This window comes from Pseudomonas sp. FG36, from assembly GCF_057809275.1.
Genome location: NZ_JBMDJQ010000002.1, coordinates 279,560 through 337,230, shown reverse-complemented (window position 1 = coordinate 337,230; position 57,671 = coordinate 279,560). Strand labels below are relative to the sequence as shown.

At 63.7% G+C, this 57,671-nt stretch carries 48 protein-coding genes (2 of these 48 running past the window's edge); 34 read left to right on the top strand and 14 right to left on the bottom strand.

All coding sequences use genetic code 11. The features are described from left to right. The 6 genes from ACODS9_RS03690 to ACODS9_RS03665 form a co-directional block, all read left to right on the top strand. Positions 1–701: the 3' portion of a peptide ABC transporter ATP-binding protein gene (locus ACODS9_RS03690; RefSeq protein ID WP_046854274.1), read on the top strand. It extends 268 nt beyond the left edge of the window; the window shows 701 of its 969 coding nt (coding positions 269–969); its start codon lies beyond the left edge, outside the window; the stop codon is at positions 699–701. 149 nt (positions 702–850) lie between these two features. Beyond that, on the top strand, positions 851–2,461 hold the full coding sequence (locus ACODS9_RS03685; RefSeq protein ID WP_489093246.1) for a hypothetical protein: 1,611 nt from the start codon (positions 851–853) through the stop codon (positions 2,459–2,461). A gap of 328 nt (positions 2,462–2,789) precedes the next feature. After that, positions 2,790–3,599 carry a helix-turn-helix domain-containing protein gene (locus ACODS9_RS03680; protein ID WP_489093255.1) on the top strand — a complete coding sequence of 270 codons (810 nt, stop codon included), beginning with the start codon at positions 2,790–2,792 and terminating at the stop codon, positions 3,597–3,599. Between the two features lie 65 nt (positions 3,600–3,664). Further along, positions 3,665–5,071, top strand: coding sequence for an NAD(P)/FAD-dependent oxidoreductase (locus ACODS9_RS03675; RefSeq protein ID WP_489093245.1), 1,407 nt, complete (start codon positions 3,665–3,667; stop codon positions 5,069–5,071). Between the two features lie 33 nt (positions 5,072–5,104). Next, on the top strand, positions 5,105–5,446 hold the full coding sequence (locus ACODS9_RS03670; RefSeq protein WP_489093244.1) for a cupin domain-containing protein: 342 nt from the start codon (positions 5,105–5,107) through the stop codon (positions 5,444–5,446). Positions 5,447–5,498: 52 nt separating this feature from the next. Continuing rightward, the gene (locus ACODS9_RS03665) at positions 5,499–6,578 is read left to right on the top strand and encodes a polyamine ABC transporter substrate-binding protein (RefSeq protein WP_489093243.1); all 1,080 of its coding nucleotides are present in this window, start codon (positions 5,499–5,501) and stop codon (positions 6,576–6,578) included. A 103-nt stretch (positions 6,579–6,681) separates the two neighbouring features. Here the strand turns inward: ACODS9_RS03665 and ACODS9_RS03660 are convergent, their stop codons facing one another. From ACODS9_RS03660 to ACODS9_RS03650, 3 genes are all read right to left on the bottom strand, one after another. After that, positions 6,682–8,265, bottom strand: a complete 1,584-nt coding sequence (locus tag ACODS9_RS03660; RefSeq protein WP_023629783.1) for a peptide chain release factor 3 — start codon at positions 8,263–8,265, stop codon at positions 6,682–6,684. 148 nt (positions 8,266–8,413) lie between these two features. After that, on the bottom strand, positions 8,414–8,743 hold the full coding sequence (locus ACODS9_RS03655; protein WP_401106770.1) for an XRE family transcriptional regulator: 330 nt from the start codon (positions 8,741–8,743) through the stop codon (positions 8,414–8,416). Further along, a complete protein-coding gene (locus ACODS9_RS03650) occupies positions 8,736–9,095 on the bottom strand; it encodes a type II toxin-antitoxin system RelE/ParE family toxin (RefSeq protein WP_401106768.1) in 360 nt (119 codons plus the stop codon). The genes ACODS9_RS03655 and ACODS9_RS03650 overlap by 8 nt, the downstream gene beginning before the upstream one ends. Before the next feature lie 391 nt (positions 9,096–9,486). On the opposite strand from ACODS9_RS03650, the gene ACODS9_RS03645 reads away from it, so the two are divergent. The 4 genes from ACODS9_RS03645 to ACODS9_RS03630 are packed head-to-tail and all read left to right on the top strand — an operon-like array spanning position 9,487 to position 12,929. Further along, positions 9,487–10,200 carry an ABC transporter permease gene (locus ACODS9_RS03645; protein ID WP_110699920.1) on the top strand — a complete coding sequence of 238 codons (714 nt, stop codon included), beginning with the start codon at positions 9,487–9,489 and terminating at the stop codon, positions 10,198–10,200. A 13-nt stretch (positions 10,201–10,213) separates the two neighbouring features. After that, the gene (locus ACODS9_RS03640) at positions 10,214–11,125 is read left to right on the top strand and encodes a glycine betaine ABC transporter substrate-binding protein (RefSeq protein ID WP_401106766.1); all 912 of its coding nucleotides are present in this window, start codon (positions 10,214–10,216) and stop codon (positions 11,123–11,125) included. Continuing rightward, positions 11,122–11,775, top strand: coding sequence for an ABC transporter permease (locus ACODS9_RS03635; RefSeq protein ID WP_263160170.1), 654 nt, complete (start codon positions 11,122–11,124; stop codon positions 11,773–11,775). The genes ACODS9_RS03640 and ACODS9_RS03635 overlap by 4 nt, the downstream gene beginning before the upstream one ends. After that, positions 11,772–12,929, top strand: a complete 1,158-nt coding sequence (locus ACODS9_RS03630) for an osmoprotectant ABC transporter ATP-binding protein OsmV (RefSeq protein WP_046854267.1) — start codon at positions 11,772–11,774, stop codon at positions 12,927–12,929. The genes ACODS9_RS03635 and ACODS9_RS03630 overlap by 4 nt, the downstream gene beginning before the upstream one ends. Positions 12,930–13,001: 72 nt before the next feature. Here the strand turns inward: ACODS9_RS03630 and ACODS9_RS03625 are convergent, their stop codons facing one another. The 3 genes from ACODS9_RS03625 to ACODS9_RS03615 form a co-directional block, all read right to left on the bottom strand. Beyond that, positions 13,002–15,419 (bottom strand): TonB-dependent siderophore receptor, encoded by a 2,418-nt coding sequence (locus ACODS9_RS03625; protein WP_489093242.1) that lies wholly within the window; start codon positions 15,417–15,419, stop codon positions 13,002–13,004. Between the two features lie 108 nt (positions 15,420–15,527). Then, complete coding sequence (locus ACODS9_RS03620; RefSeq protein ID WP_489093241.1) at positions 15,528–16,490, bottom strand: FecR family protein; 963 nt, start codon at positions 16,488–16,490, stop codon at positions 15,528–15,530. Positions 16,491–16,507: 17 nt separating this feature from the next. Further along, the gene (locus tag ACODS9_RS03615) at positions 16,508–16,996 is read right to left on the bottom strand and encodes a sigma-70 family RNA polymerase sigma factor (RefSeq protein WP_046854264.1); all 489 of its coding nucleotides are present in this window, start codon (positions 16,994–16,996) and stop codon (positions 16,508–16,510) included. 654 nt (positions 16,997–17,650) lie between these two features. Here ACODS9_RS03615 and ACODS9_RS03610 point away from each other — a divergent pair. Beyond that, on the top strand, positions 17,651–18,814 hold the full coding sequence (locus ACODS9_RS03610) for a type III PLP-dependent enzyme (protein ID WP_025337787.1): 1,164 nt from the start codon (positions 17,651–17,653) through the stop codon (positions 18,812–18,814). A gap of 112 nt (positions 18,815–18,926) precedes the next feature. Here ACODS9_RS03610 and ACODS9_RS03605 read toward each other — a convergent pair whose 3' ends face one another. Together ACODS9_RS03605 and ACODS9_RS03600 are read right to left on the bottom strand one after the other, a co-directional pair. Then, positions 18,927–19,676 (bottom strand): tetratricopeptide repeat protein, encoded by a 750-nt coding sequence (locus tag ACODS9_RS03605; protein ID WP_489093240.1) that lies wholly within the window; start codon positions 19,674–19,676, stop codon positions 18,927–18,929. A gap of 3 nt (positions 19,677–19,679) precedes the next feature. Next, the gene (locus ACODS9_RS03600; protein WP_046854262.1) at positions 19,680–20,360 is read right to left on the bottom strand and encodes a Fe2+-dependent dioxygenase; all 681 of its coding nucleotides are present in this window, start codon (positions 20,358–20,360) and stop codon (positions 19,680–19,682) included. Positions 20,361–20,591: 231 nt separating this feature from the next. On the opposite strand from ACODS9_RS03600, the gene ACODS9_RS03595 reads away from it, so the two are divergent. The 3 genes from ACODS9_RS03595 to ACODS9_RS03585 all read left to right on the top strand — a co-directional run bounded on the left by ACODS9_RS03595 (position 20,592) and on the right by ACODS9_RS03585 (position 26,700). After that, entirely contained in the window at positions 20,592–22,871 is a 2,280-nt protein-coding gene (locus ACODS9_RS03595) for a TonB-dependent receptor (RefSeq protein WP_489093239.1), read from the top strand. 102 nt (positions 22,872–22,973) lie between these two features. Beyond that, positions 22,974–25,529, top strand: a complete 2,556-nt coding sequence (locus ACODS9_RS03590; RefSeq protein WP_489093238.1) for a PepSY domain-containing protein — start codon at positions 22,974–22,976, stop codon at positions 25,527–25,529. A 280-nt stretch (positions 25,530–25,809) separates the two neighbouring features. Beyond that, positions 25,810–26,700, top strand: coding sequence for a bestrophin family protein (locus tag ACODS9_RS03585; protein WP_489093237.1), 891 nt, complete (start codon positions 25,810–25,812; stop codon positions 26,698–26,700). A gap of 15 nt (positions 26,701–26,715) precedes the next feature. Here the strand turns inward: ACODS9_RS03585 and ACODS9_RS03580 are convergent, their stop codons facing one another. Beyond that, positions 26,716–27,834, bottom strand: coding sequence for a polysaccharide deacetylase family protein (locus tag ACODS9_RS03580; protein ID WP_401106745.1), 1,119 nt, complete (start codon positions 27,832–27,834; stop codon positions 26,716–26,718). A 149-nt stretch (positions 27,835–27,983) separates the two neighbouring features. Between ACODS9_RS03580 and yaaA the strand changes: the two genes are divergently transcribed. The 16 genes from yaaA to ACODS9_RS03500 all read left to right on the top strand — a co-directional run bounded on the left by yaaA (position 27,984) and on the right by ACODS9_RS03500 (position 48,161). After that, positions 27,984–28,763: a peroxide stress protein YaaA gene (yaaA, locus tag ACODS9_RS03575; protein WP_401106743.1), complete on the top strand. Its 780-nt coding sequence runs from the start codon at positions 27,984–27,986 to the stop codon at positions 28,761–28,763. A 790-nt stretch (positions 28,764–29,553) separates the two neighbouring features. Next, positions 29,554–30,870: a nucleotide sugar dehydrogenase gene (locus ACODS9_RS03570; RefSeq protein ID WP_401106740.1), complete on the top strand. Its 1,317-nt coding sequence runs from the start codon at positions 29,554–29,556 to the stop codon at positions 30,868–30,870. A 71-nt stretch (positions 30,871–30,941) separates the two neighbouring features. Next, complete coding sequence (locus ACODS9_RS03565; RefSeq protein ID WP_401106737.1) at positions 30,942–32,423, top strand: glycosyltransferase family 2 protein; 1,482 nt, start codon at positions 30,942–30,944, stop codon at positions 32,421–32,423. A 34-nt stretch (positions 32,424–32,457) separates the two neighbouring features. After that, a complete protein-coding gene (locus ACODS9_RS03560) occupies positions 32,458–33,624 on the top strand; it encodes an alginate biosynthesis protein Alg44 (protein WP_046854236.1) in 1,167 nt (388 codons plus the stop codon). A gap of 13 nt (positions 33,625–33,637) precedes the next feature. Further along, positions 33,638–35,080, top strand: coding sequence for an alginate biosynthesis TPR repeat lipoprotein AlgK (gene algK, locus ACODS9_RS03555; protein WP_489093236.1), 1,443 nt, complete (start codon positions 33,638–33,640; stop codon positions 35,078–35,080). Beyond that, the gene (locus tag ACODS9_RS03550) at positions 35,077–36,555 is read left to right on the top strand and encodes an alginate export family protein (RefSeq protein WP_198743594.1); all 1,479 of its coding nucleotides are present in this window, start codon (positions 35,077–35,079) and stop codon (positions 36,553–36,555) included. The genes algK and ACODS9_RS03550 overlap by 4 nt, the downstream gene beginning before the upstream one ends. A gap of 18 nt (positions 36,556–36,573) precedes the next feature. Next, the gene (gene algG, locus ACODS9_RS03545; protein ID WP_401106728.1) at positions 36,574–38,130 is read left to right on the top strand and encodes a mannuronan 5-epimerase AlgG; all 1,557 of its coding nucleotides are present in this window, start codon (positions 36,574–36,576) and stop codon (positions 38,128–38,130) included. A 13-nt stretch (positions 38,131–38,143) separates the two neighbouring features. Beyond that, positions 38,144–39,586 carry an alginate O-acetyltransferase gene (locus ACODS9_RS03540; protein WP_217868418.1) on the top strand — a complete coding sequence of 481 codons (1,443 nt, stop codon included), beginning with the start codon at positions 38,144–38,146 and terminating at the stop codon, positions 39,584–39,586. Between the two features lie 7 nt (positions 39,587–39,593). After that, on the top strand, positions 39,594–40,697 hold the full coding sequence (locus tag ACODS9_RS03535; RefSeq protein ID WP_046854232.1) for a mannuronate-specific alginate lyase: 1,104 nt from the start codon (positions 39,594–39,596) through the stop codon (positions 40,695–40,697). Between the two features lie 179 nt (positions 40,698–40,876). After that, on the top strand, positions 40,877–42,334 hold the full coding sequence (locus ACODS9_RS03530) for an MBOAT family O-acyltransferase (RefSeq protein ID WP_102682099.1): 1,458 nt from the start codon (positions 40,877–40,879) through the stop codon (positions 42,332–42,334). A 10-nt stretch (positions 42,335–42,344) separates the two neighbouring features. Continuing rightward, positions 42,345–43,505 carry an alginate O-acetyltransferase gene (locus ACODS9_RS03525; RefSeq protein ID WP_046854230.1) on the top strand — a complete coding sequence of 387 codons (1,161 nt, stop codon included), beginning with the start codon at positions 42,345–42,347 and terminating at the stop codon, positions 43,503–43,505. A 20-nt stretch (positions 43,506–43,525) separates the two neighbouring features. Beyond that, the gene (locus tag ACODS9_RS03520) at positions 43,526–44,173 is read left to right on the top strand and encodes an alginate O-acetyltransferase AlgF (protein WP_217868414.1); all 648 of its coding nucleotides are present in this window, start codon (positions 43,526–43,528) and stop codon (positions 44,171–44,173) included. 35 nt (positions 44,174–44,208) lie between these two features. After that, complete coding sequence (locus tag ACODS9_RS03515) at positions 44,209–45,663, top strand: mannose-1-phosphate guanylyltransferase/mannose-6-phosphate isomerase (protein ID WP_489093254.1); 1,455 nt, start codon at positions 44,209–44,211, stop codon at positions 45,661–45,663. 163 nt (positions 45,664–45,826) lie between these two features. Continuing rightward, a complete protein-coding gene (locus tag ACODS9_RS03510) occupies positions 45,827–46,291 on the top strand; it encodes a multidrug transporter (protein WP_489093235.1) in 465 nt (154 codons plus the stop codon). Positions 46,292–46,380: 89 nt separating this feature from the next. Beyond that, entirely contained in the window at positions 46,381–47,193 is an 813-nt protein-coding gene (locus tag ACODS9_RS03505; RefSeq protein WP_401106716.1) for an SDR family oxidoreductase, read from the top strand. A 296-nt stretch (positions 47,194–47,489) separates the two neighbouring features. Next, positions 47,490–48,161 (top strand): TetR/AcrR family transcriptional regulator, encoded by a 672-nt coding sequence (locus ACODS9_RS03500; protein WP_401106713.1) that lies wholly within the window; start codon positions 47,490–47,492, stop codon positions 48,159–48,161. On the opposite strand, the gene ACODS9_RS03495 is transcribed toward ACODS9_RS03500, so the two are convergent. Beyond that, complete coding sequence (locus ACODS9_RS03495) at positions 48,141–49,055, bottom strand: HpcH/HpaI aldolase/citrate lyase family protein (protein ID WP_401106710.1); 915 nt, start codon at positions 49,053–49,055, stop codon at positions 48,141–48,143. The genes ACODS9_RS03500 and ACODS9_RS03495 overlap by 21 nt on opposite strands. A gap of 45 nt (positions 49,056–49,100) precedes the next feature. Beyond that, positions 49,101–49,841 (bottom strand): SDR family NAD(P)-dependent oxidoreductase, encoded by a 741-nt coding sequence (locus ACODS9_RS03490; protein ID WP_489093234.1) that lies wholly within the window; start codon positions 49,839–49,841, stop codon positions 49,101–49,103. A 504-nt stretch (positions 49,842–50,345) separates the two neighbouring features. Between ACODS9_RS03490 and ACODS9_RS03485 the strand changes: the two genes are divergently transcribed. The 4 genes from ACODS9_RS03485 to ACODS9_RS03470 all read left to right on the top strand — a co-directional run bounded on the left by ACODS9_RS03485 (position 50,346) and on the right by ACODS9_RS03470 (position 55,199). Beyond that, positions 50,346–50,759, top strand: coding sequence for an acyl-CoA thioesterase (locus ACODS9_RS03485; protein WP_186660224.1), 414 nt, complete (start codon positions 50,346–50,348; stop codon positions 50,757–50,759). A 72-nt stretch (positions 50,760–50,831) separates the two neighbouring features. Beyond that, positions 50,832–51,974 (top strand): acyl-CoA dehydrogenase family protein, encoded by a 1,143-nt coding sequence (locus tag ACODS9_RS03480; RefSeq protein ID WP_186660222.1) that lies wholly within the window; start codon positions 50,832–50,834, stop codon positions 51,972–51,974. A 156-nt stretch (positions 51,975–52,130) separates the two neighbouring features. Further along, positions 52,131–53,462, top strand: a complete 1,332-nt coding sequence (gene paaK, locus ACODS9_RS03475) for a phenylacetate--CoA ligase PaaK (RefSeq protein ID WP_401106997.1) — start codon at positions 52,131–52,133, stop codon at positions 53,460–53,462. A 45-nt stretch (positions 53,463–53,507) separates the two neighbouring features. Next, positions 53,508–55,199, top strand: coding sequence for an alpha-keto acid decarboxylase family protein (locus tag ACODS9_RS03470; RefSeq protein WP_401106704.1), 1,692 nt, complete (start codon positions 53,508–53,510; stop codon positions 55,197–55,199). Positions 55,200–55,272: 73 nt separating this feature from the next. On the opposite strand, the gene ACODS9_RS03465 is transcribed toward ACODS9_RS03470, so the two are convergent. The 3 genes from ACODS9_RS03465 to ACODS9_RS03455 form a co-directional block, all read right to left on the bottom strand. Further along, complete coding sequence (locus tag ACODS9_RS03465; RefSeq protein ID WP_401106701.1) at positions 55,273–56,067, bottom strand: SDR family NAD(P)-dependent oxidoreductase; 795 nt, start codon at positions 56,065–56,067, stop codon at positions 55,273–55,275. A gap of 103 nt (positions 56,068–56,170) precedes the next feature. Next, positions 56,171–57,637 (bottom strand): efflux transporter outer membrane subunit, encoded by a 1,467-nt coding sequence (locus tag ACODS9_RS03460; RefSeq protein ID WP_489093233.1) that lies wholly within the window; start codon positions 57,635–57,637, stop codon positions 56,171–56,173. Further along, positions 57,634–57,671, bottom strand: the final stretch of a protein-coding gene (locus ACODS9_RS03455; protein WP_489093232.1) for an HlyD family secretion protein. 1,051 nt of this gene lie beyond the right edge of the window; the window shows 38 of its 1,089 coding nt (coding positions 1,052–1,089); the start codon falls outside the window, past its right edge; the stop codon is at positions 57,634–57,636. Before ACODS9_RS03455 ends, ACODS9_RS03460 begins: the two co-directional genes overlap by 4 nt.

The window sequence follows — 57,671 nt, the reverse complement described above, 5'->3', positions numbered from 1 at the left end:
GCCGTGACGTGCAGATGGTGTTCCAGAGCCCCTACGCCTCGCTTAACCCACGGCAGAAGATCGGCGACCAGCTCGCCGAGCCGCTGCTGATCAACACCTCGCTGAGCAAGGCCGAACGCCGCGAGAAAGTGCAGAAGATGATGGAGCAGGTGGGCCTGCGCCCCGAGCACTACCAGCGTTATCCGCACATGTTCTCCGGTGGTCAGCGCCAGCGCATCGCCCTGGCCCGGGCGATGATGCTGCAACCCAAGGTGCTGGTGGCCGACGAACCCACCTCGGCGCTGGACGTGTCGATCCAGGCCCAGGTGCTGAACCTGTTCATGGACCTGCAGAAGGAGTTCAACACCGCCTACGTGTTCATCTCCCACAACCTCGCAGTAGTTCGCCATGTGGCGGACCAGGTGTTGGTGATGTACCTCGGCCGGCCGGCGGAGATGGGGCCCAAGCAGGACATCTACGACAAGCCGCTGCACCCGTATACCCAGGCGCTGCTGTCGGCTACCCCGGCGATCCACCCGGACCCGCTGAAGCCGAAAATCCGCATTGCCGGCGAATTGCCCAACCCGCTGAATCCGCCGGATGGTTGTGCCTTCCACAAGCGCTGCCCATATGCCACCGAGCGCTGCGCCAAGGAGGTGCCGGCACTGAGGCAAGTTAGCACACGGCAGGTAGCCTGCCACTACGCTGAACAGTTCCTATAGGAGCAAGCCGAATAAAAACCCGCCTAGGCGGGTTTTTTTATCACAGACAGCCCTACAGCAAAACTGTCATTTCTATCAGTAGTCAATTGTCCCTTTCCCTGCAAATCTTTGGCAAAGCTGCAATCCAATGAGCCAAACAGGGATATAAAATGAACAGTATCAACACCACCGGCGGTCTGTCAGCTTTCATTATTTCCTCTGACCCACAGTTCCCGAGGCGCTGGGTAAATAACAGGGAAGAGTACAAAACAGACGCCGAAAGCAAAATCGAAGCCCTTAAGGCCTTAAAAGCAAACTACCACAGCATGCGAGAGTATCGCGACGCTAACAGCAGCAAACTCATCCCCGTGCTAGTCAACGGCGACATCACGGAATATGGCGATAAAAAAGAGGGTCCAGGCCCTAGCTTTCTCACCGTAATGAAAGATGACGTATTCCCCATTCTAGGCCACAAAAACAATGTCCTGATTGGCCTGGGCAACCACGGTTACGACAACAATATCAACGACACTGCAGACAATGGCGCAGCTGGTGGTATTTTGGAATGGTTCTCGAAGGCGAAACCGGAAACCTGGCTACCTGAAGATCAGAAACCAGGCGATAAAAAGTCGGATGACAACGACAACAATTTTGATTGGCGTCACAATTTTTACAATGGCTGGACCGGCGACATCTGGTATCCATTCAGTTCTTATTCTTATGCTGTAGAGAAAAAGGACAACAACGTACCCGGCGCGACCTATCGTTTCATTCAGCTTAACAACTATCCAGAGTATGCAAGACACTTTGAAACCGGATTTTTTTTAGGCGATGAGCACATCTACAACGTTAAGCCTTCCACCGAATGGCTTGCTAAACAGTTGAAGCGCGCAGGTGAAAAAAAGCAGATTGTGATTGTGTCCATGCACCAGAATCTCATGAGCGACTCCATCAGAGCGCTGCTGGAATCAGCCAATGTCACGCTGGTGTGTGTCGGTCATACCCACGGCCTTTCGGGCCGAATAGGAGGAACTCCGGAACTACCGATTGTGAATAGTGGCGCAAGTTTTAAAGGTCAATATCTTATTGCCGAAGCCGAGGGGCAATCCCTGAAAATCTTCGGAGTGCTTAACAATGATTATAGCAAAAAGAAACTTATTGGATCGGTGCCACTTAAAATCGCCAGCAGCAGTGTCCCCCAAGATGATGTAGGACGCTACGTGATTTTCGAAAAAGATCACGAAAAATATACCGAAGGAGTCGCAGCCTACGTAACACTTGCCAAATCCGACGTTTACTACCTGAACAAAGATGGCTACTTCAACGACCTTGTTGAAAGTTGCACCATCAACAGAGCCGATGAAGGTACGGAGATCACGGTATACGATCACCCTGGAGACAAGGATAAGGAAGGTGGAGACTTTGATCCTCACAACGATGACTACGCCGTCATCACGATCAAGAAAACACTTATAAAACCAGTCAAAATCTCCACATTCGAAGATGACTATGAAGACGAATTTATCTCAATCGACGCACACTACAAGAACGGGCTGGATCATAAAATCTCGCGCGTTAGTGTAAAGCTAAAAAATACGGAAGTGGATACTTTGCCTCTCAGAGAGGCAAAACAATCACGTGCTGAATTGAAGCGTCAGCTCGTACAGAACGTTCTGCAAGGTGACTTGCAACTTATCGATGCTGCTCAGAGACTGGATATCGGCCTGATCACAATGCGTCGCATGGTCGATAAAGCCCGCAGGGAGCGCAAAACCGGCTGAATCCATACCTTTAACAAGCCGGCTCCTGCAAGGGATGAGACAATCTGCAGGAGCCGGCCATTTCACGAATGGCTCTCTCTCAGTGCATGAAGAACCAGATCAGGATGATCACCGGAATCGGCACGCCAATCATCCACAGTAGTATCGAGCGCATGACCTTTCTCCTTTTTCGGGGGCAACAGGATCCTTGCAGCGCACATGCCAGCTGTATCAAAAAATTACACCCATGTGAATCAACAGTTTGGCGCTCAGGCGCCCTGATCAAACCATGCAAAATGCAGGATCCACGCCCTTGCGCCTGGGTTTTCTGCAATGCACTATCAAGTCCATGACCGCCACTCCCCTTGCCGACGGCCCCGGACAAACCCCGCTCACCGCCGCCACCGTCATGCGCTACCACCTGTGCTGGAAGCATCGCGACCTGGACGGGGTGATGGCCCTGTATCACCCGGATATCCAGTACCACGACTTCTTCCAGAACCGCGTGCTCGGTTACGGCCAGCTGCGCGACTACGTGCGCGCCAGCCTGCCCCATGAGGCCGGCGAAGACATTGTCCACAGCGACCGTATCCGCGTTGACGGCTGTACCGCGTTCATCCAATACCAGGTCACCGTACAAGGCGGCGACGGCCTGGTGGCGTTCCAGTCCAGCGAGGCGATCACGGTCAGGGACGGGCTGATCTGGCGGATCAACGAATACGCCACGCTGGTGCGCGGTGATGCCAAGGGCAGCCCCGCCGGTGGTCCGCGCCCGGCCACCAGCCGGCTTGGCCTGTCGCCACGCCAGCTGTCGACCATGGCCCAGGACCTGGAGCATTACTTCCAGGCCCAACGCCCCTACCTTGACCCTGAACTGGACCTGCAGCAGGTCGCCGACGAAAGCGGCTACAGCCGCAACCAGATTTCCTATCTGCTCAACCAGGTGCTTGGCCAGAGCTTCTACCGCTACGTCAACCAGGCTCGCCTGCAGCACCTGCTGAGCCGGTTGGACAATAGCTGCGCTACGGCGCCCGTCGATGAACTGGCGTTCAACGCCGGTTTCAATTCGCTGTCGGCGTTCTACAAGTGCTTCCGTGAGCACACCGGCCTGTCGCCCAAGGCCTACCTCAAGCAAATTTTCCTGCGTGCACGCACGTAAGACAGCCCTCCCCGCGCTTCACTAGGATCGTCCACATACCTTGAACGGATGTGGAGCCCGACGCGATGCAACCCCTGCGCACGATCAGCCTGTGGATGGACCAGCTCGACGAGCCATTGTGCGCACGCCCGGCCCTGCGCCAGGACCTGGACCTCGACGTGTGCATTATCGGCGCGGGCTACACCGGCCTGTGGACCGCCTACTACCTCAAGCGCCAGGCGCCGCAGCTGGACATCGCGGTGATCGAGGCCAACATCGCCGGCTTCGGCGCCTCCGGACGCAATGGCGGCTGGCTGATGGCCAACCTGCTTGGCGAGGACCGCCTGCTGGCCACGCTCTCGCCGCAGCAACGGCGTGAAAGCATCGACCTGCTGCACGGCATCCCCGACGAAGTCCACGACGTGCTCCTGCGCGAAGGCATCGCCTGCGACTACCGCAAAGGCGGCGTGCTGTACTGCGCCGCCCGCTACCCGGAACAGGAGCGCAGCCTGCGCGCCTGGCTCGACGAGCTCTACCGTCAGGGCATGAATGAAGACGACTACCGCTGGCTGCGCCCGGAACAGCTGGATGCCCAGCTGAAGGTAAGCAACCCCTACGGCGCCCTCTACAGCCCGCACGTCGCCACCATTCAACCGGCCAGACTGGTGCGTGGCCTGGCACGGACGGTCGAGGCCATGGGCGTGCCGATCTACGAGAACACCCCAGCCATAGACTGGCAGACCGGCGAAGTGCGCACCCCGTTGGCACGCATCCGCAGCCACTGGGTGGTGCCGGCCGTGGAAGGCTACGCCGCCAGCCTGCCACCGCTCGGGCGGCACCAGCTGCCGGTACAGAGCCTGCTGGTGGCCACCGAGCCGCTGCCGGAGTCGACCTGGGAGCAGATCGGCCTGAGCCAGGGCCAGGCCTTCAGCGAAAACAGCCGCCAGGTCACCTATGGCCAGCGCAGCGCCGACAACCGCCTGGTGTTCGGTGCCCGCGGCGGCTATCGCTTCGGAGGGCGTCTGCGCGAGGATTTCACCCTGACCACCGACGAGGTGGAGCTGCGCCGCTACCTGTTCGGCGAACTGTTCCCACAGCTCAAGCACGTACGCATCACCCACTCCTGGGGCGGCAACCTCGGCATGGCCCGGCGTTTCCGCCCACATATGCTCTGCGACCGCCAGCGCGGCATCGCCCTGGCCGGTGGTTATGGCGGCGAGGGTGTCGGCGCCACCAACCTCGGTGGACGCACCCTGGCCGCGCTGATCCTCGGCCAACACAACGAACTGACCGCGCAGCCCTGGGTGCACGACAACCGCCCGCTGTCGAGCCTGGCCAGCTGGCCACCCGAGCCGTGCCGCTGGCTGGGCTACAACGCGATCATCCAGAGTTTCGTCCACGAGGACCGGACCCTCGCCAACCCCGCCAGCGCGCCCTGGCGGCGACGCCTGGCCAGTGGGCTGGCCGACTTCATGGAAGGCTTCATGCACTGACTTCTCCTCACCACCACACAGGATCCACCGGTCATGAGCATCACCCAGTTCAAGCACACCGACAGCGCCATTCTGGACAGCAGCACCCCGGTCGCCGTGCCCCTAGGCGATCCGGTCGCGGTCACCTCGGTCACCTGCGTCGAGCGTAGCGACGGCGTCGAGACTGGTATCTGGGAATGCACCCCGGGGCGCTGGCGGCGGCAGATCGTACAGCAGGAGTTCTGCCATTTCATCAAGGGCCGCTGCACCTTCACTCCCGACGGTGGCGAGCCCCTGGTCATGGAAGCCGGAGACGCACTGATGCTACCGGCCAACAGCCTCGGCACCTGGGATATCCAGGAGACCGTGCGCAAGACCTACGTCCTCATTTTCTGATCCGCTGATCGCCTGCCTTCGATAACAACAGACAAAGCAAGGTAACCCCGACATGCGCACCCTCCTTCTCGCTCCCCTGATGCTGACCGCCAGCGTGGCCAGTGCCGCCGACTCGGTGAAGATCTATAACTGGTCGAGCTACATCGCCCCAGACACCCTGAAGCACTTCCAGCAAACCACCAGCATCAATCCCACCTACGACGTGTTCGACAGCAACGAGACCCTCGACGGCAAGCTGATGACCGGCAACTCCGGCTACGACGTGGTGTTTCCCTCCAACCACTTCATGGCCCGGCAGATCCAGGGCAAGGCCCTGAAGCAGCTGGACAAGTCGCAACTGCCCAACTGGAAGAACCTCAACCCGGTGCTGCTCAAGGCCCTGGAGGTCAACGACCCGGGCAACCAGTACGGCTTCCCGTACCTGTGGGGCAGCACCGGCATCGGCTACAACATCGACAAGGTCAAGGCGGTGCTCGGCGACAATGCGCCCATCGATTCGTGGGACCTGTTCTTCAAGCCCGAATACCTCGCCAAGCTCAAGAGCTGCGGCGTGGCGGTGCTGGACAACGGCCCCGAGCTGCTGCCGATCGCCCTGCACTACCTGGGCCTGCCCCACCACAGCCAGAACCCGGCGGACTACGACAAGGCCAAGGCGTTGCTGATGCAGGTACGCCCGTATATCAGCTACTTCCATTCCTCGAAGTACACCGGCGACCTGGCCAACGGCGACGTGTGCCTGGTGGTGGGTTTCTCGGGCGACGTGCTGCAGGCGAAGAACCGTGCCGAGGAGGCGAAGAACGGGGTGAAGGTGGGCTACTCGATCCCGAAGGAAGGCGCGCCGATGTGGTTCGACATGGTGGCCATGCCGGCCGACGCACCTGACGAGAAGGCCGGGTATGCGTACATGAACTACCTGTTGCAGCCGGAAGTGATGGCCAACATCAGCAACTTCGTGCAGTACGCCAATGGCAACCAGCGGGCGGATGCGCTGGTGGACCCGGCGCTGAAGAGCAACACGATGATCTACCCGAGTGACGACGTGATGGGCAAGTTGTATGCGCTGGAAGCGATGCCGGCGAAGATCGACCGCATCAGGACGCGGATCTGGACCGGCATAAAAGCCGGCAACTGACATTCGTCAGTTACAAGCCTGCAGTTGCAAGCGACAAGAAAAAGGCGGGCCTTTCCGGGCCCGCCTCTTCTTGACGCTCGCAGCTTGAAGCTTGCAACTGCTCTTAGTGGTGCTCGCGGGTCGCGCGGAATTTCACATCCGGCCAGCGCTCTTCCATCAGCGCCAGGTTGACCCGGGTCGGGGCCAGGTAGGTCAGATGACCACCGCCGTCGATGGCCAGGTTCTCCACCGCCTTGTTCTGGAATTCCTCGAGCTTCTTCTTGTCGTCGCAACTGATCCAGCGCGCCGACCAGACGGTGATTGGCTCATAGGCGCACTCGACCTTGTACTCTTCCTTCAGGCGGCTGGCGACCACGTCGAACTGCAGCACACCGACCGCGCCGAGGATGATGTCGTTGCTGCGCTCGGGGAAGAACACCTGGGTCGCGCCCTCTTCGGCCAGTTGCTGCAGGCCCTGGCGCAGCTGCTTGGATTTCAGCGGGTCCTTCAGGCGCACGCGGCGGAACAGCTCCGGAGCGAAGTGCGGGATGCCTGTGAAGCCCAGCGCCTCGCCTTCGGTGAAGGTGTCGCCGATCTGGATGGTGCCGTGGTTGTGCAGGCCGATGATGTCGCCGGCATAGGCCTCTTCCAGCTGCTCGCGCTCGGAGGAGAAGAAGGTCAGGGCATCACCGATGCGCACGTCCTTGCCAGTGCGCACGTGGCGCATCTTCATGCCCTTCTCGTACTTGCCCGAGCAGATACGCATGAAGGCGATACGGTCACGGTGTTTCGGGTCCATGTTCGCCTGGATCTTGAACACGAAGCCGGTGAATTTCTCTTCCACCGGTTCCACGGTGCGCTCGTGGGCGACACGGGCCAGCGGGCGCGGCGCCCAGTCGACAACCGCGTCGAGCACATGGTCGACACCGAAGTTGCCCAATGCGGTACCGAAGAACACCGGGGTCAGCTGGCCATTGATGAACGCGTCCTGGTCGAACTCGTGGCAGGCGCCCTGCACCAGCTCGAGTTGTTCGAGGAAGCGGTCGTATTCGTCACCCAGGTGGGCGCGTGCTTCATCGGAGTCGAGCTTCTCGATGATCTTCGCTTCGGTGCGCTCGTGGCCATGCCCCGGGGTGTAGACGATGATGTAGTCGCCGGCCAGGTGGTACACGCCCTTGAAGTCGCGGTAGCAACCGATCGGCCAGGTGATCGGCGCGGCCTTGATCTTCAGCACCGCCTCGATTTCATCGAGCAGTTCGATCGGGTCGCGGATGTCACGGTCGAGTTTGTTGATGAAGCTGACGATCGGCGTGTCGCGCAGGCGGCACACATCCATCAGGGCAATGGTGCGCGGCTCGACGCCTTTACCGCCGTCGAGCACCATCAGCGCCGAGTCCACCGCGGTCAGGGTGCGGTAGGTGTCTTCCGAGAAGTCTTCGTGGCCGGGGGTGTCGAGCAGGTTGATCATGTGCTCGCGGTAGGGGAACTGCATCACCGAGGTGGTGATGGAGATGCCGCGCTGTTTCTCCATTTCCATCCAGTCGGAGGTGGCGTGGCGGTCGGACTTGCGCGACTTCACGGTACCGGCGACGGCAATGGCCTTGCCCATCAGCAGGAGCTTCTCGGTGATGGTGGTCTTACCGGCGTCGGGGTGGGAAATGATTGCGAAAGTGCGGCGCTTCGCGACTTCGGCGGCCTGGTTGGTCATGGGAAATCGCCTGACTGGGGGATTAAAAATGGGGCGGTATCATACCTGAAGTTGGGCGTGGACCAAAATCCCGGGAACAAGCGGCAGCCCCAAAGATCACGCGCCCCTGTACGAGCAGGCTTGCCGGCGATTGCGCCAGCCCAGGCAACTACTCATTCCCGCCCTGCGGATCGGCAAACCCATCCAGTGTCACCGGCGGGCGCCCCGGCAGATGGACAACCAGTTCCAGCGTGCCGCCCATCGCCTCGATGTAATCGCGCAAGGTGGAAATCAGCATGTCTGTACGCCTTTCCACCTTGGAGATATTGGCCTGACGGATATCCAGGCGCTGGGCCACGCCCTCCTGGGTCAATGCAAGCTGCTTGCGCAGTGCCTGCAAGGTCATCTCCTCGCGAATCAACTCGCGCCCGCGCGCTTCCGCTGCGGCCCGCAGATCATCCGGTAGACGTTGCATCATCTCATCAAGGGTCTTAGCCATTGCTTTCACTCTCCAGCAGGTAGTTGTCAAAACGATCATCGGCACGGCTGAGCAAGCGCCTATAGAACAGCCTTTCACTCAGCCCCACCTTGTCGCCCGCCACGAGCATCACCGCGCAACGAGCCGGGTCGAATGCAAATGCAATGCGCCACACCCCTTTGCCGGCCCTGAACCGCAACTCTTTCATGTTGCGATGCCGGGAGCCTTTCAGGATGTCCACCTTCGGCCTGCCCAGTTCTGGGCCCTGGTGCTCGAGGAACCTCAACTGGCCCATGAGCTCCTGCTTCACGACCCTGTCCAGCGTCTCGAACTCCGCGACGAATTCATCACAAAAAATGATCGACCAGGCCAATAAAATACCTCCGAGAGAATATTCCCTCAAGCGAATACTGAGTTTTCTAGACTCGGTAATCCTGCATCTTCAAAAAAAGCATCGATACCAGGTACTTCAACGCCTCCACGTAATATCCGCGCTTGTTTTTCGCGTGAAAATTCCTACAGGCCAGTGATTAACACTGGCCAAATGCCGCCCCAGATGGGAACCTTTCCCTCCACGGAGACGTCCACTCCCCTGCAAGCCGCTTCGCTTCAGGGCTGGTTTCACCTGCTTCACGAGCCCGACGGGGTTCGGCTCATGGCCTGATGCCGCGCATCGGGCTGCTACTCGCGACCACGCTGCCCGCCGCCAGGAATGGCCGGCCGCACGGGGGTGTGATCGCCGACTATAAAAAAGGAGTCCGCCTGTGGCTGCACGCTACGGAAAAGGGCTGTTGGGATGGGCCGCCGTGCTCGTCATCCTGGCCCTGCTGGTCCACTGGATCGGCATCGACACGATCGCCCGCTACCGCGACGATCTTGGGTTCTACCTGCAAGCGCACCTGGTCCTGGTGCTGGCTTCGATGGCGGCGGCGCTGGCCGTGGGCATCCCCGCCGGCATTGCCTTGAGTCGACCGCACCGGGTCGACAAGGCCGAGCGCTTCATGCAGCTGTTCAACGTTGGCAACACCATTCCTCCCCTGGCCGTCCTGGCCATTGCCCTGAGTATCCTGGGCATCGGCGCGGGTCCTGCGATCTTCGCACTGTTCCTCGCCTCCCTCCTGCCCATCGTGCGCAACACCTACGAGGGCCTGAAAAACGTCCCCGCCTCGCTCAAGGAAGCCGCCACCGGCATCGGCATGACCGCGCGCCAGCAGTTGTGGCAGGTCGAGCTACCCAATGCCGTGCCGATCATCGTCGGCGGCGTGCGCGTGGCCCTGGCCTTGAACGTGGGCACCGCGCCCCTGGCGTTCCTGATCGGCGCCAACAGCCTGGGCAGCCTGATCTTCCCCGGCATCGCCCTGAACAACCAGCCGCAGCTGCTGCTCGGCGCCGCCTGCACGGCGCTGCTGGCCCTGGCGCTCGATGCGTTGGTGAGTTTCTCCAGCAAGCGCTGGCTGGAACGTGGCCTGGCCCAATAACAAGAGGCAAAGCATGAAGAAAACCATCGCCTTGTTCCTGGGCGCGGCCCTGCTTTGCGCAGGCGTTGCCCAGGCAGCGGAAAAACCACAGATCCGCATCGGCGCCCGGGTGTTCACCGAACAGACCGTGCTCGCCGAGATCACCGCCCAGTACCTGCGCGCCAACGGCTTCGATGTGCGGGTGACCACCGGCCTGGGCAGCAATATCGCCCGCCAGGCTCAGGAAACCGGCCAGCTCGACCTGATGTGGGAATACACCGGCGTATCGCTGGTCTCGTACAACCATATCGACGAGCGCATGCCCGACGCCGCAGCCACCTATGCGCGAGTGAAAGAACTCGACGCGAAGAAGGGCCTGGTCTGGCTGGCGCCGTCGAAGTTCAGCAACACCTACGCCCTGGGCCTGCCAAAGGCAGTCGCCGAGGCCTACCCGCAGATCAACTCGATCAGCGACCTCAACCAGGTGCTGCGTGACGAACCCGACCGCAACCATCTGGTGGCACTGGACACCGAGTTCGCCAACCGCCCGGATGGCCTGGTCGGCCTGCGCGAGCTGTACGAGCTGCCGCTGGACCGGCGCAACATCCGCCAGATGGATGGCGGCCTGGTGTACACCGCCATGCGCAACAACCAGGTGTTCGCCGGCCTGGTCTACACCACCGACGGGCGCCTGAGCGCGTTCGACCTCAAGCTGCTGGAAGACGACAAGCACTACTTCCCCGACTACACCGCCGCCCCGGTACTGCGCCAGGCCGTCCTAGACGCCCACCCTCGCCTGGCCACCCTGCTCAAGCCGCTGGCCGAGCAACTGGACGACGAGACCATGCGCCAGCTCAACGCCAAGGTCGATGTCGAGCACCAGAGCCCGACGGTGGTGGCCGCCGCGTTCCTGCGTGAGCACCCACTCAGCGAGGTACAGCCATGAGCCTGCTCGACACCTTCGCCCACCTCGACTGGGCACAGGTCCTGCAACTGACCTGGCAGCACATCATGCTGGTCGGCATCGCGGTAAGCCTGGCGATCCTTGTCGGCGTGCCGCTGGGCATCCTGATGACCCGCTTCCCGGTGTTCGCCGGCCCCCTGCAGGCCAGCGCCACCGTGCTGCTGACCATCCCCTCCATCGCCCTGTTCGGCTTGCTGCTGCCGTTCTACTCGAAGTTCGGCCAGGGCCTGGGGCCGCTGCCGGCGATCACTGCGGTGTTCCTTTATTCACTGCTGCCGATCCTGCGCAACACCTACCTGGCCCTGACCAACGTCGAGCCCGGTATTCGTGAAGCCGCCCGCGGCATCGGCATGACCTTCGGCCAGCGCCTGCGCATGGTCGAGCTGCCCATCGCCGTGCCGGTGATCCTCGCCGGCGTGCGCACCGCCGTGGTGATGAACATCGGCGTGATGACCATCGCCGCGACCATCGGCGCCGGCGGCCTGGGCGTGCTCATCCTCACCTCCATCAGCCGCAGCGACATGTCGATGCTGCTGGTCGGCGCGGTGCTGGTCAGCCTGCTGGCGATCATCGCCGACCTGCTCCTGCAAGCCCTGCAACGTGCCCTGACTCCAGAAGGACTGCGCTCATGATCGAACTGAAGAACCTCAGCAAGACCTTCAACGTCAACGGCAAGGACGTCAAAGCCGTCGACGCGGTAAGCCTCACTGTCAACGAAGGCGAAATCTGCGTGTTCCTCGGCCCCTCCGGCTGCGGCAAGAGCACCACGCTGAAGATGATCAACCGCCTGATCACCCCGACCTCCGGGCAGGTGTTCATCAATGGCGAGGACACCACCGGCCTGGACGAGGTGACCCTGCGCCGGCATATCGGCTACGTGATCCAGCAGATCGGCCTGTTCCCCAACATGACCATCGAGGAGAACATCACCGTGGTGCCGCGCCTGCTCGGCTGGGACAAGCAGAAATGCCATGACCGCGCCCGCGAGCTGATGCACATGATCAAGCTCGAGCCCAAACAGTACCTGCAGCGCTACCCGCGCGAACTGTCCGGTGGCCAGCAGCAACGCATCGGCGTGATCCGCGCCCTGGCCGCCGAGGCCCCGGTGCTGCTGATGGACGAACCGTTCGGCGCGGTCGACCCGATCAACCGCGAGATGATCCAGAACGAGTTCTTCGAGATGCAGCGGGCCCTGAACAAGACGGTGATCATGGTCAGCCATGACATCGACGAGGCCATCAAGCTGGGCGACAAGATCGCCATCTTCCGCGCCGGCAAGCTGTTGCAGCTGGATCACCCGGACACCCTGCTGGCACACCCGGTGGACGATTTCGTCAGCAACTTCGTCGGCCAGGACAGCACGCTCAAGCGCCTGCTGCTGGTGCGCGCCGAGGATGCGGCGGACAACGCGCCGTCGCTGAGCCCGGAAACACCGGTGGGCGATGCGCTGGAGCTGCTGGACGAGCATGACCGCCGTTATGTGGTGGTGACCGATGCGCAGAATCGCGCGCTGGGCTATGTACGCCGGCGCGACATGCACCGCCAGCAGGGCACGTGCGGGGATTTCCTGCGTCCGTTCAATGCCACGGCGGCGCACGATGAGCACCTGCGCATCCTGCTGTCGCGCATGTACGAGTTCAATCGGGCGTGGTTGCCGGTGCTGGATGCCGAACAGGTGTTCCTGGGAGAGGTGACGCAGGAGTCGATTGCGGCGTACCTGAGTTCTGGGCGCTCGCGGGGGGCGAAGACCTCGATCGTGTCGCCGGCGGAGGCAGTGGTTTCCTGAACCGGCCTCATCGCGGATGAATCCGCTCCTACAGGTAGGAGCGGATTCATCCGCGATAAAGGCGACGCGCTATCAGAACCCTACACTGGCCTGCACATAGAACGTGCGCGGCTCACCCACATAGATCCCCGCGTTGTTGTCGCTGGAACGGGTGAAATACTGCTTGTCGAACAGGTTCTTCACCCCGGCGGCCAGCTTCAGGTTCGACAGCTGCGGCCCGAACGCGTAGCCACCCCGGGCATGCCAGGTGACGTAACCCGGAATGTCGCCATACTGCCCGTCGGCGCTTGGCTGGGTGATGTAGTTGCCGTTGAAGCTGCCATCGGCGTTCATCCCGGTACCCGGCGCGCGCTGCTTCGACTGGGCGTAGGCATCCAGGTTCCAGGTCCAGCGGTTGACCTCGTAGCGCACGCCGGCGGTGGCCACCTGACGCGAATAGAACGGCAGGTCACGACCCTTGAAACCAGGGATCTCCCCCTCGTAGGTGGCACGGGTGTAGGTGTAGCCGGCATTCACCGACAGCCCCTGCAGCCGTGGGTCCAGGCCGGACAGGTCATAGCGCGCCGAGGCCTCGATGCCCTGGTGCTTGGTCGCCCCGAGGTTGGTCCAGCCGACATCGTTGCTGATGTACTGCAGTTCATCGTCGAAGTCGATGTAGAAGGCTGTCAGCTCACCGGCCCAGTTGCCATTGTCGTAGCGCGTGCCGATTTCGTAGGTCTTGGCCTTCTCCGGCTCCAGGCCATTTGCCGTGCTGTCGCCAACGCCGCCCTGGCCCAGCTGGAAGTACTGCAGGCTGCCGAACGAGGTCTCGTAGTTGGCGAACAGCTTCCAGGCGTCGGACATGTGGTACATCACGCTCAGCGCCGGCAGCGGTTCGTTGCTGGTGATGCTGCGGTTCTTCTCCGGCACCGGACGGTAGTTGGCGTCCATCACCGGTCGGTCGCGCCAGTCGGTGTTGATGTGCTCGAAGCGGATGCCCGGGGTGATGGTCCAGTTGCCGACGTCGATCTTGTCGTCGATGTAGTAGGCGCTGGCCTCGGTGCCACCGCTGCGGTCCTGGAACACATGGCCGTCGGAGGTCGGGGTCACGGTCGGCACGTTGTCGACCAGCGCCAGGCGGGTGGACTGCTCGCGCATCGCTTCCTTCAGGTAGCGATAGCCGACGCTGACTTCCTGGGTGGTCGGGCCGACGAAGAAGATCCTCGACAGACGTGGCTCGATGGCGAAGGTGTGGTAGTTGCGCGGGTACGACGACAGGGTCTTCTGGTCGCGGGCGGCGATGGCGCTGCCACGGAAGCTGTCGGTGTAGTAAGTCAGCACCTCGAACTGGGTGGCATCGTCGATCTGCCGCTGCCACTTGAACGACACGTCCTTGCGCCGGCCGCTGAAGTAGTCGTAGTCGCGCACCGACTGGTAGGGGTTGTGATCGTACTGGGCCTGGGTCAGGCCGCCCGGCATGTCGGCACGGCCGTCGTAGTAGTGGAAATTGAGCCAGAACTCGTCGACATCGGTCGGTGCCCAGTGGGTCTTGAGCATCACGTCGTCGATATCGTTGTCGTTGTTGCTTTCGCGATAGCCATCGCCATTCACGCCCGTGTACAGCAACGCCACGCCCATGCCGTTGTCGGCGGTGCCGCCGACGAAGGCCGATTCAGTGTGTTTCCAGCCGCCATCGCGCGAAGTCTCGAGGGTGGTGGACAGCTCACCGCTGGCCTTCTCGGGGATCGCCCGGGTGACGAAGTTGATCACCCCACCGACGTTCTGCGGGCCATAGCGCACCGAGCCTGCACCACGGACCACGTCGATGCTGTCGAGGTTGCCCGAGGAGATCGGCGCCATCGACAGCTGTGGCTGACCGTAGGGGGCGAAGGCCGCCGGGATGCCATCGATCAGCACCGTCGAACGCGGTGACAGGCGCGACGTCAGGCCACGCACGCCGACGTTCAGCGACAGGTCGCTGCCACCGGTGCCGTTGGAATCCTGCACCTGCACGCCCGGAATACCGCGCAGGGCGTCACGCACGTTCATCGTGCCCTTCTCCACCATCGCTTCGCGGCGCACCACGGTGCGCGCGCCCGGATGGTTCTGCACCACGCTCTGCTCGGCGTCGCCCAGCCAGTCCCCGACCACCTTGATATCGGTGGGCGCCAGCTCCAGGCTGCCGGTGGTCAGGGTGCCAGCGGCCTGGGCCGGCTTGACCACCACGGTGTCGGCGGACTGCTCGAAGGTCAGCCCGCTGCCTTGCAGCAATTGCTGCAGGGCCTGCTCCGGCGCCAGGTTGCCGGACACCGCCGGGGCCTGCTTGCCATCCACCAGCTCGGGGCTGAAGAACAGTTGCAGGTTGGTCTGCTGGCCCAATTGCTTGAGCGCGCCCGCCAATGGCTGGGCCTGGATCTGGATGCTGTCGGCGTAGCTGTTGCCGGCGGCGGCGCTGACCGCCAGGGCCAGCGCCAGGCGGCGCAGCTGGAGAAGGGGATTATTGTTGTTCACGTCTTCGATGGGTCCTGAGAGTCGGGATAAACGCCAACCGCATGCAAATGAAAATGCTTGGCAGTTGCAGCTGGCGGGGAAGACGAACGAACGGAAAAAAACCTGAATCTATTTCAGAACAATTTCGCTGGAGCCGTCCGCAAGGGTCTTCACCCGCACCGGCAGGATGCTCGGCAAGGCCCGCAACAGGGCGTCCGGGTCGTCAGTGCTGAAGGTGCTCGACAGGCGCAGCGCGGCGGCCTTGCCGGGCGCCACATGCAGTGGCCGGGCACGGTAGCGCGAGACTTCCGCCACGACATCGCTCAGCGGCGCGTTGTCGAATACCAGCTTGCCCTGGCGCCAGGCGGTCACCGCGTTGGTATCGATGGCATAGGGCGCGGCGACCTTGCCCTGCGCATCGATATGCGAACCCTGGCCAGCAGTGAGCAGCGCCAGCGACTCGGCCGCGCCCTGTACCTTGACCGAACCCTGCTCCACCGCCACGCGGGTGCTGCCCGGATCCTGTCGTACATCGAAGCGGGTGCCGGTGACGGTGACATCGCCCTGGGCAGTGCTCACCACGAAGGGGCGATCGCTGTCATGTGCGACGATGAACATCGCCTCGCCCGCGCCCAGGCGCACATGGCGCTGCCCCGCAGAGAACATCACCTGCACCTGGGTGGCACTGTTGAGTTCCAGCCGTGAACCGTCCGGCAACTCGACCTGACGCCGCTCGCCCAAGGCCGTGCTCAACGCGTCCTGATGGTTGAGCTGCTGATACTGCCAACCTGTCCAACCCAGCCCCAGCGCGACCACCGCCACCCCGGCCGCCAATGCCTGGCGCAACAGGTGTCGGCGCGGCAACTGACGTACCGGCTCGGGCTGGCACAGCGCTTCGAGGCGTTGCCGGGGGATGAAGTCGGCGGCGCGCCACAGCTGCGCCAGGCGCTCGTACTCTTGCCGGTGCCGCGGGTGCTGCGCCAACCACGCCTGCAACGCCGCCTGCAAGGCATTGTCGTGCGGCGCGTCCTGGGCGCGGGCGAACCAGCTGGCCGCCTGCTCGCCCACGGGATCGGGCGCGTGCTGTTTCATCGAAGGGGTCTCCTGACTCATCTGGCCGACACATCCAGGTGCTCACGCAGATGTCGGAGCGTGCGGATCATATACTTTTCGACCATGTTCTTGGTCAAACCCATGCGCTCGGCGATCTCGGCCTGGGTCAGGCCTTCGAGCTTCTGCCAGATGAACACCCTGCGGCAATTCAGCGGCAGCTCGGCCAGCGCCCGCTCGACGCTGTCGGCCAGTTCCAGGGCATGTACATACGCTTCCGGGTCGTCCCCTGCGGCCATGTCCCCTGCGAAGGCCTCAAGCTCCAGGGCCTGGCGCCTGTCCTCGCGGCGAAAGCCGTCGACGGCAATGTTGCGGGCGGTCTGGTGCAGGTAGGCGCGTGGCTGTTCGACCTGCTCGCGCGGGTTTTCCAGCACCCGCACAAAGGCATCGTGGGTGAGGTCCTCGGCCTGCTGTCGACTGCGCAGTTTGCGCGTCCAGGTGCCGATCAGCTCTTGGTAATGGTCGAGGAAGCCTTTGGGTCCGGACACGGTCGGGGTCGTCAGGGAGGCAGATGAGGTCGCGAATAGTAATGTTTCTCATCAAGGACGGCAATCGACATGTCCCTTGCACGACCAATGGCCACGACGGGCTCTGCGTAACAAAAAATTTATGGCCAATTTCGCGGTAAAAATCGGGTTGAGCATGTGGCCATAAATTTGAACACTCAGTGTCCATTCGCGGCCCTGCCTCAGCCCCCGACAAACGGTCACCTACGGCTTCCTCCGCCCTTTCGCAGCGAAACCAGAGCCATCATGCAAAGAATGAAGCTGTCAGCCGATCGCGGCCAGATCGCCACCTATTCCACAATTTTTTACGCTGATGGCCTTTTCAGGAACCTACCGGGCGCACATCAGTCGGTTATCACAGCGGCAGCTCCGCGACAGGCGACGAGCACCCCGGGATTGCCTGTTGATATTGCCGTTTTCACGTCCTAAAGTGCGCGCCGAACGTCCATGCTGGAAACGATCCATCCGGCTCAAGTACTGACGACGAGACAGCAAGGTCATCCGCCTGTTCCAAGCACGGCTGACCTTTTTGCTTTCGGCGACATGCCTTGGGAAGTAGGCGAACCAAAGTGGGGATACGGAGGACGTTCAGTTGCTGCCACTTATCTTTTCAGTTTGCCCATGGAGCCCCTGAGCATGTCGATCCAGGTCGAAGACTACTTTGCGCGTGACACCTTCCAGAAAATGAAGGCGTTCGCCGACAAGCAGGAAACCCCGTTCGTTCTCATCGATACCCAGATGATCAGCCAGGCCTATGACGACCTGCGCGCCGGGTTCGAATTCGCCAAGGTCTACTACGCGGTCAAGGCCAACCCTGCGGTCGAGATCATCGACCTGCTGAAAGAAAAGGGCTCGAGCTTCGACATCGCCTCGATCTATGAACTGGACAAGGTGCTCGGCCGCGGCGTCAGCGCCGACCGTATCAGCTACGGCAACACCATCAAGAAGTCCAAGGACATCCGCTACTTCTACGAGAAAGGCGTGCGCCTGTACGCCACCGACTCCGAGGCCGACCTGCGCAACATCGCCAAGGCCGCGCCGGGCTCGAAAGTCTATGTGCGCATTCTCACCGAAGGCTCCACCACCGCCGACTGGCCACTGTCGCGCAAGTTCGGCTGCCAGACCGACATGGCCATGGACCTGCTGATCCTCGCCCGCGACCTGGGCCTGGTGCCTTACGGCATCTCCTTCCACGTCGGCTCGCAACAGCGCGACATCAGCGTGTGGGACGCAGCCATCGCCAAGGTCAAGGTGATCTTCGAGCGCCTGAAGGAAGAAGACGGCATCGAACTGAAGCTGATCAACATGGGCGGCGGCTTCCCAGCCAACTACATCACCCGCACCAACAGCCTCGAGACCTACGCCGAAGAAATCATCCGCTTCCTCAAGGAAGACTTCGGCGACGACCTGCCGGAAATCATCCTCGAGCCTGGCCGTTCGCTGATCGCCAACGCCGGCATCCTGGTCAGTGAAGTGGTGCTGGTGGCGCGCAAGTCGCGCACTGCCGTCGAGCGCTGGATCTACACCGACGTGGGCAAGTTCTCCGGCCTGATCGAAACCATGGACGAGGCGATCAAGTTCCCGATCTGGACCGAGAAGAAAGGCGAGGCCGAGGAAGTGGTGATCGCCGGCCCGACCTGCGACAGCGCCGACATCATGTACGAGAACTACAAGTATGGCCTGCCGCTGAACCTGGCCATCGGCGACCGCCTGTACTGGCTGTCCACCGGTGCCTACACCACCAGCTACAGCGCGGTGGAGTTCAACGGCTTCCCGCCGCTGAAGGCTTACTACCTGTAATACCGAACGGGGCCGCAAGGCCCCGTTTTCATTCAGATCGCAGTGCGATCACTCGTGGGAGCGGCGATTCGGCGGCCCGACTTGCCCCGCGATGAGGCCGGCACAGGCACCATCATCCACCGTGCCGTTCGATCTCCTCGGCATAACGCGCCGCAAAGGCCATCAATGCCGGCCCCGCCCCCTGCAATGTCACCAGCGCACTGCGCAAAAAATTCAGGTTGCCCTCGACCCTGGCCCGGTCCAGCCACGGCCCGGCCTCGGCTATCTGCCCCCGCTCGACCAGCACCAGCGCCAGGCTGAACATCCCGCGGAAATCCCCCGCCTCGGCCGAACGCCGGTACCAGCGCATGGCACGCACCGGGCTCGCGGCGGTGGCAATGCCCTGTTCCAGATACCGCCCATACAGGTTCATCGACTTGGCATGCCCCAACTGCGCGGCTTTCTCGTAGCACATCAACGCCTGGGACTGGTTGGCAGCCACCCCACGACCGGTGGCCAGCAGATTGGCCAGGTTGTACATCCCCCAGTCCAGTCCGGCATCGGCCGCCCGGGCATAGTGAATGGCCGCCTGGGCAAGATCCACCTCGCCACCCCAGCCATGCTCGAGGCAACGGCCAAGCATGTTGTGGGCCATGGCACTGCCACCCTGGGCGGCAATGGCGAACCAACGGCGGGCCACGGTGGCATCCTCTTCGATACCGCGCCCATCGAGCAGGATCTGCCCGAGCAACAGCTGCGCCTCGACCGCCCCCTGCCCCGCCGCAGTGAGGATCGCCTGCGCGGCCTGCCCCGGGCTGTGTTCGAGCATCGCCTTCAGCCCGGCCACATCCACCACTTCCTCACGGCGCAATTGATAAGACACGGCTCAGACCTCGGCCCAGCGGCGCAGCAGGTTGTGGTAGGTGCCCGTCAGCTGCAGCAGCGACGGGTGCTCCGGCACATCGGCACCGAGCTGGCGGATGGCATTGTCCATCTCGAACAGCAAGGTGCGCTGGCTGTCCTCGCGCACCAGGCTCTGGGTCCAGAAGAACGCCGCATAGCGCGCCCCACGGGTGACCGGGTTGACCTTGTGCAGGCTGGTGCCGGGGTACAGCACCAGGTCGCCGGCGGCCAGCTTGACCTGGCGCACGCCGTAGGTGTCCTGGATCACCAGTTCGCCGCCGTCGTAGCTGTCCGGGTCGCTGAGAAACAGCGTCGAGGACAGGTCGGTACGCACCCGCTCCGGACTGCCCTTGGGCTGGCGCAGGGCATTGTCGATATGGAAATCGAAACTGCCGCCCTCGCGATAGCAGTTGATCAGCGGCGGGAACACCTTGTGCGGCAGCGCCGCCGACATGAACAACGGGTTGCGCCACAGCCGCTCGATCAACGCACTGCCGATTTCCTTGGCCAGCGCATGCCCCTCGGGCAACTGCAGGTTGTGCTTGGCCTTGGCCGACTGGTATCCGGCGGTGATCTTGCCGTCGGCCCAGTCGGCCTGCTCCAGGGCCTCGCGAATGCGCAGGATTTCGTCGGCCTCGAACAGGCCTGGGATGTGAAGCAGCATGGCGACGGCACCGAGAGCGATAGGGGCGTCAATGATATTGATTACCTTTTACTCACCACAAGCCCCTTTCGCCCCCCTTTCACCAGGGCAAGACGCACGAGACCGTTAAAACCGTAAGGCCAAATTGTAAAGAATGTAAATTCCTGGCGAATGGTAACGCTTCTCAATTGTTCCTTACATTCGCTTACATTAACATCCGCGGCCTTCATACCTTGGGGAAGGTCTACAACAATGCGTCACGTGCCATCTGCTGTGAGTTCACCACGTCTGCTCGCCTCCGCCATCGGCATGGCGATCACCGCCACCTCGGCCTATGCCGCCGACCCGGCCGCCAGCAACGCCGTCACCCTCGATGCCACCAGCGTCAATGGCAAGGCCGAACAGGCAAGCACCGAGTACAAGGTCGACAAGGCCTCGTCGCAGAAGTACACCGCGCCATTGGTGGACACGCCGCGCTCGATCACGGTGATTCCCCAGCAGGTGATCAAGGACACCAACGCCATGTCCCTGCAGGACGCCCTGCGTACCGTGCCCGGGATCACCTTCGGCGCCGGCGAAGGCGGCAACCCGCAGGGCGACCGCCCCTTCATCCGCGGTTTCGACGCCCAAGGCGACACCTACCTGGATGGCGTGCGTGACACCGGCGCCCAGACCCGCGAAATCTTCGCCATCGAGTCTGTCGAAGTAGCCAAGGGGCCGAACTCCGCCATTGGTGGCCGCGGTGCCGCTGGCGGCACCATCAACCTGGTGAGCAAGCGCGCGCACCTGGGCAACTCGCTGGACGGCGCCTGGACCTGGGGCAGCGACCAGACCCAGCGTTACACCTTCGACGGCAACTACCAGTTCAGCGACAGCGTCGCCGGGCGCCTGAACCTGATGACCCACGAGAGCAACGTCGCCGGCCGCGACAAGGTCAACTACGACCGCTGGGGCATCGCCCCGTCGCTGGCGTTCGGCCTGGGCACGCCGACCCGCGTCAACCTCGACTACTACCACCTGGAAAGCGACGACCTGCCGGATTCGGGCATTCCCTACAGCGTGCCACGGGCTGGCAGCAACGCACGCACCTCTGCCCATCCGGACAAGCCGGTGGACGGCGGCGACAGCGACAACTTCTACGGCCTGACCGGCCGCGACTTCCGCAAGACCCGTGTCGATATCGCGACCTTCGCCATCGAGCACGACCTGTCCGACACGCTGACCATCAAGAACACCCTGCGCCACGGCAACAGCATGCAGGACTACGTGCTGACCCAGCCCGACGACAGTGCCGGCAACGTCAACAACAACGGCGTCTGGCGTCGCGCCAACACCCGTGTGGGCAACACCGCCACCACCACCAACCAGACCGACCTGTTCGGTGAGTTCTACCTCGGCGGCCTGAAGAACAGCTTCTCCACCGGCGTCGAGTTCACCAAGGAAGAGTCCGACCGCCAGAGCTACACTGTCACCCCCAACAGCAAGCTCACCTGCACCGGGCCGGGCAGCGGCGGCAGCTGCACCTCGCTGGACAACCCGAACCCGGACGATGCCTGGGTCGGTACCGTCGCGCGCAACTACGCCGGCACCAAGACCAGCAGCAAGACCCGCGCACTCTACGTGTTCGACACCCTGGAGCTGACCCCGCAGTGGCTGCTCAACATGGGCCTGCGCTATGACCACTTCGACACCGATTACCGTGGCTACAATGCCGACGGCAGCACTGCGGTGAGCGCCAAGGGCGTACCTGCCAAGGGCCAGGACACCAGCGAGTTCATCACCGGCCAGCTGGGCCTGGTGTGGAAGCCGGCCGACAACGGCAGCATCTATGTGTCCTACGCCACATCCGCCACTCCGCCTGGCGCCATGCTCGGCGAGGGCACCGAAGGCAACCCGCTGGGCAATGCCACCGACCGCTCCGGCAACCTGCTGGGCAGTGACATGGAGCCGGAAGAAACCACCAACTACGAGCTCGGCACCAAGTGGGACCTGCTCGACCAGCGCCTGTCCCTGGCCGCGGCGCTGTTCCGCACCGAGAAGGAAAATGCCCGGGTCCAGGTCAACACCAACACCTACGAGAACGTCGGTGAAACCCGTGTGCAAGGCATCGAGCTGTCGGCCAGCGGCAAGCTGACCGACAAGTGGCAGGTGTTCGCCGGCTACACCTACATGCAGGCCCGCCAGATCGACGGTGGCCCGCTGGGCAAGGCGAACGACGGCAACCAGTTGCCCAACACGCCGAACAACAGCGCCAGCCTGTGGACCACCTACCAGCTGACGCCGAAGTTGACGGTCGGTGGCGGCGCCTTCTACGTCGACGACGTCTACGGCAGCGTGGCCAACACCACCATGGTCGACAGCTACGTGCGCTACGACGCCATGGCGGCCTACAAGCTGACCAAGAACATCGACCTGCAGCTGAACGTGCAGAACCTCACCAACGAGGTCTACTACGACAAGGCCTACTCCACCCACTTCGCCAACCAGGCAGCGGGACGCACGGCATTGCTGACCACCAGCGTCCACTTCTAAAAGCCGCACCCCTGGCCCCGTTCAATCGATTGAACGGGGCTTTTGCGTATCAAGGCATAATGCACGCCGCGCAGTTGCTGGCGGCAAGACAAGGTGATCGATGTGGTGAAGAAGACGCTGTTCCAATTGCACTGGTTCTTTGGCATCACCGCCGGCCTGGTGCTGGCGCTGATGGGCATCACCGGCGCGATCTGGTCATTCCAGGAAGAACTGCTGAGCGCGTTCAACGCCGAGGTGCTCAAGGTCGAGGTACGCCAGGAAGGCGTGCTGCCGCCGGCCGAGCTGGTGCGTCGAGTCGAGGCCGCGCAAGGCGACCAGGTCTCCATGCTCTGGGTCGATACCCGCGACGGCAACGCGGCGCGGATCTTCTTCACCCCGGCTCCCGGCGAGCGCCGTGGCGCGCTGCGCTACGCCGATCCGTACACCGGCGAGCTCAAGGGTGAAGTCGCAGGCCTTGGCTTCTTCAACCTCATGCTCAACCTGCACCGTTTCCTGGCCATGGGCGACACCGGCCGGCAGATCACCGGCGCCTGCACCCTGATGCTGATCTTCTTCTGCCTCTCCGGGCTGTACCTGCGCTGGCCGCGCAAGGCCCTGAACTGGCGGACCTGGCTGACCCTCGACTGGGCAAAGAAAGGCCGCGCCTTCAACTGGGACCTGCATGCGGTGTTCGGCACCTGGTGCCTGTTGTTCTATCTGCTGTTCGCCCTGACCGGGCTGTTCTGGTCCTACGAGTGGTACCGCGAGGGCCTCAACCGCCTGCTGGCCGACCAGCCCGCGGCGGGCGAGCAGAAACGCGGCGAAGGCCGTGGCGGTCGTCATGGCCCGCCCAAAGTGGACAAGAACGCCCCGCCACGGGTGGTGGACTATGACGCCATTTGGGCCAACCTCAAGGCAGCCGCAGGCCCGGACCTGGCCACCTACAACCTGCGCCTGCCGCCGGCCGGCGGCCAGCCCGCGACGCTGTTCTACCTGTTGCGGGGCGCCGAGCACGAGCGGGCCTTCAACACCCTCACCCTCGACCCGGCCAACGGCCAGGTCAAGCGTCACGAACGCTACGCCGACAAGTCGTTCAAGGCGCAACTGCTGCAAAGCGTCTATGCCCTGCACGTCGGCGAGTACTTCGGCCTGCCGGGGCGCATCATCGTCACCCTCGCCAGCCTGACCATGCCGCTGTTCTTCGTCACCGGCTGGTTGCTGTACCTCGATCGCCGCCGCAAGAAACGCCAGGTACGCGCCGCGCGTGGCGCGGTGGGTGATCAGGTCAACGCCGGCGACAGCTGGCTGATCGGTTTCGCCAGCCAGAGCGGTTTCGCCGAGCAACTGGCCTGGCAGAGCGCCGGCCAGCTGCAGGCTGCCGGCTTGCCGGTGCAGGTCCGTCCGCTGGCCGAGCTGGGCGAAGCCCAATTACGCAATGCAAACCGCGCACTGTTCGTGGTCAGCACCTTCGGCGACGGCGAAGCCCCGGACAGCGCCCGCGGCTTCGAACGCAAGGTACTCGGCCAGCCATGGGCGCTGGAGCACCTGGACTACGCCTTGCTCGCCCTGGGTGACCGCCAGTACCCGCACTTCTGCGGCTTCGCCCGCCGCCTCCAGGCCTGGCTCGGCGAGCGCGGCGCCACCTGCGCCTTCAGCCCGGTGGAAGTGGACAATGCCGACCCCGCCGCGCTTGCGCTGTGGCAACAGGAACTGACGCAACTGACCGGCGCCCGTCCCGTCGCCGCCTGGCAGCCGCCGAGCTTCGGCAACTGGCGTCTGCTGCGCCGTGAACTGCTCAACCCGGGCAGCCAGGGCGCGCCGGTCTACCTGCTGGGCCTGCAGGCGCAAATGCCCGCGACCTGGGAAGCCGGCGACCTGATCGAGATCCTCCCGCGCAATGGCCAGCCCCGTGTCGATGCCTTCCTGGCAGGCCTGGGCCTCGACCCTCGCTGCCCGGTGCAGCTCGACGGCCTGCAGGAAAGCCTGGCGCAGGCCCTGGCCAGCCGCCAGTTGCCGGTCGGCCGCGAACACCTGGTGGGCCTGCATGCACAGGCGCTGGTCGATGCCCTGATCCCGCTGGCCGCCCGCGAGTACTCGATTGCATCCATCGCCAGCGACGGCGCGCTGGAGCTGATCGTGCGCCAGGAGCGCCACGCCGATGGCAGCCTGGGCCTGGGTTCCGGCTGGCTGACCGAGTATCTGCCACTCGATGGCAACGTCAGCGCACGCCTGCGTCGCAACAGCAGCTTCCACCTGCCCGGCGGATCGGCCCCTCTGGTGCTGATCGGCAACGGCACCGGCCTGGCTGGCCTGCGCAGCCTGCTCAAGGCGCGCATCGCGGCGGGCGAGCAGCGCAACTGGCTGCTGTTCGGTGAGCGCAACCGGGCGCACGACCTGCTGTGCGGTGAGGAACTGCAAGGCTGGGTGGCAAGCGGCGACCTGCAACGGCTGGACCTGGCCTTCTCACGGGACCAGGCGGAGAAGATCTACGTACAGGACGTGCTGTTGCAACAGGCCGCCGAGTTCAAGCGCTGGGTCGATGACGGTGCTTGCGTGTATGTCTGCGGTAGCTTGCAAGGGATGGCGGCCGGGGTGGATGCGGCGTTGCAGGGCATTCTGGGTGAAGCGGCAGTGCAGCAACTGATCGAGGATGGGCGCTATCGCCGGGATGTGTACTGATCAGACAGTCAAGATGGCAATACCGACCTCCTGAATCGCTGCCTCTGAATCCAGTAGATCCGCAATCTTGAATGACGTCAGTTCATTGGTCCTGCTCGACTTCCTCAAAGTGAATGAGTCAAGAGGCTAAACCATCGCCGCAAGGGACTTTCGCGCTTGATGTAGGCCTCTTCTTAAACGCTGACCAGAAAAACCACGTTACACCCTGCGACGAATCCCAGCGAACCTTAACCCCTCTCGCGACGTCGGAACCTGCATCCCCCGCTTCGAGGCCCCCAACGTGAAAGCCCTCCTCGCCCGCAAGTACCGCCTGGTGGTCAAGACCTTCGGCTATATCGGCTGGTCGCTGTTCTGGCTGCTGATCTGGGACGTGCTGGTCACCATCGACTTCATGCTGTTCTTCAACAGCAAGTTCAGCCTGCCGCTGATCCCGCTCACCCTGCTGGGCTCGGCGCTGGTGGTGCTGGTGAGCTTTCGCAACAGCAGTGCCTACAACCGCTGGTGGGAGGCGCGCACCTTGTGGGGAGCGTTGGTGAACAGTTCACGCAGTTTCGCCCGGCAGGTGCTGACGCTGGTCGACGACCCGGCTGACGGGCCGAACCCGGTGAAGGCGACCTTGCTGCGCCGGCATATCGCCTATGTGAACTGCCTGGCCGCCCACCTCAAGAACGAGAAATGCCCGGACGAGCTGATGGCCTTCATACCGCCCGGCGAGTTCGAACGGCGCAATCGCTCCAACAACTTCGCCAATGACATCCTCAGCGGTTCGGCGGCACTGCTGGCCCAGGAATACCAGGCCGGGCGGCTGGACAGCATCCGCCTGGCGCGCCTGGAGTCGACGCTGGTGGACCTGTCCAACGCCCAGGGCGGGATGGAGCGGATCGCCAACACGCCGCTGCCCTACCCTTATGTGTACTTCCCACGGCTGTTCATCACGCTGTTCTGCCTGATCGTGCCGGTGGGGCTGGTGGAATCGCTGGGCTGGTTCACGCCGCTGGCTTCGACGGTGGTGGGCTTCATGCTGCTGGCGATCGAACGGATCGGCACGGACCTGCAGAGCCCGTTCCGCATCAGCGAGCATCAGATCCCGATGGACACGATCTGCGAGACCATCGAGCGCAATCTGGAGTCGATGCAGCGTGAGGCGCAGTGTCCGGCCAGCGTGCCTTGAGGCCCCGCCCCCTGCTTACTCCAGCCGTGCGTACTCCCGACACCCTTCCCAGCCGATCCCGCTCTGGGCCGTGTGCTGCAACAGCCACTCCAGCGCCGACTGGGCCTTGGGCAAGCCGTCACGGAACTGGATAACCCCCTTGCGCCACAACAGCATCAGCGTCAGCACCCGCTGCGCCGAGGCCTCGGCGGACAGCGGGCCGTCATCCTGAGCGTCGATGTCCCACAGTGAAACCCGCAGTTGCTGGCTGTCCAGGAACGCTTCGCCATCGGCGCGGCGCTGGCCATAGGGCGGACGGAACAGCGGTACATACTGCCCGGCCAGGTCGGCCTGCACCCGCGCCTGGCTGCGCCGCAGTGAGTCCTGCCAATCCTGCCACTGGGCATGGGAGCGGTATTCCCAGCCCTGGATACCCACGCACTGGCCGGCATACAGCTCGCCCAGCGGGCCGGCATCGCGCCGTTGCTGCAGGCGATTGCCAAGCACGAAGAAAATCCCGTCGAGCTTCTGCCGGCGCAGGTAGTCAGCCAGCGCATCGGTGCTACCGCCCTGGGGGGCGGGGCCACTGACGAAGGTCAGCAGGAACATCCGGTCATTGAGTTCCTCGCCATTGCGTTCACGATCGGAGAGCTTGGCCACCTCGCTGGTGGTCTGCGGAAACAGCGCAGCCTTGCGCAGTTGCTCATCCAGGTAACGGGTATGGAACTGATGACTGGGCTCGACCCACTCGGCATAGAACGAGCCGACATCTTCGGCGAACACGGCGGCCTGTGTACGCAAATCGGACATCGATTCCACCGGGTAGCAGAACGAGGCGTCCTGTTCGCAACTGCGCTGCGCCTGCTGATAGCTGGTCCACAGGCGCTGCCACAAGCGCGCCCGCACTGCCCGCACCACGGTCAGGTTGATCTGGCGCAGGCCCAGCCGGGCCTTCAGCGCCGGCTCGTCGAGCATCTCGCTTTCGTGCAGCACCCGGGCAAACGACAGGATCTCCGCCCGCGACGCCACGTCGAACAGCGCCGGGCTGTTCAGCTGCTCCGGCCAGCGCTCACGGTCGAAACTGACGAAATCCGCCGGGGCCGCCTGGGCACCCAGGCTCAACAGCCCGGCGAACAGGGCAAACGCGATACGCACGATGTGCATTCTCCTTGAAGGCATGCCGCGCACTATAACGCGACAGCCAAGCGTTGCCTGTGGCGATGTTCAGTAACTATCGTCGCCATAGTTTGGCGTTGCGCCGGCAGCCCCGTAGAATTCGCCCGACGATTCCAGGAGCCGACCCGATGCTGACGGTGATTTCCCCCGCCAAGACCCTCGACTACGACACCCCGCCGGTGACCCAACGCCATACCCTGCCCCAGTACCTGGACGATTCCCAGGAGCTGATCGTGCAACTGCGCGAGCTGTCGCCGGCGCAAATCGCCGAGCTGATGCACCTCTCCGACAAGCTCGCCGGCCTCAATGCCGCGCGTTTCGGCAGCTGGACCCCGGATTTCACCCCGGCCAACGCCAAGCAGGCGCTGCTGGCGTTCAAGGGCGACGTCTACACCGGGCTCAATGCCGAAAGCCTGGGCGAGGACGATTTCAGCTATGCCCAGGATCACCTGCGCATGCTCTCGGGCCTGTACGGCCTGCTGCGTCCGCTGGACCTGATGCAGCCCTACCGCCTGGAAATGGGCACAAAGCTGGCCAACGCCCGCGGCAAGGACCTGTACGCCTTCTGGGGCACGCGCATCAGCGAGTGGCTGAACCAGGCCCTGGCCGACCAGGGCGACGACGTGCTGCTGAACCTGGCCAGCAACGAGTACTTCAGCGCGGTGAAGAAAAGCGCCCTGAAGGCACGGGTGATCGACGTCGACTTCAAGGACCTGAAGAACGGCCAGTACAAGATCATCAGTTTCTATGCCAAGAAAGCCCGTGGGATGATGAGCCGCTTCGTGATCCAGGAGCGGGTCAACGACCCGGAGCAGCTCAAGCGCTTCGATGCGCAGGGCTACTACTACAGCGCCGAACAGTCCAAACCCGATCACCTGGTATTCCTGCGCGATCACGCTGAGGGCTGATTTTTCAGCGCCGCTTTGCAGCTCATCGCGGGGCAAGCCCGCGATGAGCCCATCAGCCCTGCAACGGGGCACGCTGCAAAACGCCATCAGCCAAATTTCCAGCGCCAATAAATCTTCAGTCACATCCTTATCGCAAAACGCCATAAGACCGTTCGTAGTTTTTTGACGATTTTTGAAAAATATTTTCGCATGCTGGCATATAACCATCCCGCTGCGTTTTCGCCCTTTATATACGGGGACGAAACTGCGCCGTGCTATCAGATTGAAAGTATTTCCCTCTGAAAAAATATTTAGAAATCTTTCACCGTGGCGCAACCACCCCAGGAACTTCTACTACGCCCAATGGCTCATAGCACCCGTAACGAGTTTCAAGCGCTGAACGTGAGAAATGACTTACAGATGACAAAGGGCCGCCATTCAAAATCGGCTCGAAAACTTCAACGGCGGTACAGGAAGTGCCTGAAGCCATAATCCATGCAGGAGACAAGCGCCCCTAAAATTCGTCCTAGTGGTTGATTTCAAAGGATTTATCCACTTGAAAGAACAAGCACAGCATTTCGCGAACAGCGACTTGCAATAAAGACGGCTGCATTTCAGGGCACGCCTTTTAAAAATTGGCCTTTGACTGCCAACTTTGAGTGCATAACTTTTTGCGCTCCGGATTTATTCATGCCTGCGTTCGGTGAAGTGTCAATTCGCCATGGAACCGTGCGCCCGAAAACTGCTGGTCAATCAACCCGGCCGGCTCTTCGCTGAAGGGCTGGCGTGATAAACACACGAGGTGAATGCGATGCGTATCAGCATCTTTGGTTTGGGTTATGTGGGTGCAGTCTGTGCCGGTTGCCTGTCGGCACGAGGCCATGACGTGATTGGGGTGGACGTGTCCAGCACCAAGATCGACCTGATCAACCAGGGCAAGTCGCCCATCGTCGAACCGGGCCTGGAAGAGTTGCTGCAGCAAGGCATCGCCAATGGCCGTCTGCGCGGCACCACCGACTTTGCCGAAGCCATCCGCGCCAGCGACGTGTCGATGATCTGCGTCGGCACGCCGAGCAAGAAGAACGGCGACCTGGGCCTGGAGTACATCGAGTCGGTATGCCGCGAGATCGGCTACGTGCTGCGCGACACCACCCGCCGTCACACCATCGTGGTGCGCAGCACCGTGCTGCCGGGTACCGTCAAGAACGTGGTGATCCCGATCCTCGAAGACTGCTCGGGCAAGAAGGCCGGTGTCGATTTCGGCGTGGCGGTCAACCCCGAGTTCCTGCGCGAAAGCACTGCGATCAAGGACTACGACCACCCACCGATGACCGTCATCGGCGAACTGGACAGCGCTAGCGGCGACGTCCTGCAAGCCCTGTACGAAGAACTCGATGCCCCGGTGATCCGCAAGCCGATCGAAGTGGCCGAGATGATCAAGTACACCTGCAACGTCTGGCACGCGACCAAGGTCACCTTCGCCAACGAGATCGGCAACATCGCCAAGGCGGTCGGCGTCGATGGCCGCGACGTGATGGACGTGGTCTGCCAGGACAAGGTGCTCAACCTGTCGCAGTACTACATGCGCCCCGGCTTCGCCTTCGGTGGCTCGTGCCTGCCCAAGGACGTGCGCGCCCTCACCTACCGCGCCTCAAGCCTGGACGTGAAGGCGCCGCTGCTCGACTCGCTGATGCGCAGCAACGAATCCCAGGTGCAGAACGCCTTCGACATCATCGAGAGCCACGACAAACGCAGGGTCGCCCTGCTGGGTCTTTCGTTCAAGGCCGGTACCGACGACCTGCGCGAGAGCCCGTTGGTGGAGCTGGCCGAGCGCCTGATCGGCAAGGGCTACCAGCTGGACATCTACGACCAGAACGTCGAGTACGCCCGGGTGCACGGCGCCAACAAGGAATACATCGAATCGAAGATTCCGCATGTGTCCTCCTTGCTCAACGCCAACTTCGAGCAGGTGGTGAACGACGCCGACATCATCGTGCTGGGCAACCGTGACGAGAAATTCCGTGCCCTGGCCCAGCAGGCTCCGGCCGGCAAGCAAGTGATCGACCTGGTCGGTTTCATGAGCAAGCCAACCTGCAACACCAGCCGCACCGAAGGCATCTGCTGGTAAACCCGGTCGGGCGGCGCGTCCCTCCCCAGCGCGCCGCCCTTCCCACCCCGAATTCTCGACGGATGCCGAACATGCAAAGGTTCCAGACAGTGCTGTTGCAGTGCGCCGGCTGGCTGCTCTACATGAGCCTGCTCATGCTGATCGCCCTGGCCCTGCCCAGCGATATCTTCGATTCGCAGTCGAAGCACTTCATCTTCCTGGTCGGCGCTGTCGGCATCTGGCGCTACTCCATGGGCGCCACCCATTTCATCCGCGGCATGATCTTCCTCTACCTGGTCTACCCGTACCTGCGCCGCAAGGTGCAGAAGCTCGGCAAGGCCGCCGACCCGTCGCATGTGTACCTGATGGTCACCAGCTTCCGCATCGATGCGCTGACCACCGCCCAGGTGTATAGCTCGGTGATCCGCGAGGCGATCGACTGTGGCTTCCCCACCACGGTGGTCTGCTCGCTGGTGGAGAAGTCCGACGAGTTGCTGGTCAAGAGCCTGTGGGCCAGGTACAACCCGCCCGGACACGTCACCCTGGACATCGTGCGCATCGCCGGCACCGGCAAGCGCGACGGCCTGGCCTATGGTTTCCGCGCCATCTCGCGGATGCTCCCGGACGAGAACGCCGTGGTCGCGGTGATCGACGGCGACACCGTGCTGGCCGAAGGCGTGGTGCGCAAGACCGTGCCGTGGTTCAAGCTCTACCCCAACGTCGGCGGCCTGACCACCAACGAGTTCTGCGAAGTGCGCGGCGGCTACATCATGAGCGAGTGGCACAAGCTGCGCTTCGCCCAGCGCCACATCAACATGTGCTCGATGGCCCTGAGCAAGCGCGTGCTGACCATGACCGGGCGCATGTCGATGTTCCGCGCCAGCGTGGTGACCAACCCCGAGTTCATCGCCGACGTCGAAAGCGACTCGCTGATGCACTGGCGCCTGGGCCGCTTCAAGTTCCTCACCGGCGACGACAAGTCCAGCTGGTTCAGCCTGATGCGCCTGGGCTACGACACCTTCTACGTGCCTGACGCGGCGATCAACACGGTGGAGCACCCGCCGGAGAAAAGCTTCGTCAAGGCCAGCCGCAAGCTGATGTACCGCTGGTACGGCAACAACCTGCGGCAGAACTCCCGCGCCCTGGGCCTGGGCCTCAAGCGCCTGGGGCTGTTCACCAGCATCGTCCTGCTCGACCAGCGCGTGTCGATGTGGACCAGCCTGCTGGGCCTGACCGTGGCGGTGATCGCCAGCTTCAAGTTCGGCCTGCAGTTCCTGCTGGTGTACCTGCTGTGGATCGGCATCACCCGCCTGATCCTCACCATCATGCTGCTGTGCTCGGGCCACAACGTAGGCCCCGCCTACCCGCTGATTCTCTATTACAACCAGATCGTCGGCGCGGTGATGAAGATCTACGTGTTCTTCCGCCTCGACAAGCAGTCCTGGACCCGCCAGCCCACTGCCCTCAAGCGCGACCTCGCAAGTTTTCAACAATGGTTCAACACCTGGTCCTCGCGGACCATGACCTTCTCGGCCGCGAGCATCTTCGTCGCCGTGCTGTTCATGGTCGTGTGAGCCCCCGGATCGGATAACAGGAACGAATATCGCCATGAATACCGCCGTGAACGTCAACGTCGTGCATGAATCCGAAGCGCAGCGCCAGCATGCCCGGGTGCGCATTCCCGCCAAGCTGCGCTACCTGGATGGCAACCGCGAGCCGCACGAGGTGAAGGTTGACGACCTGTCCGCCGGGGGCCTGTCCTTCCATGCCAAGAAGCCCCTGGCCGAAGGCGAAGTGCTGCGCGGCCGCCTGCAGTTCGTGGTCGACAACCTCGGCCTGTCGATGGACGTCGAGTTGCTGGTACGCACCAGCAGCCGCGACACCGGCCGCACCGGCACCGAGTTCCAGAACCTGGAGCCGCGCGACATCGCCACCCTGCGCCATATCATCACCAGCCACCTGTCCGGCGAGCTGATCAGCGTCGGCGACGTGCTCAGCACCCTGCAGCGCGACAACTTCACCAAGGCGCGCAAGCAGAAGGACGGGGGCTCGGGCCTGTCCGCCTTCGGCCGCCTGCGCGCGGTCACCGTTACCGCCGGGGTGTTCGTGGTCGGTCTGGTGGCGTTCGGCTTCGTCGCCAAGTCGCTCTATGGCCTGTACTTCGTCAGCCATGCCGAAGCCGGCGTGGTCGCGGTGCCCACCACCAACGTCACCATGCCCCGCGACGGCAGCGTGCAGAGCCTGGTGGAAAACGGCGCGAGCGTGGCCAAGGGCGCGCCACTGGCAACCTTCAACACCAGCATGCTCGACCTGCTCAAAGGCCACCTGGACGACTCGCAACTGGAGCCGGCCAAGGTCGAGGAGCTGTTCGGCAAGCAACTCTCCGGCACCCTCACCAGCCCGTGCGACTGTGTGGTCTCGCGCCAGCTGGTGGATGACGGCCAGTACGCCAGCAAGGGCCAGCCGGTGTTCGCGCTGATCCCGCGTACCAGCACCCCGACCATCGAGGCGCGCTTCAGCTATCGCCAGTTCGATGAAGTGAAGCCGGGCACCCGGGTCAACTTCCAGATCGCCGGCGAGGATGAAGTGCGCAGCGGCCGGATCACCGGCAGCTCGAGCCTGGACACCGACAACCTGGCCTCCGACATCCGCGTGCAGATCAAGCCCGACGGCGGCCTGCCGGCCGAACTCGCCGGCCGCCCGGCCTCGGTCAACAGCGACCGTGGCCCGTCGCTGAACTGGCTGATCGACAAGGCCGTGGCCCGCGGGCTGTAAGAGGATCATGCCGATGACCAGCAGACACCCCGGCTCCCACAGGGACAGCTTGCGCCTGGGGGCATGCGCCCTGGCCGCCGCCATCACCCTGGCCGGCTGCGCCGGCCTGCCCGACCAGCGCCTGGCCAACGAAGCACTCAAGCGCGGCGACACCGCCACCGCCGAGCGCAACTACAAGGCCCTCGCCGACCTTGGCTACAGCGACGCCCAGGTCGGCCTCGCGGACATCCAGGTCGGCACCCGCGACCCGGCCAAGCTCAAGCAAGCCGAAGCCACCTACCGCGCCGCCGCCACCACCTCGCCCCGTGCCCAGGCGCGCCTCGGTCGCCTGCTGGTGGCCAAGCCCGACAGCACCCAGGCCGAGCGCGAGGAGGCCGAGACCCTGCTCAAGCTCGCGGCGCAACAAGGTGAGACGAATACCCTGATCCCGCTGGCGATGCTCTACCTGCAGTACCCGCAGAGCTTCCCCAAGGTCAACGCCCAGCGGCAGATCGACCAGTGGCGCGCCGCCGGCAACCCCGAAGCCGGCCTGGCCCAGGTGCTGCTGTACCGCACCCAGGGCACCTACGACCAGAACCTGGGCGAGGTGGAGAAGATCTGCAAGGCCGCGCTGGCCACTACCGACATCTGCTACGTGGAACTGGCCACCGTCTACCAGAAACGCGCCCAGCCCGACCAGCAGGCCGCCCTGCTCGAGCAGCTCAAGGCTGCTCATGCCCGCGGCGCCGTGCCGGCCACCCGGGTCGACAGCGTCGCCCGCGTGCTGGCCGACCGCAGCCTCGGCCAGACCGACGAGAAGACCGCCAAGGACCTGCTCGAGCAGGTCGCACCGGCCAACCCGGCATCCTGGGTGAGCCTGGCGCAGCTGCTCTACGACTTCCCCGAACTGGGCGACACCGACCAGCTGATGGCCTATATCGACAAGGGCCGCGAGGCAGAACAGCCCCGCGCCGAACTGCTGCTGGGCCGGCTCTACTACGAAGGCAAGACCGTGCCCGCCGACGCGCAGAAGGCCCAGGAGCACCTGCAGGCTGCCGCCGACGCCGGCGAAGTCAGCGCCGACTACTACCTCGGCCAGCTGTACCGCCGTGGCTACCTGGGCCAGGTCGAGCCGCAAAAGGCCGTCGACCACCTGCTGGCCGCCGCCCGTGGTGGCCAGAACAGCGCCGACTACGCCCTGGCCCAGCTGTTCAGCGAAGGCCACGGCATCCGCCCGGCGCCGACCAATGCCTGGGTGTTCGCGCAACTCTCCCAGGTCAACCCGACCCCACAGTCGAGCGAGCTGCTGCAACAGCTCGACCAGCAGCTCACGCCCGACCAGCGCAACCAGGCCCAGCAACTGCTGGCGCAGGAAAAGCAGGCGCGCGGCAGCATGGCCCAGGGCGCCAACAGCACCCTGGCCATCGAAGCGCTGCAGGACGAGAAAGAAGAAGTAGACGCCGAGGATTCGCTATGACGCTCAACCCCTTCGTGAAAGCCGGCATCGGCCTGGGCTTCGCCCTGCTGTGGTCGATGCCGACCCTGGCGGCGGAAACCGCGCAGAAGAACTTCGGCCTCGATGTGAAGATCACCGGCCAGTCCGAGGACGACCGCGACCTGGGCACCCGCTCCGGCGGCGACGTCAACGGCCTCGGCCTTGACCTGCGCCCCTGGGTGTACGGCGAGCGCGGCAACTGGAGCGCCTTCGCCATGGGCCAGGCGGTGGCCGCCACCGACATCATCGAAACCGACACCCTGCGCCAGAACGACGACGGCACCACCAGCGACAACGGCGACGACAGCCGCAAGCCGGACAAGAGCTACCTGGCCATGCGCGAATTCTGGATCGGCTACAGCGGCCTGACCCCTTACCCCGGCGAGCAGCTGCGCTTCGGCCGCCAGCGCCTGCGCAGCGACGACGGCATGTGGCGCGACACCAACATCGAGGCGCTGAACTGGACCTTCGACACCACCCTGCTCAAGGCCGACCTTGGCGTTGCCCAGCGCTTCAGCGAATACCGCACCGACCTCACCGAGCTGGCCCCCGAAGACAAGGACCGCACTCATGTCTACGGCAACGTCGCCACGCAATGGACACCCGGCCACTGGGTTGGCCTGCGTGCCCACCACAGCCATGACGGCGGCAGCCTGAAGAGCCCCGGCGAAACCGTCGACGCCCTCGACAAGACCCGCACCGGCGACCTCACCTGGCTGGGCCTGGAAGCCAACAGCGACGCCTACAACTGGCGCAACGACCACACCGTCAACTACTGGGGCAGCGTCACCTGGCTGACCGGCGACCGCGACACCCTCAGCAGCCAGGCGGTCGGCAACGACCAGGTCGCCACCGGCAAGCAGAGCGGCGACGTCAACGCCTGGGCCACCGACCTCGGCATCCGCCTGCGCCTCGACCCGCAGTGGCAAGTCGGCGCGGCCTACGCCCGCGGCAGCGGCGGCGGTGGCAGCGATGGCTCGAACAATTTCGAGCAGACCGGCCTTGAGAGCAACCGCTCCAACTTCACCGGCACCCGCTCGCGCGTGCACCGCTTCGGCGAAGCCTTCCGCGGCGAGCTGGGCAACCTGCAGGCGGCCACCCTGTTCGCCTCCTGGCAGCTGCGCGACGACTACGACGCCAGCTTCATCTACCACAAGTTCTGGCGCGTCGACGGCAAGCAGAACATCGGCTCCAGCGGCATCAACGCGGTGGTCGACGACGGCGGCATCAGCCGCCCGCTGGTGCAGGGCGAGAAAGACCTCGGCCAGGAAATGGACGTGGTCGTGACCAAGTACTTCAAGCAGGGCCTGCTGCCTGCCTCGATCAGCCAGTCGATCGACGAACCGTCGGCCCTGGTGCGCCTGCGTGCCGGTGTGTTCAAGCCGGGCGACGCCTATGGCAAAGAGGCCGACTCGTACATGCACCGCGCCTTCGTCGACGTGATCTGGCGCTACTGAGGCCGGGAGAGGATAGCCATGAACCTGCACCCGAACCTTCGCCACAGCCTGCTCGCCAGCGCCCTGCTGCTGGCCGGCGGCCTTGCCCAGGCTGCCGAGCCCGAGATGGCCAAAGGGCTGCAACAGGCCAAGACCTATACCGTCTCCAGCGCGCCGATCGAGCCGCTGAAGATGGACCCGCCCAAGCTGCCCGACCTGTCCGGCTACACCGCCCAGGCCGTGCAGCAGAAGATCGACCGCCAGCACAAGGGCAAGGTCAGCGTGCGCCGCATGCTCCAGGAGGACACCCTCAAGGAGTTCATCGGCGGCGACAACAAGGGCGCCGAATGGGTCCGCCGCCAGCACGGCATCCCCCAGGCGATCTTCGTCGATGACGGCCATGTCGACCTGGTGGAGCTGAGCAAGAAGGTCCCCAGCCAGTACCTGCGTGAAACCGCACCGGGCGTGTACCTGGCGCGCCTGCCGATCGTGGTCGGGCGCAAGGGCGTGCTGGAGATCGACGGCAAGGTCAAGGAACTGCGCCTGTCCGAGGAAGGCGGTTCGTTCATCGTCAACGACGGCAAGCTGTTCGTCAGCGACACCCGGGTCACCGGATGGCGCGAGCAGGCCAATGGCCCGGCGACCTTCCGCAAACCCGACGAATTCCGCCCGTTCCTGCTCAGTTGGGGCGGCACCGAGACCTACATCGTCAACAGCAAGATGGCCAGCTTCGGCTACGCCAAATCCAAGTCCTATGGCGTGAGCATCTCGCAGTACACGCCGAACATGGCCAAGCAGATGGGTCGCCCGGAGCCCACCGGCTGGATCATCGGCTCCGAGTTCAGCGACATGTGGTACGGCTTCTACTGCTACGAAACCAGCGACTTCGTGGTCAAGGACAGCACCTACCGCGACAACATCGTCTACGGCATCGACCCCCACGACCGTTCGCACCGCCTGATCATCGCCGGCAACACCGTATACGGCACCAAGAAGAAGCACGGGATCATCGTCTCCCGTGAGGTCAACGACAGCTGGATCATCAACAACAAGAGCTACGACAACAAGCTCTCGGGCGTGGTGATCGACCGTAACAGCGTCAACAACCTGATCGCCTACAACGAGATCTACCGCAACCATACCGACGGCATCACCTTGTACGAGAGCGGCGACAACCTGATCTGGGGCAACAAGCTGATCAACAACCGCCGCCACGGCATCCGCGTGCGCAACAGCGTGAACATCCGCCTGTACGAGAATGTCGCCATGGCCAACGGCCTGGTGGGCGTGTACGGCCACATCAAGGACCTGTCCGACACCGACCGCGACATCGCCCTCGACCCGTTCGATACCAAGGTGTCGCTGATCGTGGTCGGCGGCGAGCTGGCGGCCAACGGTTCAGGCCCGCTGTCTATCGATTCGCCGCTGTCGGTGGAGCTGTACAAGGTGTCGATGCTGATGCCGCGCAAGGCCAACGGCATCAGCTTCAACGGCGTGCTCGGCGAGCGCCAGGACGAAATCCTCGACCTGCTGGTGCGCCAGCAGAAGGCCGTGCTGATCGACCCAGTCGAACGCCAGACCGAAATGATCGACTAAGGAAGCCCAGACCATGACTCCACACCTGATGAAACTGCTGGGCCTGTCCGCCGCCCTCCTGGCCATCAGCCAGGGCGTGCGCGCCGAAGACGTCAAGGCACCGACCTTCAGCGCCGAACCGTGCTGCCAGCTGTGCCCCGAGGCCCACGACGCCAGCCGCTACACCACGCGCTACCAGCAGAACTTCACCACCCTGGTGCAAGCCCAGGGCGACTGGCTGTTCCGTACCCGTGAGGACCTGCGCACCGAGTTCGACACCACCCCGGGCGGCTACAAGCGCCTGCAGCAGGTACACGACGCGTTCAAGAAGCGTGGCGTCGAGCTGGTGGTGGTGTACCAGCCGACCCGTGGCCTGGTGAACCGCAACATGCTCAACCCCGAAGAGAAGGCCGCCTTCGACTACCAGAAGGCCCTGCGCAACTACCAGGCCATGCTCCAGCGCTTCAGCAAAATGGGCTACAACGTGCCCGACCTGTCGCCGCTGACCAACGAGCAACTGGCCGCCGCCGACCAGGGCAAGGACTTCTACTTCCGCGGCGACCAGCACTGGACGCCCTATGGCGCCGAACGCGCGGCGAAGATCGTGGCCGACACCGTGCACAAGATGCCGGCCTTCGAAGGCATCCCGCGCAAGGAATTCGAGACCAAAAAGTCCGGGCGCATGGGCAAGACCGGCACCCTGCACAACGTCGCCGGCCAGCTGTGCGGCACCAGCTATGCGGTGCAGTACATGGACCAGTTCGCCACCGAACCTAAGGGCGCCGCCGGCGGCGACGACCTGTTCGGCGATTCGGGCAACGCGCAGATCACCCTGGTGGGCACCAGCCACAGCGGCAAGAACTACAACTTCTCGGGTTTCCTCGAGCAGTACATCGGTGCCGATGTACTCAATGTCGCCTTCCCCGGCGGCGGCCTGGAAGGCTCGATGATCCAGTACCTGGGCAGCGAGGAATTCCAGAACAACCCGCCGAAGATCCTGGTGTGGGAGTTCTCGCCGTTGTACCGCCTCGACCAGGAAACCATCTGGCGGCAGATCCTCGGCCTGCTCGACGACGGCTGTGACGACCGCCCGGCACAGATGAGCGCCAGCGCCACCCTCAAGCCCGGCAAGAACGAGCTGATGGTCAACGGCAAGAACGGCGTCATCAAGGACCTGGTCAACCGCAACCACCAACTCGACATCAAGTTCGAGGACAGCTCGGTGAAGGTGCTGCAGGCCACCCTGTGGTACCTCAACGGCCGCCACGAGGACATCAAGATCGAGAAGCCCGAAACCTCCGACACCGACGGGCGCTTCGTCTTCCAGATGCGCGAGGACGAAGACTGGGCAGGCCAGAACCTGCTCGCCCTGGAGGTACAAGGGCCAGAAAGCGGTACGCAGAAAGTCGAAGCCAAACTCTGCAAACGCAACAACTTCGCCAGCCCCGCGCAGCACACCGCGCAAGCTGGCCAGTGAGGCGACCATGACCACCATAAGCAGCAAGACCGCACCCGCCCTGCTCGCCCTCGCCCTGTTCGGCGGCGCGGCGCAGGCCGCGCTGGTGCCGCCCCAGGGTTACTACGAGGGCATCGACAAGCTCAAGACCGGCGACGGCAATTTCCGCTGCGAAGCCGCGCCCAAGCCCTATACCGGCGCGCTGCAGTTCCGCAGCAAGTACGAAGGTTCGGACAAGGCCCGGGCGACGCTCAATGTCGCCTCGGAAAAAGCCTTCCGCAAATCCACCGAGGACATCACCACCCTCGAGAAAGGCGTCAGCAAGATGGTCGGCCAGTACATGCGCGATGGCCGCCCGGCGCAACTGGACTGCGCCCTGACCTGGCTCGACACCTGGGCACGCGCCGATGCGTTGATGTCCACCGATTACAACCATACCGGCAAGTCCATGCGCAAATGGGCCCTGGGCAGCATGAGCGGCTCGTGGCTGCGCCTGAAGTTCTCCAACTCGCAGCCACTGGCGGCGCACCGCGCCGAGGCCGAGCAGATCGAGAAATGGTTTGTGCGCCTGGCGCGCCAGACCGTGCGCGACTGGAGCGACCTGCCGCTGGAGAAGATCAACAACCACAGCTACTGGGCGGCCTGGTCGGTGATGGCCACCGCCGTCGCCACCGACCAGCAGGAGCTGTTCGACTGGGCGGTGAAGGAATACAAGGTCGGCGTCAACCAGGTCGACGAGCAGGGCTTCCTGCCCAACGAGGTCAAGCGCAAGCAACGCGCCCTGGCCTACCACAACTACGCCCTGCCGCCGCTGGCGATGATCGCCAGCTTTGCCCAGGCCAACGGCGTGGACCTGCGCAAGGAAAACAACTTCGCCTTGCAACGGCTTGGCGAAGGCGTGCTGGCCGGTGCCCGCGACCCTGTTCATTTCAACACCCGCGCCGGCGTGAAGCAGGACCTCAAGGACCTGAAGATCGACAGCAAGTACGCCTGGCTCGAGCCATGGTGCGCGCTGTACCAGTGCGTCGGCGACACCCTCGAGCGCAAGCATGACATGCAGCCGTTCAACAGCTTCCGGCTGGGTGGCGATGTGACGCGGGTCTATGACCCGAGCGCGGAATCGAAGAAGTAACACGATCCCTGTAGGAGCGGATTCATCCGCGATGGCGTCAGCAGGCCCACAACCTCTGCCATGACGATCGCAATCGCGGATAAATCCGCTCCTACCTGGACCAAGGTGCCGCCTGCATTTTCGTGGGGGGTTTGGGGGGCGCTGTGCCCCAGGTGCTGTGCATAACTAGGAGAACCGGGATGGTCTTCTCGTCCAACGTGTTCCTGTTCCTGTTCCTGCCGGTTTTCCTCGGCTTGTACTACGTGAGCGGGAATCGCTATCGCAACCTGCTGCTGCTGGTTGCCAGCTACATCTTCTACGCCTGGTGGCGGGTGGACTTCCTCGCCCTATTCGCCGGGGTCACCCTGTGGAACTACTGGATCGGCCTGAAGGTCGGCGCCGCCGGCGTGCGCACCAAGCCCGCGCAGCGCTGGCTGCTGCTCGGCGTGGGCGTCGACCTGTGCATCCTCGGCTACTTCAAGTACGCCAACTTCGGCGTCGACAGCCTCAACGCGATCATGACCTCGATGGGGCTGGAGCCATTCATCCTCACCCATGTGCTGCTGCCGATCGGCATCTCGTTCTACATCTTCGAGTCGATCAGCTACATCATCGACGTGTACCGCGGCGACACCCCGGCCACCCGCAACCTGATCGACTTCGCGGCCTTCGTGGCGATCTTCCCGCACCTGATCGCCGGCCCCGTGCTGCGCTTCAAGGACCTGGTCGACCAGTTCAACAACCGCACCCACACCCTGGACAAGTTCTCTGAAGGCTGCACCCGCTTCATGCAGGGCTTCATCAAGAAGGTGTTCATTGCCGACACCCTGGCGGTGGTCGCCGACCACTGCTTCGCCCTGCAGAACCCCACCACCGGTGATGCCTGGCTCGGCGCCCTGGCCTACACCGCGCAGCTGTACTTCGATTTCTCCGGCTACAGCGACATGGCCATCGGCCTGGGCCTGATGATGGGCTTCCGCTTCATGGAGAACTTCAAGCAGCCCTACATCAGCCAGTCGATCACCGAGTTCTGGCGGCGCTGGCACATCAGCCTGTCGACCTGGCTGCGCGACTACCTGTACATCACCCTGGGCGGCAACCGCAAAGGCACCTTCAACACCTACCGCAACCTGTTCCTGACCATGCTGCTGGGCGGGCTGTGGCACGGCGCCAACTTCACCTACATCATCTGGGGCGCCTGGCACGGCCTGTGGCTGGCCATCGAGCGCGCGCTCGGGCTGGACACCAACCCGCAGCGTTTCAACCCAGTGAAATGGGCCTTCACCTTCCTGCTGGTGGTGGTCGGCTGGGTAATCTTCCGCGCCGAGAACCTGCACGTGGCCGCGCGCATGTACGGCGCCATGTTCAGCTTCGGCGACTGGCAGCTGTCGGAAATCAACAGCGCCCAGCTCACCGGCCTGCAGGTGGCCACGCTGGTCGTCGCCTACCTGAGCCTGGCGTTCTTCGGCCTGCGCGATTTCTACCGCAATGCCAAGCCAACGCCAAAGGCCACGCCGGTGCAAATCAACGCCGACGGCTCGGTGGGGCTGGACTGGACGCGGATCATGACCCGCGCCCTGGTCCTGCTGCTGTTCGTCGCCTCGGTGCTCAAGCTCTCGGCGCAGAGCTACTCCCCGTTCCTGTACTTCCAGTTCTGAGGCCTGAATCATGAACCGGACACTTCGCATCACCTATTCGCTGTCGTTCATGGGCCTGCTGGTCGGGCTGGGCGCATGGTCGGTCGGCGGGCTGGAAAGCTTCAACCGCACCGGGCAGATGACCCTGCTCGACGGCAAGCTGGCCAAGGCCGCCGAAACCCACTACGACGAGCAATTCCCGATCAAGCGCGTCGGCACCAACCTGTGGGCCGCGCTGGACTTCAAGCTGTTCAACGAAGGCCGCCCCGGCGTGGTGCTGGGCCGCGACCAGTGGCTGTTCACCGACGAGGAATTCAACCCCACCGCCGGCGCGCAGCAACAGATGCAGGACAACCTGGCACTGGTGCGCGGGGTGCGTGACACACTGCAACGCCAGGGCGTGCAACTGGTGCTGGCGATCGTCCCGGCCAAGGCCCGCCTCTATTCCGAGTACATCGGCAAAGAGACGCCAGCCAGCCTGCACGACGACCTGTTCAACCAGTTCCACGCCCAGGCGCGCCAGGCCAATGTGTTCGCCCCCGACCTGCTGGCGCCGCTGGAGCAGGCCAAGGCCCGCGGCCAGGTGTTCCTGCGCACCGACACCCACTGGACGCCGATGGGCGCCGAAGTGGTCGCGCAATCGCTGGCCGAAGCCGTCGACCGCCAGCAACTGCTCACCGGCGAGCCACAGGCGTACATCACCGAGGCCGGCGCCAGCGCGCCGTACAAGGGCGACCTGACCAACTTCCTGCCGCTGGATCCGCTGTTCAGCAACCTGCTGCCCACCCCCGACACCCTGCAACAACGCAAGACCCACCCGGTGCAGGCCGAGGGCGCCGAGGGTGGCGACGCGCTGTTCGACGACAGCCGCATCCCGGTGGCGCTGGTGGGCACCAGCTACAGCGCCAACCCGCACTGGAACTTCCTCGGCGCCCTGCAGCAGGCCCTGCGCAGCGACGTCGCCAACTACGCCGAAGACGGCCACGGGCCGTTGCTGCCGATGCTCAAGTACCTGCAAAGCGACGCTTTCAAAAATGCCCCGCCACAAGTCGTGGTGTGGGAATTCCCTGAACGGTATCTGCCCATGAAGAACGACCTCAGCGCCTTCGATCCGCAGTGGATCGCGCAGCTGAAGAACTCCCGCAAATCCGAAGAAAACCTGGCCCTGTCGTCCAACCGGACGGACCACTGAAGATAGAGAGGAACACGCACATGACCACCAAGACTTCCATTGCCAAAGCCCTCACCCTCGCCGCCGGCCTGTCCCTGGCCTCGATGCAGGCCTTCGCCGGCGCCGATGCCGCCCTCTATGGCCCGAGCGCGCCGAAGGGCTCGACCTTCGTGCGCCTGTACAACGCCGCCAGCAGCCCCACCGCCGCCAGCGTCGGCAACACCCAGATCAAGCAGGTCGGCGCCCAGGCCAGCAGCGACTTCAGCTTCCTGCCCGGCGGCGACTACACCGCCCAGGTCGGCGGCAAGAGCGTGCCGGTCAAGCTGGCCGCCGACAAGTACTACACCCTGGTCAACAACAACGGCGGCAACCCGCAGCTGATCGAAGAACCACCGTTCAAGAACAAGCAGAAAGCCCTGGTGCGGGTGCAGAACCTCAGCGACCAGCAACTGACCCTGAAGACCGCCGACGGCAAGACCGAAGTGGTCAAGCCGGTGGCCGCCAAGGGCCGTGGCGAACGTGAAATCAACCCGGTCAAGGTCAACCTTGCCCTGTATGCAGGCGACAAGAAAGTCGGCGACGTCAAGCCCGTCGCCCTGGAGCGCGGCGAAGCGGCCGTGCTGTATGTCACCGGTTCCGGCAACAGCCTGTCGCCGGTGTGGGTAACTCGCCCCGTGGCTAGCAACTGATCCCCCTGCCTCTAAACGACTATTGGAGAAACATGATGATCCCGGTAATTCTTTCTGGTGGTAGCGGTTCGCGTCTGTGGCCTCTGTCGCGCAAGCAGTTCCCCAAGCAGTTCCTGGCCCTGACCGGCGAACACACCCTGTTCCAGCAGACCATCGAACGCCTGGTGTTCGATGGCATGGACACCCCCATCGTGGTCTGCAACAAGGACCACAAGTTCATCGTCCAGGAGCAGCTGGGCGCGCTGAAGCTGGAAACCCAGGCCATCCTCATGGAGCCGTTCGGCCGCAACACCGCGCCGGCGGTGGCCATGACGGCGATGAAGCTGGTCAACGAAGGCCGTGACGAGCTGATGCTGGTGCTCCCGGCCGACCACGTGATCGAGGACCAGAAGGCCCTGCAGCGCGCCCTGGCCCTGGCCACCGTGGCCGCCGAGCGCGGCGAGATGGTGCTGTTCGGGGTGCCGGCGACCAAGCCCGAGACTGGCTACGGCTACATCCGTTCCAGCCAGGATTCGCTGCTGCCCGAGGGCGTGGCACGGGTCGCGCAGTTCGTCGAGAAACCCGACGAGAAACGCGCCAACGAGTTCGTCCGCGCCGGCGGCTATTTCTGGAACAGCGGCATGTTCCTGTTCCGCGCCAGCCGTTTCCTGGAAGAGCTGAAAAAGCACGATCCGGACATCTACGACACCTGCCTGTTGGCCCTGGAGCGCAGCGACGAAGAGGCCGATGTGCTGAGCATCGACGAAGCCACCTTCGCCTGCTGCCCGGACAACTCCATCGACTACGCGGTGATGGAGAAGACCCAGCGCGCCTGCGTGGTGCCGCTGTCGGCCGGCTGGAGCGACGTGGGCTGCTGGTCGTCGCTGTGGGACGTGCACGAGAAGGACGACAACGGCAACGTCACCAAGGGCGACGTGGTGGTGCAGGACAGCCACAACTGCATGATCCATGGCAATGGCAAGCTGGTGTCGGTGATTGGCCTTGAGAACATCGTGGTGGTCGAGACCAAGGACGCCATGATGATCGCCCACAAGGACAAGGTCCAAGGCGTCAAGCAGCTGGTCAACACCCTCGACGCCCAAGGCCGGACCGAGACCCAGAACCACCTGGAGGTCTACCGCCCGTGGGGCTCGTACGACTCGGTGGACATGGGCGGGCGCTTCCAGGTCAAGCACATCACCGTCAAGCCGGGCGCCAGCCTGTCGCTGCAGATGCACCACCACCGCGCCGAGCACTGGATCGTGGTATCCGGCACCGCCGAGGTGACCTGCGACGAGAACGTGTTCCTGCTGACCGAGAACCAGTCCACCTACATCCCCATCGCCTCGGTGCACCGCCTGCGCAACCCGGGCAAGATCCCGCTGGAGATCATCGAGGTGCAGTCCGGCAGCTACCTGGGCGAGGATGATATCGAGCGCTTCGAGGATGTGTATGGGCGAACTTCCACGCCGGTGGAGCGTGGGGTTTCGGTGAAGACCATCGCGCAGTAACAGCTGCAAGCTGCAAGCTGCAAGCTGCAAGCTGCAAGAAAAAGCGGGGGCGCGGTGAATCGAAAGGCTCGATTCGTCGCGCTCCCGCTTTTTCTTGTGGCTTGCAGCTTGCAGCTTGGCGCTCCAAGATGATCAAACACCCGCCACCAAGGCCTGCCCCACCATGATCATCGGCGCCCTGCTCATCCTCACCTGGCTGGTCCTGCTGCTGCGTTACCCGGCCAAGGCCTTGCCGATTTCCCTGGCGGCCGTGTGTGGCCTCGGGCTGGTGGCGCTGTGGGTGGTGTGGCAGGACACCCGCGAGGCCTCGCAGCTGGCCCGCCTCGACATTCGCCTGAGCTATGCCCCCGACCAGTGCCCCGCCGACCGCGCCCTGCAGGTGCGCATGAAGAACGGCAACAAGGCGCCGCTGACCGAGCTGCGCTGGCGCGTGGCCGCCTATGCCCCCGGCGATACCGTGAACCTTGCCGAGAATACCTACGCAGCGCCCCGCTATCGCGGTCCCGGCGAATTGCAGCCGGGCGTCGAGTGGAGCGACTGCCTGCCGGTGCCGCCGCTGCGCTCGGGGTATCGGCCGCAGACCCTGGAGTTTCGTGCCGAGCATCTGCAAGGTACATTCGCCAACTAACGTTTTGTCTTTGCTGGCCTCTTCGCGGGTTTACCCGCGAAGAGGCCAGGACAGGCGCTATCAAAACCTCCAGACCACAGGCCCTCTCCATGCCCACCGTCCTCATCACCGGTTGTTCCAGCGGCATCGGCCGCGCCCTGGCCGACGCCTTCCACGAGGCCGGTCATGAAGTCTGGGCCACCGCCCGCAAGCCTGAGGATGTCGAACGCCTGGCCGCCGCCGGCTTCCATGCCCGGCAACTGGACGTCAACGACGCCCACGGCCTCGCCCGTCTGGCCAACGAACTGGAACGCCTGGATATCCTGATCAACAACGCCGGCTACGGGGCCATGGGCCCGTTGCTCGACGGCGGCGCCGACGCCCTGCGCCGGCAATTCGAAACCAACGTATTCGCCCCGGTGGCTGTCACCCGTGCATTGTTTACCTTACTGCGCCACAACCGCGGCGTGGTGGTGAACATCGGCAGTGTCTCGGGCGTGCTGGTCACCCCCTTCGCCGGGGCTTATTGCGCCTCCAAGGCCGCGGTGCATGCCCTGAGCGATGCGCTGCGCCTGGAGCTGGCGCCGTTCGGCATCCGCGTCATGGAGGTCCAGCCGGGGGCGATCGCCTCGCAGTTCGCCAGCAACGCCGGGCGCGAGGCCGAGCTGTTGATTGCCGAGGACTCACCCTGGTGGCCCCTGCGCGAAGGCATCCGCGCCCGCGCTCGCGCCTCGCAGAATCGACCGACACCGGCCACGGATTTTGCCCGCCAAGTGCTCAAGGCGCTGCAACGCAATCGCGTGCCACACCTGTTACGCCTGGGTAACGGCAGCCGTGCGCTGCCCTGGATGGCCCGCTGGCTGCCCGGCGGCATGCTGCAAAAAGTCTTGATGAAGCGTTTCGGCCTCGACGTAACGCTTTGATCTTCCCGGTTTTACGGGGTTTGAGCGATCGATAGCTGACCCTATCGCTAACTATAAAGTGCACACCAGAGCATTTTCCAATGTTGCGCCAAGGCCAAGAATCCCTATCGCATTTGAACGGCCACACCAGACATTAGTGTCATCTCCCGCTGAAATTTGCCCTGCGGGGCCCATTTTGCGGGGGAGAAACACTGCCGGCTCAAAAGCAATCAGGGAGAAACCTCCAGGATCGGAGCCCCAAGGTCTGGCTGGCAGTCTTTCTCACAAATGCATACAGGTAAACTCTGGAGTCATTCGTGAAACACGCTCAACTTCCTCGCAAAGTCCCCACGCAAGCCCGTTCCAGGATGATGGTCGAGACCATCCTGAAGACCACCGCCACGGTGGTGGTCAAGCACGGCTATGCGGGAACCAACACCAACCTGGTCGCGGAACGCGCCGGCGTCAGTGTCGGTTCGGTCTACCAGTATTTCCCCAACAAGGACGCGTTGATCGCCGCCCTTTACGAGCGCCACGCCCAGGCGGTGAACCAGATCATCCTCGAGGTCGCCGGACGCCAGGATGTGGCCGACCTGCCAAGCCACATCACCCTGCTGGTGCGTGGCCTGCTGCAACTGCACCTGCAAGAGCCCGAGCTGCACCGCATGTTGAACAAGGACTTCGCCTTCCTCAGCATTGGCAGCAGCGAGCACCAGGTACGTATTACCCATTCGATGGAATGCCTGCTGCAACGCTGGCGTCTGACCCAAGGCAACCTGCAATCAGCCGCCTGGCTGACTGCGCAGATGATCATGTCGATGGTCAAGGCTTACACCCTGGACGCGCCGCAGATCAGCCAGGCCGGCATCGAGGACGCAATCTGCTGTTCGGTGACCGGGCTGCTGTGCGCCAGTCCGCACAGCAGCTTCACCCAGGCCGGTTACCTGGCCAACGGTGTCGTCACCCATTCACACCTGGGCGCCGCGTGACGCCTGGACCTGCAGCAGCTGCCGGTAGCGCTCGAGCAGCCGACGCGATTGCAGGTAGCTAGGCACTTCCACCACCAGGCCATCGACCTCGGCGCGCACGCTGCCCGAGCGGGTAGCGTGCTCGAAGGCGTCGATCTGGCGCTGCGCCAGCTCGGCCTCGGCGGCTGTCGGGGTCAGGTAGCGATTGGCCACGGCGACATGCGCCGGGTTGACCACGCCCTTGGCCTGGTAGCCGATGGAACGGGCGAATTGCATGTCCGCCTCGGCACCTTCGTCGTCGGCGAAGGTATAGGGCGAGTCGATCGCCAGCACCCCCGCCGCCGCGCACTCGAGCAAAAAGCGCGAACGCGGGTAGAACAGCTCGGTGCCGGCGCGGCTGCGACCGGCACCCAGATCGGCGACCATGTCCTCGGTGGCCACCAGCATCGCCTTGATGCGCGGGGTGGCATGGGCGATCTCGATAGCCCGAACCACGCCCAGGGCCGTTTCGATGTTCGGCACGATCAGGGTCGACCCCGGAGTGATGCCGTACTGGCCTTCCAGGCGGGTGATGTGCCAGTCCAGTAGGGCCATCTGCTCGCGCGACTCGACCTTGGACATCATCACCACTTGCGGGCGCGCCGCCATCACCGCCTCGAGGTCTTCCAGGCCGCAGGTCTCGAACGGGTTGATGCGCACCGAGGTAATGCGCCCGCATTCACGCCAGTGCTGCATGACGCCCGCGGCGATCTGGCGCGCCTCGGCGCGTCGTTCAGGCGGGGTGAAGTCCTCCAGCTCCTGCACCAGCACGTCGCCGTCGCCGTTCAATGCATCGAGCAAGGCGGCCTGGTCGGCGCCGGGAATGAAAAGGAAGGTGCGGCAAAGCGCCAGGGGATTGTCCTTGGAAACAGCCATGATGACGTCCTGTAGTAGAGATAAAAAGGGGAATGCGTGGCAGCGCTAGAGCATCGCCAAACCGCCGTCGACGGCGATGGTGGTGCCACTGACGAACGACGACTTGCCCGACAGCAGCCAGCCGATCACCTCGGCGGCCTCCTCGGCGCTGCCTTCGCGGCGCAGGGCTGTCATGCCATGCAGTTGCTCGAGCTTGCCGGCGACCCGGGTGGTGTCGTCGAGCATCGGCGTGCGGATCACCGCCGGGGCCACGCAGTTGACATTGATGCCGCGCGGCCCCAATTCACGGGCCAGGCCTTTGCTCAGGGTGATCACCGCGCCTTTGCTGGTGGCGTAACCCAGCGTACCGGCCAGGCCGCCGCCGCGGATGCCGGCGACACTGGCCACGGTGCAGATGCGTCCACCGGCGGGCATCAGTCGCACGGCCTGCTGAACCACGCTGAAGGTGCCGATCAGGTTGATGTCCAGCAACTGGCGCAGGCGCGCCACGCTCAAGGCGTCGAAAGCGCTGGTGTCGACCACGCCGGCACAGGTGGCCAGTGCATCGACACGGCCGAACACGCGCTCGATATCGCTGAACGCCTGCGCCACGGCCTGTTCGTCACACAGGTCCAGGCAATAATGCCGATGCTGCGCGCCAATGGCGTCAAGGGTCGCGGCCAGGCCCTGGGCATCCAGGTCCAGGCACACCACCCGGTAGCCATCGGCGGCCAGCAGGCGGGCGGTCGCCGCACCAATGCCACTGGCGGCACCGGTCACCACCGCCACCTTGGTTTGTTCCAACATATCGAAAGCACTCCTTGCGACAACAGTGCCCGCTCGCAGCTGGGCACGCTCTTCGACATGCTAAAAGAATGTATACAACTCAACTACTCGCATTTGATTAAGCGCAATAACAGGCGCCTAGACCAGCCCTTCCGAATATAAACTCGCATTTTAAATTCGTGCTAAATAAACAGTGGCGACACTCGTAACCACGGCGAAAACGCGAGCTTTTTCCAATTCAATTTAAATTTTCCTGCGCCCGATCGTCGCAGCGCGCAGGCAGGCCGCGGCGCGCCTCGAAAAAACCCCGAAAGACCGCGTATTTCGTGGCCCACAGCGTCTATATAACAGAGCGCAATAGTCAGTTATAAGAATGCGAGTAGCCATTGCCGGGCAAGCTACTTAGGATTTAAAACACTTTGAAACTTTATATTTCAGCTGCACTTAACCGGCACTGACATGAGACAAAAAAGTTTCAAGATAATGACAATTCTCTCTCCACCCTCATATAAAAGGACGTTCACAATGAGCACCAAGGGTTTTGACACCGTCATTGAAATCAAATACCGCGACACCGACTCCATGGGCCATGTCAGCAGCCCGATTTATTACGACTACATGCAGCACGCCTACCTGTGCTACATGCACGACCTGCTGAACCTGCCCAAGCGCGAAAAACTGCCGCACATCATGGTGCGCAGCGAGTGCGACTACGTGGCCCAGGCCATGTACGGCGAAACCCTGGTGGTCACCAGCTCGGTGGTCAAGTTCGGCACCAAGAGCTTCGAGATCGAGCACATCATGCGCCGCTCGGACGACAGCAAGGAAATCGTCGCCAAGGCCAAGTCGTACCACGTGATGTTCGACTACGACAAACAGGCCACCGTGCCTGTACCGCAAGCGTTCAAGGACCAGGTCCTGGCATTCCAGGAAGGCTGAGCCCGGGCTCAGGGATGATGGTATCGCCGGGCGCCTGGCGGCCGGCGAGCAGACTGCAAAGGAACTCTCGCAATGAAATTTTCCTGGACGCCCCAGCAACATGAACTGCTGGTGAAATACCGGGCCATCGGCGCCGAGCTGGCCGAAGCCCGCCGCAGCGCCGAACCTGGTTTCGATCATTACGGCTGGCAACGCCTGTGCGATGCCGGCCTCTGGCAATTGGTCATCCCCGCCAGCCACGGTGGCCTGGGCGAGGACTGGTGGGGCTTCACCGCCGCCCTCGAAGGCCTGGCCTCGTCAATCCGCACCCCCGAACTGCTGCTCTCGGTGATCGCCCAGGCCGGCATGGTCCGCGCCCTGATGCTGTACGGCAACGACGAACAGAAGGACCGCTACCTCACCGCGATCCTCAATGGCGCCCTGAGTGCCACCGGCATTGCCGAACCCGGCACCGGCACCGACGTGCGCAGCATCCACAGCCTGCTGACCCCGACCGCAGATGGCTACCGCCTCAACGGCAGCAAGTTCAACATCGCCCACGCCCCCGTGGCCGACTTCATGTTGATCGTCACCAAGCTGGACACCGACGCCAAGGCCAATATCGCCCTGGTGATGATCGACAAGGACACCCCGGGCCTGACCCGCGGCCAGCCTGACGACAAGCTCGGCAACAAGCACCTGCCGACCGGCCCGTTGCACTTCGACAACCTGCACGTGCCGACCAGCCAAGTGCTTGGCGAGCCCGGCCGTGGCCTGCAGCAGCTGATCAAGATCATTTCCCTGGGCCGCCTGTACTACGGCCTGGTGGCGGCCAACCTGCCCACGCCGTTCCTCGCCGAGGCCATGCAGTACGCGGCCAAGCGCGAAAGCTTCAACAGCACCATCGACAACCACCAGTACGTGCAGAAGCGCCTGGTCGACCTGGCCATGGGCATCGAACGCAACCGCTGGATGGCCTATGCCGCCCTCGATCAGTTGCTCAACGACCAGCCCCAGGCCCTGATGAACTGCTCGATCGCCAAGCTCGGCGCCGCGCAGGACTTCATCAACAGCGCCATCAGCCTGCTCAAGCTGTACGGCAGCCTGGGCTACCACGAAGGCGACGTCGCCAACCTGGTCAAGGATGCCCTCGGTTTCGCCAGCGTCGGCGGCACCGAAGAGATGCACCAGAAGAACATCTTCAACCAGCTGCTGCGCCTGACACAGGCCGTCTGAAACGGTCAAGACCGCAGCCCGCAAGCCCTTTCATGCCCTGCCGGCACACCAGGCCCGCCCCGCCCGGGGTGGGCCTGGCGTAGCCCGGCACTGGGGCTTTGCCTGCCTTCCATTGCGCCCAACACAAAGAGAGCAGACCCGATGCCCATCCCATCGATGCCCTTGCACAGCACCTCGTCCGCCGCCTTCGCCGAGCCGGTCGACGACCGCTTCGAACACGCCAGCGTCGACCAGCTGCGCGCACATCAACTGCAACGCCTGCGCGTCACCCTGGAGCACGCATACGCCAACGTGCCCTGGTACCGCGAGCAGTTCCAGGCCCTGGGGATCCACCCCAAGGACATGAACAACCTGGAAGACCTGGCCCGCTTCCCCCTGACCAGCAAGGCCGAGCTGCGCGAACACTACCCCTTCGGCCTGTTCGCCGTGCCCATGGATCAGGTGGTGCGCCTGCACGCCTCCAGCGGCACCACCGGCAAGCCCACCGTGGTCGGCTACACCCGGCATGACATCGATGTCTGGTCGTCGCTAGTGGCCCGCTCGATCCGCGCCGCCGGCGGCCAGCGTGGCGACCGCATCCACATCGCCTACGGCTACGGCCTGTTCACCGGCGGCCTGGGTGCGCACTACGGCGCCGAGAAGCTCGGCTGCACGGTGATCCCGATGTCCGGCGGCCAGACCGAGAAACAAGTCCAGCTGATCCGCGACTTCCAGCCCGACATCATCATGGTCACGCCGTCGTACATGCTCAACATCGCCGAAGAGATCGAACGCCAGGGCCTGGACCCACGCGCGCTGTCGTTGCGGGTCGGGATCTTCGGCGCCGAGCCGTGGGGCCAGCAGATGCGCGGCGAGCTGGAGCAACGCCTGGGCATCCAGGCCCTGGACATCTACGGCCTGTCGGAAGTCATGGGCCCGGGCGTGGCTATGGAGCACCTGGACACCAAGGACGGCCCGACGCTCTGGGAAGATCACTTCTACCCGGAAATCATCGACCCGGTAACCGGCGAAGTGCTGCCCGACGGCCAGTTCGGCGAACTGGTGCTCACCACCCTGAGCAAGGAAGCGCTGCCGATGGTGCGCTACCGCACCCGCGACCTGACCCGCCTGCTGCCCGGCAACGGCCGCGCCATGCGCCGGCTGGACAAGATCACCGGGCGCAGCGACGACATGCTGATCATCCGCGGGGTCAACGTGTTCCCCAGCCAGATCGAAGAGCAGCTGCTGAACCTGTTCATCTTCAGCCCCGTGCACGAGCTGCACGTCAGCCGCGAAGGCAATCTCGACGCCCTCACCGTCCAGGTCGAGCTGCGCCCGGAACACAGCCGCCTGAGCAACGAAGAACAACGTGCGGCCTGCCAGCAACTGAGCCACCGGATCAAGGTGCATGTGGGCATCAGCACCCGCATCGTGCTCAACCCCTGCCATTCCCTGAAACGCTCCGAAGGCAAGGCCGGCAAGGTCTTCGACCTGCGCGGCACGCGCTGACGGCCCGGTAACCCTCCGTAACGGACCCACGAGGTTGATTCCAACATGGACATGACCATCGGCGACTTTCTCCTGCGTCGCCTGCAGGAACTCGGTATACGCCATCTGTTCGGCGTGCCCGGCGACTACAACCTGACCTTGCTAGAACAAGTCGAGGTCATGCCGGACCTGCGCTTCATCGGCAACTGCAACGAGCTCAATGCCGCCTACGCCGCCGACGGCTACGCCCGCGCCCAGGGCTTCGGCGCCGTGCTGACCACCTATGGCGTCGGCGACCTGAGCGCCCTGAACGGCATCGCCGGCGCCTATGCCGAGCGAGTCCCGGTGGTCATGATCTCCGGCATGCCCCCCCTGCACGCGATCATCGACCGCGCCCTGATGCACCACACCCTGGCCGACGGCAACTACGACAACATCATGGTTGCCGTGCGCCAGTTCACCGTGGCCCAGGCTCGCATCACCGTGGAAAACGCCGCGCATGAGATCGACCGGGTGCTGCAGACCTGCCTGCGCGAACGCCGCCCGGTGTACCTGCAACTGCCGTCGGACCTCGCCTACCTGCACATCGAAGTGCCCGACACCCCGTTGCAATTATGCGAAACCCGCAGCGAGCCGGGCCAGCTGCAACATGTGGTGGCCCAACTGCGCGAACGCCTGGCCAAGGCCAGCCACCCCGTGGTGCTGGTGGACATCGACGTCGAACGCTTCGGCCTGACCGACCAGGTGCTCGAGTTGATCGAACGTCTCGAGCTGCCGTTTGCCAACCTGCCGCCGGCCAAGGCCATGCTGCCAGAGACCCACCACCTGTTCCTCGGCACCTATGCCGGCGCCGGCAGCGCCCCCGCGGTGCGCGAGGCGATCGAGCAGGCCGACTGCGTGCTGAGCATCGGCGCGCGTTTCACCGATGTCAGCACCGCGCTGTTCTCGCAGAAATTCCAGGATGGCGCGCTGATCCAGCTACAGCCCTACGCCGCGTCGATGGCCAAGGTGCACTACAACGCGGTGAGCATGCGCCAGGTGCTGGAAACCTTGGTACAGCAACCTCCGCTGATGCAGGCCGCGCCACGCCAGGTGCCACCGTTCAGTGGCCCGGAGGCGTTCCGCGCGCTGCCTGAACACCCGCTGAGCCAGCTGCGCTTCTGGCAGCGCATCGCCCACCTGATCCGTGGCGACGAGCTGATCATCGCCGAGAGCGGCACTTCCTCGGCTGGCCTCAATGGCCTGCGCATGCCGCGTGGGGTGACCTACCTGACCCAGCCGATCTGGGGCTCGATCGGCTATACCCTGCCAGCCCTGCTCGGCACCCTGCTGGCCCAGCCGCAGCGCCGGCAGATGCTGTTCATCGGCGACGGTTCGTTGCAGATGACCGTGCAGGAGCTGTCGACCATCCTGGCCCACGATCTCAAGCCGATCATTTTCCTGATCAACAACGATGGCTACACCATCGAGCGCCTGATTCTCGGCGAGAACTCCAGCTACAACGACATCAACCCATGGCGCTATGCCCAGTTGCCCAAGGTGCTCGACACCCGCGAGCGTGCCCGGCATTTCACCGTGCACACCGAGGACCAGCTGGAAGTGGCGTTGATCGAGGCCGAAGCCTGCGACACGCTGGTATTCATCGAAGTGGTCATGGAGCGCATGGACGCACCGGAGTCGCTCAAGCGCTTCGCCCGGCTGTTCGCCGAGTTCGACTATGGGCTGCCGGCCCTGAGCCAGCCGACCTTGGCGCATTGACCCTGCGCCAGTGTTTTCCGGCAATCTCGACAACAACAAAGCCCGGGCGGCATGACCGTCCGGGCTTTTTGCATCAGGCGATCGAACGCACCACACCGCCATCCACGCGCATGGCCGCGCCGGTGGTGGCACTGGCCTGGCGCGAGGCCAGGTAGACCACCAGGCTGGCAACCTCTTCCACCGTGGCCAGGCGCTTGATGATCGAGCTGGGACGGTGCTCGGCAATGAAGCTGGCTTCCAGCTCCTCGACCGGCTTGCCGGCCTCGTCGGCCATTTTCTCGAAGTAACCGCCCACGCCCTCGGAGCGGGTTGGCCCCGGCAACACGGCGTTGACCGTCACCCCGGTACCGGCCAGGGTCTCGGCCAAGCCGCGGGACACCGCCAGCAACGCGGTCTTGGTGGTGCCGTAGTGAATCATCTCGGTCGGGATCTGCAGCGCCGACTCGCTGGACATGAACAGCACCCGCCCCCAGTTGCGCGCTTTCATGCCCTGGGCGTAATGCCGCGACAGGCGCACCGCGCTCATCACGTTGACCTCGAAGAAATGCTGCCAGTCTTCATCGCTGATCTCGAAGAAGCCCTTGGGCTCGAAGATACCCAGGTTGTTCACCAGGATGTCGGCTTCCGGCTCCTTGGCGATCAGCTTCTTCACACCTTCGACCGTGTCCAGGCCGGCCACCACGCCGGAGACCCTGGCGCCTGGCAGCTTGTCGGTGATTTTCTTGATCGCGCGCTTGACCCGGCCTTCGTCGCGGCCGTTGATCACCACATTCGCACCCGCCTCGGCCAAGCCAAAAGCGACGGCGAACCCTATGCCGGCCGTGGAACCGCTAACGATTGCACTTTTGCCGTGCAAGGAAATATTCATACCTGCGTCCTTTTTCTGGATGATATCTGTTCCCAAAAACGACACGCCGCCAACAACGCAAGCATTGTTGGCGGCGGGCCTCATGGCTCTCTGAGCGTTGCGTTCAATCGCGTTCAACCTTGGCTTGCATCATCGGCGCAAACGATTGCCAACCGCCGCCCAGGGACTTGTACAACCCCACCATGGACAACGATGTGGCGGCGCTGCTTTCCACCCACTGCTCCTGGTTGGCCAGCAACGCGCTCTGCACCGTCAATACGTTGAGGAAATCCACCGCGCCCTCCACGTACTGGCGCTTGGCGTTGTCCAGGGCCACCCGGCTCTGGCGCACCGCTTCCTCGAGCAGGTCACGGCGCAGCTGGCTGGCGTTGTACTGGCGCAGCACATCGTCCACTTCGTGCCAGGCGCGCAGCACCGTCTGCTGGTACTGCAAGGCCGCTTCCTGTTGCTGCGCCTCGCGCAGTTCGAGCACGCCCTTGAGGAGCCCGCCTTCGAAGATCGGCAGGTTCAACTGAGGCCCTATGGCAAAGCGTCGTGAGTCCCAATTACCGAAGTCCGACAGTTGCATCGACTGGAACCCGGCGCTGCCAGACAGGCGGATGCTCGGATAGAAATTGGCCTTGGCCACGCCAATGCTGGCGGTGGCCGCGTGCAGCCGCGCCTCGGCCTGACGGATGTCGGGCCGGCGCTCGGCCAGCTCCGACGGCAGGCCCATGGCGAAGCGTTGAGCGGTGCGCGGCAGTTCGCCGGGGGTCAGCAGCTCGTTCTGCAAGCTGCGCGGCGGTTCGGCCACCAGCAGGCTCAGGGCGTTGATCAACTGGGCCTGGCGCTCTTCGAGGGTTGGCAGGCGCGCCTCGACCGCCGCCACCTGGGCGGCGGCCTGGGCCACATCGAGGTTGGTCGCCATGCCGTCGTTCAGGCGCATCTGCGACAGGCGCAGCGAATGCCGGGAGACATCGAGGTTCTCGCGGACCACGGCCAGGGTGCTCTGCACCGAGCGCAGCTGGATATAGGTACTGGCGGTGTCGGCCAGCAGCGACAGCAGCACGCCCTGGCGGTCGTTTTCGGCGACCTCGACACTGGCATCGGCCGCTTCCACTTCGCGGCGTACCCGGCCCCACAGGTCCAGCTCCCAGGCCGCGACGAAATCGCCCTGCCACAGGTTGAACGCCGACTTGCCATTCTTGCCGGACGGATCGGCAAGGCCCTCGGCACTGTTGCGCGTGCGGCTGTAGCCAGCGTTGACGTCAACCGAGGGGTACTGCTCGGAGGCGATGCTCATGCGCAGCGCACGGCTCTGCATCAGGCGCGAGGTGGCGATCTGCAGGTCCAGGTTACGCTCCACCGCGCGCTGGATCAGCGCCGTCAGTTGCGCATCGTGGAAGGTCTCCCACCAACGCGCCTCCAGCGGCGTGCTCTGCGGCTGGCTGGGCGCGGCCTTCTCCTGCAACGCCGGCCAGGCCGCCGGCGCAGTCGAGGCGGGCTTGTGGAAGTCCGGGCCGAGGGTGCAGGCGCTCAGGGCCAAGGTGGCGCCCAACAGCAAGGGCGTGCCGGTGCGTGCAAGCTTCATCGGGCGCTGACCTCATGGTTGGCCTTGCCCCGGG

What these genes read in the sequence shown, in the direction of transcription:
- ACODS9_RS03510 (WP_489093235.1), top strand. Translation starts at nt 45,827, where the DNA reads ATGATCATCGGCGCCCTGCTCATCCTCACCTGGCTGGTCCTGCTGCTG.
- ACODS9_RS03515 (WP_489093254.1), top strand. Translation starts at nt 44,209, where the DNA reads ATGATCCCGGTAATTCTTTCTGGTGGTAGCGGTTCGCGTCTGTGGCCT.
- algG (WP_401106728.1), top strand. Translation starts at nt 36,574, where the DNA reads ATGAACCTGCACCCGAACCTTCGCCACAGCCTGCTCGCCAGCGCCCTG.
- ACODS9_RS03630 (WP_046854267.1), top strand. Translation starts at nt 11,772, where the DNA reads ATGATCGAACTGAAGAACCTCAGCAAGACCTTCAACGTCAACGGCAAG.
- ACODS9_RS03535 (WP_046854232.1), top strand. Translation starts at nt 39,594, where the DNA reads ATGACCACCATAAGCAGCAAGACCGCACCCGCCCTGCTCGCCCTCGCC.
- ACODS9_RS03620 (WP_489093241.1), bottom strand. Translation starts at nt 16,490, where the DNA reads ATGAAACAGCACGCGCCCGATCCCGTGGGCGAGCAGGCGGCCAGCTGG.
- ACODS9_RS03570 (WP_401106740.1), top strand. Translation starts at nt 29,554, where the DNA reads ATGCGTATCAGCATCTTTGGTTTGGGTTATGTGGGTGCAGTCTGTGCC.
- ACODS9_RS03540 (WP_217868418.1), top strand. Translation starts at nt 38,144, where the DNA reads ATGACTCCACACCTGATGAAACTGCTGGGCCTGTCCGCCGCCCTCCTG.
- ACODS9_RS03530 (WP_102682099.1), top strand. Translation starts at nt 40,877, where the DNA reads ATGGTCTTCTCGTCCAACGTGTTCCTGTTCCTGTTCCTGCCGGTTTTC.
- ACODS9_RS03640 (WP_401106766.1), top strand. Translation starts at nt 10,214, where the DNA reads ATGAAGAAAACCATCGCCTTGTTCCTGGGCGCGGCCCTGCTTTGCGCA.
- ACODS9_RS03525 (WP_046854230.1), top strand. Translation starts at nt 42,345, where the DNA reads ATGAACCGGACACTTCGCATCACCTATTCGCTGTCGTTCATGGGCCTG.
- algK (WP_489093236.1), top strand. Translation starts at nt 33,638, where the DNA reads ATGACCAGCAGACACCCCGGCTCCCACAGGGACAGCTTGCGCCTGGGG.
- paaK (WP_401106997.1), top strand. Translation starts at nt 52,131, where the DNA reads ATGCCCTTGCACAGCACCTCGTCCGCCGCCTTCGCCGAGCCGGTCGAC.
- ACODS9_RS03495 (WP_401106710.1), bottom strand. Translation starts at nt 49,055, where the DNA reads ATGGCTGTTTCCAAGGACAATCCCCTGGCGCTTTGCCGCACCTTCCTT.
- ACODS9_RS03550 (WP_198743594.1), top strand. Translation starts at nt 35,077, where the DNA reads ATGACGCTCAACCCCTTCGTGAAAGCCGGCATCGGCCTGGGCTTCGCC.
- ACODS9_RS03465 (WP_401106701.1), bottom strand. Translation starts at nt 56,067, where the DNA reads ATGAATATTTCCTTGCACGGCAAAAGTGCAATCGTTAGCGGTTCCACG.
- ACODS9_RS03470 (WP_401106704.1), top strand. Translation starts at nt 53,508, where the DNA reads ATGGACATGACCATCGGCGACTTTCTCCTGCGTCGCCTGCAGGAACTC.
- ACODS9_RS03485 (WP_186660224.1), top strand. Translation starts at nt 50,346, where the DNA reads ATGAGCACCAAGGGTTTTGACACCGTCATTGAAATCAAATACCGCGAC.
- ACODS9_RS03635 (WP_263160170.1), top strand. Translation starts at nt 11,122, where the DNA reads ATGAGCCTGCTCGACACCTTCGCCCACCTCGACTGGGCACAGGTCCTG.
- ACODS9_RS03680 (WP_489093255.1), top strand. Translation starts at nt 2,790, where the DNA reads ATGACCGCCACTCCCCTTGCCGACGGCCCCGGACAAACCCCGCTCACC.
- ACODS9_RS03520 (WP_217868414.1), top strand. Translation starts at nt 43,526, where the DNA reads ATGACCACCAAGACTTCCATTGCCAAAGCCCTCACCCTCGCCGCCGGC.
- ACODS9_RS03460 (WP_489093233.1), bottom strand. Translation starts at nt 57,637, where the DNA reads ATGAAGCTTGCACGCACCGGCACGCCCTTGCTGTTGGGCGCCACCTTG.
- ACODS9_RS03610 (WP_025337787.1), top strand. Translation starts at nt 17,651, where the DNA reads ATGTCGATCCAGGTCGAAGACTACTTTGCGCGTGACACCTTCCAGAAA.
- ACODS9_RS03670 (WP_489093244.1), top strand. Translation starts at nt 5,105, where the DNA reads ATGAGCATCACCCAGTTCAAGCACACCGACAGCGCCATTCTGGACAGC.
- ACODS9_RS03655 (WP_401106770.1), bottom strand. Translation starts at nt 8,743, where the DNA reads ATGGCTAAGACCCTTGATGAGATGATGCAACGTCTACCGGATGATCTG.
- ACODS9_RS03595 (WP_489093239.1), top strand. Translation starts at nt 20,592, where the DNA reads ATGCGTCACGTGCCATCTGCTGTGAGTTCACCACGTCTGCTCGCCTCC.
- ACODS9_RS03560 (WP_046854236.1), top strand. Translation starts at nt 32,458, where the DNA reads ATGAATACCGCCGTGAACGTCAACGTCGTGCATGAATCCGAAGCGCAG.
- ACODS9_RS03685 (WP_489093246.1), top strand. Translation starts at nt 851, where the DNA reads ATGAACAGTATCAACACCACCGGCGGTCTGTCAGCTTTCATTATTTCC.
- ACODS9_RS03660 (WP_023629783.1), bottom strand. Translation starts at nt 8,265, where the DNA reads ATGACCAACCAGGCCGCCGAAGTCGCGAAGCGCCGCACTTTCGCAATC.
- ACODS9_RS03665 (WP_489093243.1), top strand. Translation starts at nt 5,499, where the DNA reads ATGCGCACCCTCCTTCTCGCTCCCCTGATGCTGACCGCCAGCGTGGCC.
- ACODS9_RS03600 (WP_046854262.1), bottom strand. Translation starts at nt 20,360, where the DNA reads ATGCTGCTTCACATCCCAGGCCTGTTCGAGGCCGACGAAATCCTGCGC.
- ACODS9_RS03565 (WP_401106737.1), top strand. Translation starts at nt 30,942, where the DNA reads ATGCAAAGGTTCCAGACAGTGCTGTTGCAGTGCGCCGGCTGGCTGCTC.
- yaaA (WP_401106743.1), top strand. Translation starts at nt 27,984, where the DNA reads ATGCTGACGGTGATTTCCCCCGCCAAGACCCTCGACTACGACACCCCG.
- ACODS9_RS03480 (WP_186660222.1), top strand. Translation starts at nt 50,832, where the DNA reads ATGAAATTTTCCTGGACGCCCCAGCAACATGAACTGCTGGTGAAATAC.
- ACODS9_RS03490 (WP_489093234.1), bottom strand. Translation starts at nt 49,841, where the DNA reads ATGTTGGAACAAACCAAGGTGGCGGTGGTGACCGGTGCCGCCAGTGGC.
- ACODS9_RS03675 (WP_489093245.1), top strand. Translation starts at nt 3,665, where the DNA reads ATGCAACCCCTGCGCACGATCAGCCTGTGGATGGACCAGCTCGACGAG.
- ACODS9_RS03505 (WP_401106716.1), top strand. Translation starts at nt 46,381, where the DNA reads ATGCCCACCGTCCTCATCACCGGTTGTTCCAGCGGCATCGGCCGCGCC.